We start from the raw sequence: 55,432 nt of genomic DNA, 5'->3' as shown, positions 1-55,432 counted from the left end.
TCAAATCTTGGTGATATGATATTAATATTGCTGTCATTCATGAGTCTCAGAAAGTTACAGAGGCTGCTAAGCAGTTATTACTTGAAATAAAAAATGCGGGACACACAGCAATCTATCTAAGAATATCGAGGCTAAATACCATAATAACTAAAGACGGAGTAGAATATGGTTATGCTGGTAATACATTAGAAATTGATGGTGGTTTAATAAGAAACCTGGGGTTTATTTCATCAACTGAACAATTGATAAGAAGATATGATACACTAAGAAGTATGGAAAAAAGTGGGATAACACTGATCAATAGACCTGATGCTATGTTCGTAGCTAGAGATAAATTTTACAGTCTCGTTAAGCTGAAAAATGCAGGAATTCCTGTTCCTGAGACAGCTGTAGTTGAAGATCCATTTGAGGCTATGAGACTTGTCATGAAATGGAAGGATGTAGTAATAAAGCCCGTTGTGGGTAGTTTGGGTTTGGGCTCAATAAGAGCTGAAGATCCTGATATAGTTTTTAGGGTGTCAAAATCTCTACTATCAATAAATCAGCCCATTTACATTCAGAAATATATTAACAAACCGCAGAGAGATATTAGAATATTTGCAGTTGGGGACAGAATATTAGGAGGAATTTACAGGATAAATAAATCTTCGTGGAAAACTAATGTAGCTCAAGGGTCTCTCACCCAGGTAATTACTGTAAATCAGGATCTTGAAGAGATCACACTTAAATCAATGAAAGTTTTAGGGTTAGACTACGCTGGTATCGACATTGTTGAAGATGAAAGTGGGGATTACAAGATCCTTGAAGTGAATGGTTCTCCCCTGTGGGGAGGATTTTATGAGGCTACAAAGATAAATCCAGCAAAGTATATTGTCGAGCATCTTATTAAAAAGATGAAGAAATGAAGACTAAAAAACCGGCTGAGATAAGTGATGACGAGCTCTCGCACTGATCAGTCAAAATCTATAGTTTTAGCCTCTTTTATTGTCCTTAAAACAAACATGGTATAGGTGGAGGTCACTCCCTCCATATTCCCTATTTCATCAAGAATTTTAGCCAATTCTTCCCTACTTTTTACCCTAACTTTTAGTATTGAATAATATTCGCCTGTAATATCAAAAACCTCAAATATACTTTTGAAAGACGCTATCTTCTTCAGAATCTGTTCATATCGTTTAGGATCTGCCTTAATCATTATGAAGGCAACTACATTTAAGCCTATAGCTTCAGGGCTTATATCGACGTAAAAACCTTTAATAACGCCTTTCTCCTTCAATCTCCTAATTCTCATATGTATAGTTGATTCACTAAGATTCAGCATTTTGGCTATCTTAGAGAAAGGAGTCCTTGCGTCTTCCTGGAGAATAGATAGTATTTTTTTGTCTATATCATCTAGAATGTATGTCATGGTAAAAGTGACCTCCCAAATATTTTAATAAGGTCAAGTTTTCCAAAATCACCTATAGCTATCTTGAGAACTAGATCAGGATCAGTTTTAGTTAACATCTTGGATAAAACATCAGTTCCAATCACTTTCTTCTTTACTCCCTCAATTATCTTGGCTTGAGATTGAATAGTGAAGTAGAGTTTTGATGATTTAAACTCAGCCTTAAACTCTTTTCCCTTCAAGAGGGAATCTGCAAGTATCTTAGAACTGAGTATCGAAGGTCTTATGCCCTCACCTGTCAAAGGGTAAACTGCACCTATTGCCTCACCAACATATTTACCGTTAAGTCTGTCGTCAAGAATTCCTATATCCGCTACCCTAGCACCATGAAAGAATAATGTCTTACCCTTAATCACTGAGGAAAGTCTTTGTCTTAGAAAGTCTACACTAGCCCATCCGCCTATACCTATCTTACTTCCATATCTATCTGGGAACACCCAAGCATATCCTAAAAGGTCTGAGTAAAAATAGAATTCCACTATATCAGAGTCTATCTTATAATCCGTAATGTATTGAATGGCTGGAATGGTTTGATCAAAGGACAGTGAGTAATGCCCTGTGGAATTTATTACCATATCACTCTCTAATTTCTGGTTACCGTTTACGAGATACTCGCCTTTCCTTTCAATCACCTTTGAATTATACTGAACGTTTACCTTTTCTGCTATATCCCTGAGGAACAAGGGCTTATCGACTATGTATCCAAGTCTCCTCTTTGACTCTATATCGTGCACTATTTTTCCGTTTAGATATATTCTAAATCTCTTTATTTCTCCTATAATGGCTTCTTTTGATATCGGAACTAGCTCCTCAACACCAGTTATTAGTCCCCAAGCGCAGGGCTTATAACCCACATTGTCTAGACCCTCGTAGACTGTTGCATTATATTTTGTTCCCTTAAGAAACCAGGCCAAAGATAAACCCGCTGGACCTCCACCTATAATACTTACATCCATTAATCTTCACTTCCTAAAGTATAAGAAAACTAATAGTGCAACTACTATAGTCCCACTGTAAAGTATTATTAACGAGTAAAATGAAGTTAACATCCTTCCCACTAATGCACCTATTATAATCACTATAAGCATTGGTAAGTATCCATTGCTGAAGTAGATGAGATCCTTGTTAACCAGTTTAGGCAATATGTCCTTAGCCAGCAGGATAAACTGTACTATAAAGGGAAGTACAAATACCAACCCTGCTATGGCAAATTCTCTAGTTGCAGAATATAATTCCAGGAACTCGCCCAAAACTACACCTGTTGCAAATACTCCGCTAAAGTACGTACCTACTACCTTGTTTTTGGTATCTGTCCATGTTTTGTTAGAGATCATAATGTAAATTACTATTATAAAACCAATTGCAGATGAAATTACAAAGGCTAAGAAGTTTAGTAAGTAAGCGGGGATTAATGGTAGTAATATTAAAACTATTGAAAGTAACGCGACTGTTCTCGTATTCAATTTTACTCATTATTATTGCGTATAGTGAATTATAAAATTCTAACGCTAGCTTATTCAACGAAAGTATAAAAACTGCCTGATTGTTATAATACAAGATTGAGGAATATTGAAAATATTGGTGATGGGAAACATTAGATTTCCAGAGCCCCATATAGAGAGCGCTCTTTCAATGATAATAAAGAGGGAAGAGCCAGAGACTATCGTACTTAATGGGGATACTACACAGTGTTATTGGGACTATGAGTGTCCAAGAGTTATTGATGTATTATACGTTATAAGAAGCATAGCACCCTGGGCTCAAATAGTTTATATTCAGGGTGATATGGATCCCCATGCAATAAAGTGTATTATGGCAGAACCTAGATACAGAGAAGAGATATTGGCTACAACAATGTACATAGCTGAAGTTTCCTCTGTAAAATACTTCATAGTACATGGACATCAGAACGACATAGACCAATTAAGGAGAAGTATGGGGGCAGGTCCCTGGGATTGGATTGTGTTGGGGCAGTATAAAAGGTTAGAGGTAGATAAGCTAGCGAGAGTAATATACATAGGCGGAATCACTAGGGAGTTTCCATCAGATTCTAGAGGTTATTTAGTTATAACGGACTCTAATCACTACCTAAAGCAACTCAGGAACTGATACCAATATAACTTTCCCTAATTAACTCGTATATCTTAACATCATAAACGGCATCTCTTATATCTTCACTCTCATCATCTCTCCAGACAAGGTACGAATTTATAAATATAAGATTCCTCTCTCCTTTTACTAAAATTACTTCAATACCCATTCTTTTAAGAACCCTTATTTTACTTAGAATATTTTCATCAAATCTATTATAATAGACCTGGGCAATCACATATCAATTATTGGACGAAATACTATAAAGAGGATATATCGGGAAAATTAGTAATTTTAAATGCTAGCGAAAAACACTAATACCACATTTATGATGGCTAATTTAATGCCTTATTCATTAATAGCTTCCATTGTAAATGTCACATCTGAGAACCTAGATAATTTTTTCAGAAGAGTCCTCACTGATGTTAGGAAACTCGGAAGCAAAAAGGTTGTTGTAAACATTATTACAGACTTAAAGTTCCACGAGGTCGTAGGATACATTAGGGAAGCTATGCTAGACAATATAGACATAGGTTATGAACTTCACTTATGGAAAAGAGATGAAGTGAACAAGATGTTGGACAAATTACTTGAATATAACATAGATGGTATTCTCATTTATTGTGATGAAGAAACAAGACCTATCATGATAAAGATATATGATGCTTTTCCTAATAAAATAAAGGCGATGATAACAAAGAACTATTGTGTACAACCATAAGACTCTATATAAAGCTTTAAATAATGATTTTAAGATAAGTTATAGCGTGATAATGGTTGAAGGAACTTAAATATGACGTTCTGATAATCGGAGGAGGTTTTGCTGGTTCTTCAGCTGCTTACCAATTATCACGAAGAGGTCTTAAAATATTATTAGTAGATAGCAAACCGTGGAACAGGATAGGAGACAAACCTTGTGGAGATGCAGTAAGTAAGGCTCATTTTGATAAGTTAGGTATGCCTTATCCTAAAGGTGAAGAGTTAGAAAATAAAATAAATGGAATAAAGCTTTACAGCCCTGATATGCAGACAGTATGGACAGTAAATGGAGAGGGTTTTGAACTAAATGCCCCACTATATAATCAAAGAGTTCTTAAAGAGGCACAGGATAGAGGAGTCGAAATATGGGATTTGACAACAGCAATGAAACCCATATTTGAAGATGGTTATGTAAAAGGAGCAGTCCTCTTTAATAGAAGAACCAATGAGGAACTTACAGTATACTCTAAGGTAGTTGTTGAGGCTACAGGATATTCAAGAAGTTTCAGAAGTAAACTACCACCTGAATTACCCATAACCGAAGATCTAGATGATAAGGATGCAGACGTAGCGTACAGAGAGGTTCTACTAACTAAGGAAGATATAGAGGACCATGACTACTTGAGAATATTCATAGATCAAGAGACATCTCCAGGCGGTTATTGGTGGTACTTCCCTAAAGGGAAGAACAAAGTCAATGTCGGTCTTGGAATTCAGGGCGGTATGGGATACCCAAGCATTCATGAGTATTATAAAAAATATCTAGATAAGTATGCACCTGATGTGGATAAAAGTAAATTATTGGTTAAAGGAGGTGCATTGGTTCCCACCAGAAGACCGTTATATACAATGGCATGGAACGGTATAATAGTTATAGGAGATTCAGGGTTTACTGTAAATCCTGTTCATGGCGGAGGAAAAGGTTCAGCCATGATATCTGGATATTGTGCAGCGAAAGCTATACTTTCAGCTTTTGAGACAGGAGATTTCTCAGCTTCAGGATTATGGGACATGAACATTTGCTATGTAAATGAGTATGGAGCAAAACAAGCCAGCCTAGACATATTTAGGAGGTTCCTTCAGAAACTTAGTAATGACGACATAAACTATGGAATGAAGAAGAAGATTATAAAAGAAGAGGATCTGCTGGAAGCAAGTGAAAAAGGAGATCTTCACTTGTCTGTTGCTGATAAGGCAATGAGAGTAATCTCTGGTTTAGGCAGACCCTCTTTATTATTCAAGCTAAAGGCGGTTGCAGAGTCTATGAAGAAAATAAAGGAATTATATCTGAATTATCCAAGATCCCCCTCATCTTTAGGTAGTTGGAGAAGAGAAGTTGACAATGTTCTAACAGAGTTTAACAAAAGTTTAAGTTAGTACTATAAAAATAATTGCAAGAAATAGTGGTAAGACTAAAGGTATCCAGAATGTTTTCATAACATAACCTCCTATTTCCTCCAGTGCGACTACAAAAGACGAAATTATTTTACCTATTACTTTTACCCCTTTTAAGTCAAGCCTATTGAAGCCAACCTCACAATCCTGGAGTTTATTTAAAGCGTCATTCAAAGTTTTCTCGGCTAACGATGGTAACTCAGGAGAGAATTGGGCTGGAGTATAAAGATTTCCCAGCTCAGAGCCTGTGCATGAATGATCATCTGGAGTTATAAGTAGGGGAATATTTACGTATTTTCCTAAACTCTCTCTTAAAGATTTTGTAAGCGAGGGGTCAGCATTGTTAGCATATAAGTAAACAATACCCACAGTTGTATTTCCATCAGATAGAGCAGCAACTTTAATTTTATTGCTACAGAGACCTTCAGGATTACTTATGGTTCTCTCTTCAATTGCAATTTTTAATGCTCTCTCTACTCTTCTCTCCCTTAGAACATTTTTAGCGTAATTAATCCCTTGCATTATACATTCCCTTGAATTTAACGGCAGTTCCTCCTGAAGATATTCATTATGACAATCTATTATGTAGTCATTATACTTTACTGAGTTCTCCCATAACTTCACAGGGAGGTCATCAATTCCCAGACCTGGTCTCTCCAGGAAAGTCAATGTGGAATCTGAGAACACTAAAGTGACTCCCCTGAAACCACAATTATACCATACATGAATCCCATAAAACTTCTGAGATAACCACTTGCCATCCTTAATTTCATTTCCAATAAAATCTGCTACTCTTCTTGACTCAGAGGAGGTAACTAGATCTAGTTCGTGGTCACCAGGTCCATGGAAAACAATAACATTTGGAATTATAGATTCAAGTTGATAGATAAATTTGGAACTTCCTATCTCACCATTTAGACCGTAGTGGATTTTGGGTATTATAAAATGATGATTACCTATTTTGAACATACCTACATTGGTTACGATCTTAGTACCTACACCATCAAGGAATTTTTCCACCAGTTTATTATCATTCCTCATTACTGACATTAGAAAAGGGCGTAATAGGGTTAGAGATTTGAACCCTGTAATCCTCTCTCCTTTCACATTAACTATGTGAATATAAAAATGAAAAACAACTGCGATTATAAGTGAGTATAATAACACGTAGTAATTTAGCCCACTAATAAGGGATGGAAGAAAGGAGGTCACAAAGACTGAGAGAGTAGATTTCAATTCAGATAATTTTCCCAGCATGAGATATCCGAAGAAAGGAGCGAGAATACCGAATGCAAATACTGTCTGGGAAGTAAATAATGAAAATATGAGATAAACAAACTCAGTTAATAGCCCAAGAAATATTGAAAGTTTTATCTCTCTAACAATCAAAAGTACGCAAAGTAGGTAAATTAAAAACGGTATTATATACAGTATTCCAAACTCTAAACTTCTAACCAAAAGTAAGGCAAACTCTATTGCAAATATACTGAAAACTATCCTAAAGCTAGGTAGCCTTTTTAACTTAGAGTAGTACTTTCTAGCAGTAGTTTCAGAATTCACACTCTCTTACGCCAGCGGGTGAAATTTAAATGTTGCTATCAAAAGATGATATAGGTGTCGATAGGCTCGTTAGACATAAAATTAATGATTGTGAAGTCTACATAGCTGAGAAGAAAGGTAAAGTGATTATAATAGCTTTGTATAGAGGAATACATTCACTTTATTTCAAGGTTGCACCATCTTATGCCGGTTCGTGGGACTGTGAGGAACTGGAATATTATCCATTTGGATACTATGGATTTATAAGAGATGAGAAAGAGCTAGTACCAAAACTCATAGAAAAAATTAGTGAGCTAGAGAAAAATGAGCTTATATAACTATGATCTAATTATAAGCGACATAGATGGCGTCATACTGAGAGAAGGAGAACCAATATGGCCAAACTTTTTAGCAATCAAGAAACTATCCGAAGCCGGTAAGAAGGTACTTTTATTAACTAATAATTCAGGCTTCAGTAGAGTCTTACTATCACGGCAATTAAGCTATTTAGGCTTGAAGATAAGTCCAGAATATATTGTTACTAGTGGTACAGCAACTGCAATATACATGAAGGAGCAATCAAACATTAAGACAGTTTTCGTGGTTGGCGAAGAAGGATTAATTGAGGAATTGAAAAACTTTGGATTTGAAGTACTGGGTATAAGAGAAGCTAATGAGGAGACACCTGATGCAGTAGTTATTGGTCTTGATAGGTTAAGCACTTATGAAAAATTGTCTACAGCAATGAGATCAGTATATAAAGGGTCTAAGTTTATAGTCACTAACATGGATAGATTATGGCCGTCTAAGGATGGGCTTAAATTAGGAGCAGGCGCAATAGCCTCAACAATAATTTATGCGTTAAAGAGAAATCCTGACTTTATAGCAGGAAAACCCAACATCTGGATGATAAAAGTAGCATTCAAGATTGCTGGATTGAAGGATTTTTCTAGAGCAATAATGATTGGAGATCAGTTAGAAACTGATATAAAAATGGGATTAAATGCTAATATAGACACTGTGTTAGTTTTAACTGGTATAAACACAAGGAAGGACTTGGAGGCATCGGATATAAAACCAAAATTTGTGGTTAATACATTAACAGAGTTACTATAACAAATACTTTTTATCTTTTAACTAGTTTAAATCAAATATGGAAAAGCTAAGTTATGACGCCGTGATTATAGGAGCTGGTCTAGCCGGTCTAATGGCTGCACATGAGATATCTAAGGCTGGCTATTCTGCTGCAGTAATATCTAAAGTATTTCCTACTAGATCTCATTCAGCTGCCGCAGAAGGAGGTATAGCAGCCTACGTAAATGGTAACTCAGATCCTAATGATAGCCCCGACTATATGGCATATGATACAATAAAGGGAGGCGATTATTTAGTAGATCAGGATGCTGCTGAACTGCTAGCTTATAAATCAGGTGAAATTGTAGAGTTGCTAGAAAAGTGGGGAGCATTATTTAACAGACAGCCAGATGGAAGGATAGCCTTAAGATACTTCGGTGGTCAGACCTACCCAAGAACTAGATTCGTTGGAGACAAAACAGGTATGGCATTACTTCATACTTTATACGAGAGAACCTCAGGATCTGGAAAAGTAGACTTCTATTTTGAATGGTTTGCTTGGGAGTTAATTAGAGATGAGAGTAGGGTAAGAGGAGTAGTAGCTTTTGACATGAGAAACATGGTACCATTCTTCTTTAAGGCTAAGGCAGTTGTCATAGCCGCTGGAGGTATGGGAATGCTGTATAGACACACCACAAATAGCTATATCGGAACAGGTGACGGTTATGCAATGGCTCTAAGAGCTAGAGTAGCACTGAAGGATCCTGAGTTTGTCCAATTCCATCCCACAGCGTTATATCCATCTGATATACTAATAAGTGAGGCAGCTAGAGGTGAAGGTGCGGTTTTAAAGAACGCTAAAGGAGAAAGATTTATGACTAGGTATGCTCCAAAGAAGTTAGACTTAGCACCAAGAGATATAGTTTCAAGAGCTATAATAACTGAGATTAAGGAAGGACGCGGTTTTCCAGGTGGATATGTAGGGTTAGATATATCGCATTTAGGTGAAGAGTACATTAAAGAAAGATTAGCCTTAGCTTATGAGGCAGCAAAGACATTCTCTGGAGTTGATGCAACTAAAGAGTTGATTCCCATAAGACCAGCTCATCATTACTATATGGGAGGAATAGATGTTGATATTACAGGTAAGAACCCAGATGTAATAGGGTTATTTGCAGCCGGAGAAGCAGCCTGTGTATCCGTACACGGAGCTAATAGACTGGGGTCTAATTCTCTTCTAGAAACATTAGTTTTTGGAAGAGAGACAGGAAATGAAGTAGTTAAATTCTTACAGTCCTTTACAGAGCCCTCATCAGATATAGACAAAGAGGCTGAAAAGGCTGAACAAAGTGCATATGATATTGTGAAGAAAGAATCTGGTGTTCATTTCGGTGATATATTAGAAAAATTGAGAGATTACATGTGGGAGTTCGTAGGAATATACAGGGACGAAAATGGGTTAAAGAACGCTGTCTCAGAAATCCTAAAGTTAAGGGAACAAATGAAGAATATGTACGTATTGGACAAAAGTAAAGTTTACAATACAGAGTTTTATAACGCCCTAGAACTTAAGAATATGATTGACCTAGGTTTGGTAATCGCAAGTACTGCCTTAAACAGGAAGGAATCAAGAGGAGCCCATTACAGAACAGACTATCCAAAGAGAGATGACCAAAACTGGCTCAAACACACTATAGCATATCTATCAGGAAACACTGTAGAAATAACTTATAAGCCAGTTAAAATGACCAAATGGAAGCCTGAAGAAAGGGTGTATTAAGATGTCCCTGAAGAATGAAGAAGCAGAGGTTATAATAAAAGTAAAGAGATACACACAGGAAAAGGGGTTCTATTGGCAAGAATATAAGCTAAAGGTCGATAGGTTTACTCAATTTACTGAAGCACTAAGGAGGATAAAAAGCGAGCAGGATCCCACTTTAGCATATAGAGCTTCATGTCACATGGCGGTTTGTGGAAGCTGTGGGATGAAAATAAATGGTGAACCTAAATTAGCATGTAAGACTCTAGTGCTTGATGTCATAAAGAAATATGGTAGTAACGTTATAACCATTGAGCCCATGGATTATTTCAAACCTGTTAAAGATTTAGTGGTAGATTTGGATGACTTTTATAATAGGATGCACAAGGTAAAGCCTAGATTATATCCAAGTAATGAAGTATTAGAAGGTAAGGCTGAACATAGACTAAAACCAGAAGATCAAAAAGTATTATGGAAATTTGCCCAGTGTATATGGTGTGGATTATGTGTATCAGCATGTCCAGCAGTTCAAGAGGACCCTGAGTTCTTAGGTCCAGCAGCTCATGCTAAAGGTTTCAGATTCCTAGCAGATCCCAGAGATACAATAACAGAGGAAAGATTGAAGATACTTATAGACAGTGCTTGGAGATGCACTTACTGTTATATGTGCTACAACGTATGTCCTAGAGATATAGAGCCTGTTACAGCAATAAAGAAGACTAGAGCATTTAGTAGGCTTGCAAAGGATAAGACTGAGGTTATAAAGACAGGTGAGAAACACACTGAGGCAGTCCATAGCTCAATATTTGACTCAGGCAAGATAATGGGTTCCAGAGTTTACCTATCCACGTATGGTCTATTAGGCTCTATGAAAGAAATGATATTCCTTATGCAATCAGGAAAACTTAAATATGCTCTAGTCAAAGAGAAGGCAGTGGAAAACATCCAAGAAGTAAGAAAATTATTAAGGGGATAAGTTATGGCGTACGCATATTATCCAGGTTGTACGGCACATGGTTTATCAAAAGATATAGATATAGCTACAAAAAAAGTATTCGAAACGTTAGGACTTAAATTAGATGAGGTAAAGGACTGGAACTGCTGTGGCGGAGGATTTTATGATGAATATGATGAAGTAGGACATGTAGCATTAAACCTGAGAAACCTCTCAATCGTCGAAAAGATGGGCTATCAAAAGATGGTTACTCCATGCAGTGTTTGTCTACAAAGTCATAGATTAGCCACACATAAGTATAAGGAAAACAAGGACTTGAAAAAGGAAGTAGATGACAGGATAAAAGGAACCAGTGTAAGTTATTCTGGTAGTGCTCAAGCAGAACACATAGTTTGGGTATTAGTAAGAGATGTAGGGTTACAAAAGATAAAGGAAAGGATAAAGAGACAACTCACAGGTCTTAAAGTAGGAGCTTACTACGGATGCCAAATGCTCAGACCAGAAGAAATAATGGGTTTCGAGCCTGCATTTAACCCCCATAGTATGGAAGACCTTATCAGAGTGACAGGAGCAACACCAGTGTCATTTAAAGCAGCAAAGTCATGCTGTGGTTTTCCACTAATGGGTAGCAATCCCAAAGTTGGTTTAAGGTTAGCCTATGGCGTACTTAAGAGTGCAAAGGAGGAGCAGGCAGATATAATAATTCATCCTTGTTCCCTATGTCATTTACAGCTGGACAACTTACAGCTGAGAATAAAAGCTGAATTCAATGTGAATTGGGTGGTTCCAGCAATATATGTAACCCAGTTATTAGGATTAGCATTTGGATTTAGCCCCGAAGAACTAGGAATATCTAAACTAGCCCAAGAGGTTCTTGCATCAAGGGGTATAGTATAATGAGTGTTGAAGAAAATATATCAAATGTAATCACAAAAATTGGCGGAGATGTGAAGAGGAACTGGTACCCAGTAAGTGAAAGACCTGGTAAAGAACCTTTTGCAAAAGAAATTGAATATACAGTTGGAGATCTATATTCAGGAAAGATACACCTCAGAAATGAGGGCGATATTTACGTCTTCGTCGTTTCTAAATATGTTTTTAATTGGAAAGAAAAAACTAAGGACTTAAAAATAAAGGGTGAACTTATAGACGCTGCAGGAGGATTAATGTGGATTAAAGAAGAAAATGAAAAAAGCTTAGAGGAAGATATGAAGTTTTTACGAGATTACGTTAATTCAGCAAAAAGTTCTTCATCACAACACTGACTCAGTGTTCGGATCGTTCAACATCAATAAATTTTTATCCTATCCCTTTATAAAAATATTATTAACGGCCATACTCAGTTGACACCGTATTAACGGAGAATGATACTGAGGCCTCCTCTAATTTTTTAAGTTTCAACAACTCTCAATAAATCATCATGATCAAGTTTGTAAACTACTAGATATTTATCTGCAATCCTACGTAAGTCAGCATTATCTCCCCTGATCATAACGCTTATTAAAACAGAGTTAGCCTCTCTTAATGACCTTCTAACTGTGGTCTCAGCTATCTTATCTTCACCGTCTGTTAGTAATATCACCTCGCTAACACCCTTAACATGACCTTCTTTTATGTCCTCACATGCTGAAATTATGGATCTACTTATATCAGTACCTCCCCCACCTCTTATTTTGCCTATATATTCAATCATTTTTATTACATCCTTGCTCTTAGCGTTCTTCATAACTTTTATCAATGGATATGGTATATTATCAAAAAACCTGATGTAAAAATCTCTATTCTCCCTCCTTGCCCTATTATATAAGGATAGGGCAACGGCTTTTGCCCAAATGATCTTCTCACCATCCATACTTCCAGATTTATCCAGAAGTAAATATATAGGACCTAACGCTTCCTTAATCTTCTTCTGATATAATAGTAAGTCCGAGTCAGCGAATTTCACATAAAATAACTCGTCAGGTAACGCTAACTCTGAATAAACGATCCTTTCTAAATCGGAACCCTTCTCATAACCGTGCAATTCTCCTCTAGCATATCTTACAGTCCTCTTCTTAGTGTAGCTACCTAACCTTGGCATTCCATTCAGGAACTCCAATATCTTCTTAATCTCGGTGTTTCTGGCTAGTCTTAAGACCTCGTGAATCTCTCCTTCAAAGTTAAGTATAGAACCAGTACCTGCACCATTTCCTCCTACTATTCTTTGCATGTTCTTTACTGCCTCAGCATCTTCTACCGCTTTGCTCAATGCTTTTTCATGTACTTGTTTCATTAGTCTCTCCATCTTTTGATTCTCTTCATTATTTTTGGTATTGCTCTCTTTTCCGCCACTCCCCTTCATTAGACCGTTTAATATTTGTTCTGCCATTTCCCTCTCTTCTTGTGATTGGGATGTTCTTTTGATTCTCTCTAGCTCCTCAATCAAATTTTGAATGTAACTTACAGATAGAGCCATACTAACTGCTGAGTTAGCAATGGAGTAGTTTCTATTCTTTATAACCAACTCAGAATCCAACATCATGTTAATGAAGTTATACATTACCTCTTTTCCTTTGTTTACTTCCTCTTTCGTAACTGGAATTGGCATAGGTAAATAGTGAATGTAATAAGTATCTACTAAAAATCCGTCTTCTAGTTGAAGATCTTTACCGGTGAGTTTCTTAAGAGTGTAACCTAACCTTTCTCCTCTATATTTAACTAAGGGATCTAAATAATCGACTCCTCTTAAAAAACCATCCTCGCTCAAGGATATATCCCCAGCTTTCTTGCAACTTTTTCTAATAACTTATCTATTTCATTTATTACGTCTTTCGAGAATTCCTCCACTTTCTCATCTCCGCTTTCCTTACCTAAAGCGATTACTCTATCCCTCGTAGCTCTTAAGCTTCTTATTAACTCCACTAACCTGGGATCAGACTCATTAGCAGCATCCACATATTTTGTTGCCTCTTTTATGTTAGAGTAGATTTCATTAAGTTCTTTCATGTACTTAATTGGTGTTTTTAATTCCTCTGATAATAGGGCGGACACCTTTTCAAAATCATCAATCTCTTTGGGTGCAATATACTTCAGAACAATCAAGTCCTCTTCTATAGCCTTCAACCTACCATTCAGTAAAGCGTGAGATGCAGCTATCTTCAAAACTTTCCCCTTCCTTCTATCCGTTAAATGTATACCTTTTTCCTCTAACATTGCGTAAAGCTTTAGTAGTTTCGATTTTACAGCGGACAGATCTACTTGAGGTATTAGAGAGTATAACTCGTCTAATTGAGATACGGTCATGATTGTTTGACTTATATGCCATTTGTCTGAAAACTCATAGTCCCATGCTGAATTTATAAGGTCCTTCCACTGGTCTTCACTTACTGGTCTTGCGTAGTGCCTTAACAACAATCTATCATACAATGCGTCTAATTCTGGCTCATCTGGAACCCTGTTACTTGCGCTTATTAGTGTTCGTAGAGGAACTTTTATAACGTTATAACCGTCATATATAACTCTCTCATTTAATAAGGATAACAGCGCGTTTAATATAGCAGAATTTGCATTAAAAATCTCATCGAGGAAGGCAATTTCTGATTCTGGTAATCTGTCCTTGGTAATCCTTTTGTATATGCCTTGCTTCAGTGCATTTACATCTAATGCTCCGAATAATTCTGCAGGCTCGGTATACTTGGTTAACAAATACATGAAGAATTTTGCACTCATTAGATCTGCAGCTCTTCTAGCTAAAGCTGATTTGGCAGTTCCTGGCTCACCAATTAGTATTACGTGCTCTTTGGAGAGTAATGCTAACGTTAATACTCTTGCTTCCTCTTCTCTGCCTACAAATGGGGCAGATAACATTTCTAAAAATTTCTTTGGATAATCTAATAGATGATTGGCATTAACATTATTACTCACAGACTATCCCAATTTAATCTTATAATCTACTAGCTTAAAAACAAATGTTAGTAACTCTCAATAGGATTATAACACAGATTTTTATACCTGAATAGAGAGATATTATTTACAAAATTCGTGAGTCGAGAATAAATGGTAGACAAGGTAAATAGTTTAAAACCTGGAATGGAAAACGTAAATATAACTGTTAGAGTAATAGAAGCAAGCGAGCCAAGAGTTATACAAACAAAGAATGGGACAAGAACCATAAGCGAAGCAGTTGTTGGAGATGAAACAGGTAGAATAAAACTAACTTTATGGGGAAATCTTGCTGGAACTATTAAATCTGGTTCTGTGATAAAAATTGCAAATGCATGGACTACGGCTTATAAGGGTAAAGTACAGTTAAATGCGGGAAGCAAATCTAATGTTTCTGAGGCTGAGGATAACAATATACCCGAAGCTGAATCCATACCTGAAACAACACCTTCTGCAGGAGAATACAGAGGAGGAGGAAGAGGAGGCAGAAGATTCGGAGGAAGAAGAGGTGGATTTAGGCCGAGGAGAGAGAGCGAAGGAGAGGAAGATGAATGAATTTTGATGAAGTAAAAGATCTTAAGCCGCAAAAGGTAGGAGAACTGATTGATGTAACTAAAAGTGGAGAAGAAGAAGGTTACGTGATAAAGTTATCCGAAGAAAAGGTTTATGAGCTTGCACCTATAGCTTATTATGTTTGGGAATTATGTGATGGTAATCGAACTGTGACCGAGATTGTTGACAGAGCGAGTAATGATACAAATCTTCCGTCTGATCAAGTTCGAGAGCCAATTTTAACTGTATTGGACGAGTTGAAAAAAGCCGCATTAATCGTTATGTAAGTAAAGATATTATGTAGTTTTTTGAATATATTTTTATGAGAGCGATTCTTAAGGATTCAGAACTACTCTATCCTCAGGATGCTCTAGCTAAATTCCTAAACGAATTTGGAGTAAAGCAATTAGAAGTGGAAAGGATAAATCTTGAAGACTCGTTAAACAGGATTGTAGCTGAGGACATAATATCTGACATACCTTTACCCCCTTTCTCTCGATCCACAGTTGATGGCTTTGCGATAAAGCATGACCTTTGTCCTGGAGAATTTACAGTAATAGATAAGATTAGAATTGGCGAATTTAAGGAGATTAGGATAGGCAATGGAGAAGCAGTTGAAGTGGACACTGGTTCACCGATTCCTGAAGGGGCAACAGCAGTCGTTAAGGTTGAAAATACAGTAATTGAGGGGAATAAGGTAAAGGTAAGTAAGAAATTAAGTTTTGGTGAAAACATAGGTTGGATCGGCACAGACATACCTAAAGGAACATTGGTGGTAAGAAGAGGTGAGAGATTAAACCCTTATAAGATAGCCCTTTTGGCATCAATCGGAATAAGGCAAGTTTTAGTTTACAAAAGACCAAGGATATACATTATTATTACTGGAGATGAATTAGTAGAACCAGGTAAAGACCTTGATCCAGGAAAGATTTATGAGAGTAACTCGTACTACTTGCAAGCTTATTATTTATCTAAAGGCTACGATGTTATAAAAAGGACTCATGTAAACGATGATAAGGAATTAATTAGAAGAGAGATACTGGAAGGCATAGAAAAAGCAGACATCGTGATAGTAACAGGGGGGTCAAGTGCAGGAGAAAAAGATTATGTACATCAAGTGATCAAAGAGGAAGGTAAAATTATAGTTCATGGCTTAAAAATAAAACCGGGAAAGCCTGCAATACTGGCAGAAATTAAGGGTAAACCGGTTTTCGGATTACCAGGAAACATAACATCTACAATGGTGATAAATGAAGAAGTAGTTGATAAATACATAGATATAATGTATAACATTTCTTCTTATAGATATACCATAAAGGCAACTATAACAAATGAAGTAAAAGCAGATTATAATAGGACCACATATATTCCAGTCTATTTAATTAAAAAGGATGGAAAATATTACGCTATAGGGATGCCTTTTGACAGCTACATGATAGGAGTCTTTTCAACTGCAGACGGTTACATTATTATAAACCCAGGAGAAAATATAGAAGAGGGAAGTGAGGTAAGTGTTTACCTTAGATCACTAGATGAGAGACCCGTTTACATAGGTGAAGAAGAGCCTACGCTATATCCAAGAGGATTTAGAGTGCTACCCTTTGGATCTTATATAGGACTTAAGGCAATCAAATACGGTATAGGGGATGTTATCGTAATAAGTAATTTATATGATTCTAACTTTAAGGGAGATTTAAGTAAGGAGAGAAACGTTATAGAGACAGGTGAAGGTAGTGAGTATGTGGGGTACCTGGAGTGGGTAGGATTAAGTAAATTAGTAAAAGACCCTGTAGTCAAATTAAGATACCCCTCAGTTGCCCTGCAATTAATGGATAAGGCGAAAATTATTATCCCAGATACGTTCCATAAGGACGGTAAAGTAATAGGTAAGGAAAAATTAGAAATTATTGTAAGGAATCCAGATATTAAGAAATATTTTAGGGGTTAAACATTTTTAATCTGAAAAGACAGAATCATCAACATGTTAATTAAAGCATACTCCTCTTCAGCTAATCTTGGAGCAGGATTCGACATATTGGCATTAGCACATAACGCCTTTGAAGACAGTGTTGAAATGGAAGCGATTCCAAACTCAACTTTGCAGGTTCTCGTCACTGGTGATGGTGTTCCCAATGAGGTAGATAAGAACTCAGCTTCTTATGCAGTATACAGGTTATTGAGCGAACTTGATGTAAAAGTCAAAGTTAAAATGAAAGTTATTAAAGGAATACCTGCAGGCTTAGGGTTAGGAAGCAGTGGAGCTTCTGCTGTCGCAGCTGTAGTTGGTGTAAATAATTTGCTTAAATTAGGTTTAGATAAGCAAGAGTTGGTTAGAGCCTCAATGATCGGAGAAATAGCATCCTCAGGCTCTGCTCACCCTGATAATGTGGCAGCAAGTGTCTATGGAGGGGTAGTAGCTGTATTAAACACTGAACCAGTTACAGTTTCTCCCATTCCGGTTAACTTAAATTTCTCCTTATTACTATTCATTCCAGTTTTACAGCTTAAGGATAAAACTAAGAAGGCACGTGAAATGCTTCCCCGTAATGTGGAATTAGGTAAGATGGTTAGAAATTCAAGATATCTTTCCTCTACAATTTTAGGACTTGTTAAAGGTGATAGGGAATTATTGAGATTGGGTTTGAATGACGAGATAGTAGAAGTAGCGAGGAGTCCACTTTTCCCACATTATGAAAAACTTAAGAAAATTTCCATAGAAAATAACGCAATTGGTGCGTGTGTAAGTGGGGCTGGTCCTACAATTGCAGTGTTCGTTGATGAATATAGTGATAAAAACAAAATTAAAAAGGAGGGACTTGAAATCTGTGAAACATACTCACAGAAGTGTTTAGTCAAGGAAGCTAAGATAGCAGGGGGTGCATGGGTTGAGAGATGGAACTAAAGCTACATTTGAAGGAACAGACGAGAAAACTGGCGCTATTACTACACCAATATATCAGACTACATCCTTTGAATTTCCTATCGGGGAGAAATTCAGGTATACAAGAGAGGCAAACCCGACTGTACTAAAGTTGGCAGAGATGATTGCTAGTTTAGAAGAAGCAGAAATGGGTGTGGTATTTTCCTCAGGTATGGGAGCGATATCTACTGTAGCTTTTACCCTTTTAAAGCCAAATTCATCAGTCCTCATCCATAGGGACATGTTTGGTAGATCATACAAATTCTTCACTGAATTTATGAAAAATTGGGGTGTAAGAGCTGAAGTTGCTGAACCTGGAGAGGTCATAGAGAAGGCTAAGGAGAAAAAATACGACATGGTATTTGTGGAGAGTATTTCAAACCCCACATTAAGAGTTGTAGATTTACCTGAGTTGGCTAAAATATGTAAAGAAAATAATGTGCTATTGGTTGTAGACGGAACATTCGCTACGCCAATTAACCAGAAACCTATTGTCCAAGGAGCAAATATTGTAGTACATAGTGGATCAAAGTTCATTGCAGGACATAATGATGTAATAATTGGAGTGGCTTGTGGTAACAACGAATTAATGAATAAAATTGATCTTACTAGAAGGAGTTTAGGTACATCTGCAGATCCACACGCGTCATATCTTACTATACGAGGAATGAAGACACTGAAGGTAAGAATGGATGTTATAAATTCTAATGCACAAAAGATAGCGGAGTTTCTCCAAGAGCATCCAAAAATATCCAGAGTATATTATCCCGGAATAAAGGTGCATCCTGATTATAATACAGCCAGGAGAGTTTTGAAGGCAAACGGGGGAGTTGTAAGCTTCGAGATCAAAGGTTCTCAAGAAGACTCCATAAAATTAATGAATAGACTTAATGTAATACTTTCTGCCCAAACATTAGGGGGTGTGAACTCCACTATATCCCATCCTGCAACAATGAGCCATAGGAGTTTAACACCAGAAGAAAGGAAATTGGCTGGGATTACACCTAATATGTTGAGACTTTCTGTAGGTATAGAGGAAATAGAAGATTTAATCGAAGACCTAGATAGAGCACTATCAAACCTATAAGATAGCCTTTATCTCATGTTTTAATTCATCTTCTATCAAGGCTTTAATCTCATCTTTATGAAGACGAAGTAAGTGTAAATAGAGACCCTTCTTGGTAAATGGACCCTTGTTACACAATTTACAGTAAAGTAAATTACCCCTTTCTTCCACTAGCCAAAAAGACACCCTTTGTACTGAGGTTTTTGCAATATTCCTCATTGAAATTCCTACAAGTCTCTCTATCTCCTCGTCCTTAACAGAGATCTTACTAGCATACTTTGTGGTTACCTCAACTAACTTTTCCGCTGTTATTGATATTCCGCTATCCATTTCTGATCCCAAATACTTGCTATCCCTATAGCTAACACAAATATTGAGATAAGCCTCAATAATCGTTTATTGAGATCTCCAGTTATAAATTTTTGAATGTAAGATAAATCTACACCAAGAGCACGTAGGACTTTTTCGGTCCTTACTTCCACCTCCTGATAATTGAAAGGTACTTCACCCTCTTCCAGTTTCCTTTTAGCCTCTATAACAATTTCAAATGTTTCTCCCAGCTCGTCTTCAGATATGTCTGGAAATATCTTAGTCAGTTTCTTATTAATCTTACTCCCTACGACCTCAGCCATGCCGGGGACATAATCTAATGGTGCTACTGCCACTATCCACGCATCAGTATATTTTCTCACTGTCTCTTTTACTTCCTCACTCTCTCCCTCAAGCTCTTCAACTATTGAGGCCGCTGCTACGATATGTGCCAACGCTTCTCCTATTTTTAGGTCAGGTTCATAGGTATAGTAACTTGATACTTCATTTGAATTTAAATCAATTACATCGCTCATTGTATATACGCTATGTACTACATAAAGATTAAAAGTAAGCATCAGATAATACACGAAAAGTAAATCTATTACTATGCTAACTTCTCATTAGCTATACCAAAGTATAAAATGGGATAAGAGTTAAAAATCATGTGAAAGCCTTTATCTTCGGTCTGGGAGGAGGGGGAGATGTAGTATCAGCGTATATCGCTTATGAGTATTACAAACGCCTGGGTTACGATACTATACTCGGGGCAGTTACGTGGGAAAGGTATGTTGAGGATCCCTTACCTGGACCTATATGCGAGTTCATGAACGCAGATAACTTAAATGATGTAATTACTAAATTGAACAAGGAATCTTATTCTATAAGAAATGGTAGAGTAGTTATCCCTCAGATCGTGAAAGTACTCAAAGTCCTAAATATAAGTGAGGGGTACTCAATTTGTATTCGTGAAGGTATTAGAAAGATAGCTCGAATGATTGATGAATTCGCGTTGAAGGAAGGAATTGATGTAATAGTAGGAGTAGATGCGGGAGGAGATGTACTTGCAAAAGGATGTGAGGAAACGTTAGGAAGTCCATTGATTGATTTCATCATGCTTAATGTTTTGACAGAAACTAAAACCAAATCTGTTTTAGCCACAATTGGTGCTGGTAGTGATGGTGAACTACAACAAGATTATATCCTAAGGCGGATAGCAGAGATAGCAACTAAGGGTGGTTTAAAGGATATAAAGGGAATAGACGAGGCAATATCACGAAAGCTAGACGAGATATTAAGCGTTGTTACAACTGAAGCTTCTAAGATACCCTTGGAAGCTTTTAGAGGACTATACGGGGAAGTTAGCATAAGAAACAATACTAGACGAGTCTTTGTTACACCCATCTCCGCAGTGATGTTTTTCATGGAACCCAAAATAGTTTATGAGACTTCTCCTATAGCTAAAGTCATCAAAGATTCTGAATCACTGGAGGATGCTAATGAAAAACTAAATAAAATGGGAGTTTACACTGAATATAATTTTGAACTTGATTTGTTCTCGAGGTTCGGAAATGATGCGACAAATGTTAAAGGCGATGAAATATCTAAAATTAGATCTGAAGGAAAAAGAAAACTAGGAGAGACTAAAATAAAATGCTAATACTAAAACTTTTAAATGATTATTAAAAATGTATCATGTGAGAATATTAGAAGAGCTAAGACAAGAATATGATTTGACTGATGATGAAATTGAGTACGCGATTGATAAGGCGAGGGGAATAATTCTCGGGTTCGCTATGGAAATGAAAGCGATGAAAGTTTTACAGGATATGAATTTTATGAATGTCAAGTATGTTGATCTACCAACACATGACATTGAAGCAGAAAAAGATGGAAGCAAATATTATGTGGAAGTAAAGGCGACAAAAAAATCACCCACTAGAGAATATAGCGCACATAAGATAGCGATGATAGCTAGATTGGACGGAACCCACTTGACATTGGTCATGACTCCGAGCCCCCATTTGTTTAATACGGAAGAGGTCTTGAGCGAACCTAAAAGATTACTGTTTAATGTTTTTAGGTATATTTACAGTAACAATGTAGAAAAACTAAAGGAAATAACTTCTGATGACAAATACAAGACAATTCTTAGCAGTTATGAAAAAGTGATAAAAATCTACACTACAAGATATAACAAGGATGCACTAAGCCTTTTAGAGACCTTCCTTTAAATTTCTATTAACGTTAGATAACATAGCGTATCTTTCTGCCTTATCCAGGTACTTGTATACAGTGTTGTGCTCTTTACCCTCAATAAGTAATTCGATAGCCCTTTTAGCGATACTTAATTGCTCTATGTTTCCCAAAAGTCCGATCTCATGATCCTTTACTAGGACTATAACACCTGTGTATTCTTCTATTGTCCTCTTAGTTTTACCTTTTTCACCTATCACCCTACCTTTTATCCTCCTCAAAGAATTTACCGAATTAGTGAATTCCTTTAAGTTTATGATTTCAAGTCCATAATCATCACTCATAAGTCTCATGGCATCATTTGGTTCAAAACCAAAACCTAAGGCGTTTATTACCGATATGACTTTCATGGCATTATATGAATTATTATCCTTTGGAATAACTCTGATCTGTTTAGTCACCTCGTCAAAATTAATGGTAGTATTACTTATTTCCTCAATACGTTTTGATAAAGTTTTAATTAAATCAAGCCTCTCATCTGGTACAGTCACATACATCATAGTTACTCATATTAAATTTTAATAAAACGAGTTAATATTTCCGTCTCGCTCATCACATTTATACCATTATTCATAAAGAAAGAATTAATATTTCGAATATCTCTGACTAAAAATTCCCTCGCGTTCGGATGAGTCAGATCTATGGCTTGGCTAACATCTATTATATACGGTTTACCATCAAAAACCATAATGTTATATTCACTTAAATCCCCGTGAACTAATTCTGCTTTATTCGCCATTATGACAACTTGATCTATTATAGTTTTATACAAGTCCTCATTGACGTCTTCAGAACGTAATTCCTTTAGTAGTGGTGCTCTAATACCGTTATCACCTATGAATTCCATAATTAATATGTTCTTGTGAACGTATATCGGCTTAGGTACTGAGACACCTGAATCATACATTTTAGAGAGATTTTTGAACTCTTTTTTAGCCCACACTTCTATAAGTTTTAGTGTGTTTGAAGCCCTTACACCCTCAAACCTTGGATCGCCAAAGGTATACCTCTCTATCGCTCTTTTGCTTGACGCAGTAGAAACGTAATAAATTTTTACTGCATACCACTCCTCACTCTCAGTTAGGGCTGGATATATCTTTGCCTCTTTACCAGCTGAAACTGCCCCATAAATAGTTTTTATATTTAATTTTCTTGAAATATAATATAAATCGGAATAAGTTCTTGTATCTAGAGTGGAGTCAACCACTTTAAATAAATCAGCATCTTTGATTCTTTTTTCCTCTTTTCTCCTTTTGTTTCGTGACAAAGAATTATCCTCTGAGCTGTTCTATCACATCCTGGCTGATGACCTTGTCTTCCACTAGTCTTCTTACTTCACTTTCCGTATACCTATACACTATGTCGCACTTATTAGGCTGAAAGTCCCAAGGGGCAGCCAAAACCACATCTCCTTCTCTTATCCAGACTTTCTTCTTGAGTTTGCCTGGAATTCTGCCTAGTCTCTCTTTTCCATCAGTACATATGACCTGTACATGTTCTCCTCCAAAAAGCTTCTTTACAACACATATTACCTCGCCTTCTATAGGCTTGACAACCTCTCTTGTAGGTTGCTCTGTATTCGACTTTTTCTTTGCCAAACTAGTCTACCACCAATCATAATTAAAACACAAAACCTAAAAAGCTATAGTAGTTCTACTGCTATTGCTGTGGAACCACCTATTCCGTGACATATACTCGCAATACCGTATTTTCCATTCATTTTCCTCAGAACGTTCAGTAATGTCACAAGTATTCTTGACCCGCTGGCACCTATAGGGTGACCCAATGCTATTGCTCCCCCATAAACGTTTAACCTATCATAAGATACACCTAGATATCTATTAAACAACACATTATTCACTGCAAAGGCTTCATTGTTTTCAAAATAATCAAATTTTGATAATGGAATGTTGATTTTATCCAGGAGCTTCTTAACTGAATATATAGGTGCCTCAGGGAATTTCCAGCTCTCAATACCTATCCAACTATATCCCAATACTCTGGCTATCGGCTCTAACTTGAATTTCCTGACCGCACTTTCACTCACGAAAACCAGAGCAGCAGCACCATCACTTATTTGTGACGAGTTACCGGCTGTATGAAGTCCGTCAGAACCAAAAGCAGGCTTAAGTTGAAGAAGCTTTTCTAGTGTAGTGTCTGCCCTAATCCCTTCATCCTTATCTACAACACGACCATCCACATTAAGGGGCACTATTTCGTCTTTAAAGTATCCCTTTTCTGTAGCTATAGTTGCCCTCCTGTGACTCTCATAAGCGACCTCATCGAGTTCTCTTCTGGTTATTTCATGTTCCCTTGCCACCATATCAGCCTCTTGTCCCATAACCTTGAAATTAAAAGGGTCAGTAAGACCGTCTATTATCATTGTATCGATAATGTCTAATGACTTGTTCATGAGCATTTTCGTTCCCCATCTTATTTCACTACCTATTGCGAATGAAGCTCTACTCATACTTTCCATTCCGCCCGCAACAACGATGTCCGCATCCTCACTTTTTATCATTTGCACCGCATTTATGGTACTTATCATACCTGATGAACAAACCATATCTACACAATAAGCGTCTGTTTTTGCAGGTATACCGGCTTTTATAGATGCTTGCCTGGCTAAATCTTGACCGTGACCAGCTCTAAGAACATTCCCCATTATAACTATATCAATTAGTTTAGGATCGACTTTAGCCCTATTAACAGCCTCTCGAATTACAACAGACCCTAATTCTGATGGAGAAATATCCTTAAGTGATCCTCCAAATTTTCCCAAAGGAGTTCTAACTGCAGATACTATATATACATTGTCCATGTGATGTAGTTTATTTCAATAGTTTAAAATCTTTTAAGAAATAGGTTCGCCTCTTAAATCGTAGAAGGAAGCTTCATTTATTCTCACATTAATTCTTTTTCCTAATTCAACATTTTGCCTTATGACTACAGGGATGTAATTCAGTGTTCTACCAATCACAGAACCCTTTCTTCCATACTCTGTTGTAATAACTGAGGCTATGGAATTTAAGTAGTCTGAGTGTATTTCATACGCCAATTCCTCATAAAGCTTATTTGCAATTTGGATTCTCTCTTTTTTCACTGGATCAGGAACTTGTTTCATGGAAGCACTTCTAGTATTAGGGCGTATAGAATACATTGCTAAATGAATACGTTCAAATTTAATATCTCTCATTAGCTCTAAAGTGTTTCTAAAAGCGTTCTCGTCTTCACCAGGATGTCCAATGATAATATCTGTGGTTATGTTTACAATGGGTACTTTTTTACGTATTTCCTTAACTAAGTCCTTGTACTCATCTACTGTGTACTTTCTATTCATAAGTTTTAAGACATTGTCGTCTCCACTCTGAACAGGCAAATGAATGAACTTGTACACCTTAGTTTCTCTCAACACCTCTATAATTCCATCTATATCTCTCATAGCCTGTTCAGGTGTCATCATACCAATCCTAATCATGAAGTCTCCTTCTACCTCAGTTACTTTCCTCACTAAATCTGAAAGTTTAATCTGACCCAGATCTAGCCCGTAAGCTGCGGTGTCTTGACCAGATAGTTCTATCTCAACTGCTCCTTTCCTAACTGCATCTCTCACACTTTCAACTATCAAATGTGGTGGATAACTCCTTAACTTTCTCCTTGCCAACTTTGTTATGCAGAAGTTACAATCCCCTGCGCAACCATCAGCTATAGGTAATATAGCAATCTTACCGTCAAATACCTTGGGTGTAATAAGTGGCTTATCCTCGTTCAAATAGACTTGACGTTGTTTACTGTTTTCCACTACATCTACTATCTTTTGCACGCTTTGTGGTCCTATAACAGATGCCTCAGGAGCTAAGCTCACTACGACAGCAGGTTCAGCACTTGCTAAACAGCCTGCCACAACTAGTCTTTTGTCATTATATTTTTTCAACTCTTTGATTCGTTGTTTCATTCTCTCCTCAGTCTCTAACCTCACAGCACAAGTGTTTATTACCAAAATTTCAGCATCTTGTATATTGTCAACTATCTCGTGCCCCTTGTCCCTAAGCAAAGTCATCATGATGTAGCTGTCTCCTTTGTTTAGAGCACACCCATAAGTTTCAATGTACACTCGCATAGATTAAGTATTTTAAACTTCAAACTCTTAAGATTAGTTGTGACAGTCAAAGTCGATAAGAATTACGAGCAGTTGTTAGATAGATTGTATGATAGGCTACCAGACAAGGCACAAAAATCAGGACAGCAAAACCTACCTAACCTAATCGTACTACAAGTGGGAAATACAACGATAATCAGAAACTTCAGCGAATATTGTGACAGAATAAGGAGAGAGGATAAATTATGTATGAGATATTTACTTAAGGAATTAGCTGCACCAGGGAGCTTAGGGGAAAATGGTCAACTTGTAATTCAAGGAAAATTCTCATCCCAGGTAGTGACTATGCTTATGGAGAGGTTTTTGAAAATGTATGTGCAGTGTAGTACATGCAGAAGTTTTGATACTATATTAAAGAGAGATAAGAAGGTTTGGATTATATCTTGCTTAGCCTGTGGAGCTCAAACACCGGTGAAACAGTTTTGAACGATAGAGTAATACTGAACGTCATAAAGAGAGACAACTATACTCTTGTTAACATCTGTGAAAGAGAGACCTTAGGTAAGACATTTGAGGAGAACAATCTTAGACTAGTGGTTAATGAGGAGTTCTTTGGTGGTCAAGAAGTAGGGTTAGAGTATGCTTTTTCCCTGATAAATAGCGCTACAGCTGTAAGTATAGTGGGTAATAAAGTTGTGGAGGAAGCTATAAAAAGGGGATTTGTGGCAAAGGAAGGAGTTATTGAAGTGAAAGGAATTAAATTTGCGCAAATATATAACTTAGAATCGTGAGTAGACACTTTTGTGTGTCATGCGGAAAAGAAAACGTGGAATTAATTGACAGATTATGCATAGACTGTTACATGAAAATCAAGGAATTAATAACAGTACCAACTGAAATTCAAGGAAAATACTGTAAGGTATGTGGATCTGAATGGGTCTCAGGGAAGTGGATAAAAAGTGCAGATCAAGACCCTTTAACTTCCATAGTTTATCGTGAAATCGATAGGAATATCAAAACAGATCCCAATGTAACTGATGTGGAATATACAATAGTGAAACAATGGTTAGATTATAATGACCATCCATTCATAGATGTAGACATACGAGGAAAAATAGGTAATAGAGATTTTAGACTTACAAGAACCATAAGTTTAAAGGTTGAGAGAGTTTTATGCCCTTCATGCCTCAGAAGGAAGTCACGATATTATGAGGCTATAATACAACTGAGAACTAAAACTGGGGAATTCACACAAAGTAAGAGGACTGTGTTTGAATCCTTTTTCAATGAGGAAGTCATTAATAATCTGTCAGATGTGATTGAAGGTAGAGAGGGAATAGATTACTATTTCATAAATAAAGGAGTTGCAAAACGACTAGTGTCATCTTTAATGTCTACAATAAAGGACATTAAGATTACAGAGAGTTTTCAAGATGAAAGGATGAAAAATGGAAAAAAGAGTGCTAAATTAGTAATATCAGTAAGAATATGATTTTAGTCGGAATCGATGAGGCGGGAAGAGGATCCCTTATAGGACCTATGGTTGTAGCTGGTGTCGCAATAGATAGTAATTTTCTAAAATTTCTGAGTGAAATAGGTGTAAAAGATAGTAAAAAATTAACCAGGAAGAAAAGGGAATATCTTTTCGGTGTAATTTTAGAGTACAGTTATGCTATTTCCCTGGTGAAAGCATATCCAGAAGAGATAGATTCCGAAAATCTCAATGAAATTACATATAGGGCTATGATACAGATAATACACTCCATGTCTGTTTACAATCCTTCCATAGTGACTGTCGATAAAGTTGGTAATGCTAGTGCTGTGGAAAGAGAGATCATTAATATCAATTCTTCCCCTAGAGTGGAAAATAACGCTGATGTAAAATATGTAGAGGTAAGTGCAGCGAGTATAATAGCAAAAGTAGTAAGAGACAATATAATAAATGAGCTAAAGAAGACGTATGGTGACTTCGGAAGCGGATATCCTGGGGACAAAAAAACAGTAGAATGGATTAAAGACCTATATTCGAGACAACCCACATATGCTTTACCCATAATAAGGAGGAGTTGGAAAATTTTACAAGACATTGCACCTAATTATTATATTAGAAAAAGAGATGGTAACTAACTTACCAGCTGAGGCTAAGGCTAAATGGATAAAATATATGGACGCTAAAACCCCAGAGGAGAAAATCAGGGCTCTTCAAGAGTTCCTTAGTGCAATACCTAAACATAAAGGGACAGAAAACCTAGTTTACTGGGCGAAAAGAAGACTAGCAGAGCTCAAGGATGAGGCTGAATTAGAGAGGAGGAAGAGTTCCTCGGTAAAAAGGGGTCTCCAATTCTTCATTGAAAAAGAGGGAGCAGGACAAGTTGTGTTATTGGGAGATCACGAGCTTAAAAATAGGTTAATGAGAGAACTCACAAATGTAAAAATAGATCCTCGGGATTTACCCGTACCTGGTATGATGAAGTACCTTGATGTGCAAATTCAATTGGTAAATACCCCTCCACTAATATTTGAGGCAAAAAGTCTAATAGGAAGAGTTCTAGGACTGACAAAAAATAGCGATGGAATACTAATAGTTGTTAAGGACAAGGAAGAATACAAATCAATAAGAGACAACCTAGAAAACAACGGTATTTTTCTTAGAAAACCAAAGGGGAAGGTAATCATAGATAGAACTAGGTATGGGAGATTAGGGATAAGAATAGTTAATATGGGTAAATTAGTTAACACTAACGAGGACGACGTAAGAAGGTATTTAGAGGGCTTTGGTATTAGAAATGCGTTAGTGAAAATAATAGGCGAGGTAACTCTTGATGATATTGAAAGAGAAGTTTTCGGCACCAGCCTATATAAACCCGCAATAATCGTATCTAACGAAGAATTTACCACTGAAGAGGGGATACTCGTAATAAGAATAAACGATACAGATAGATTAAGAGAGGCAATATTCAAAATACTTGATGTAATAAGGGTTTACACTAAAGAACCGAAGGATAAACCCTCCATGGAACCCTTAATAGTAAAGAGGGGAACCACAGTTGTTGAGGTTGCCAGAAAACTTCACAATGAATTAGCTGAAGGATTTGGGTATGCAAGAGTTTGGGGAAAATCGGTGAAATTCCCTGGTCAGAAAGTAGGTGCAGATCACGTTTTGGAAGACGGAGATATAGTTGAAATTCATTCAGCATGACTAGAAAGATTCAATTAGTGCAACTAGTAGAATTACTATACTTGAAAGTACAAAACCCATAGATGCATCGAAAAAGGATATTAAATAAAACGGTATACTTATCAACGGAATATTGTTATCTTCGATTAATCTACCCCCTTTATCTAATATTTTTGGAGTTACTCTCCACTTATACTTTAAACCGAACAGTCCTTTAAGATATCCAGTTATGGAAGCGTCTAGTATAGTCTTCAGTATTTTAATATCGACCCTTTTCTGGTTTAGTACCTGAGAGTAAAAAACAACAGAGATACCATATATAAGGATGAGGAGCAGGAGGTATGTCTGAGTTATATTAAACACAGGTGTGAGTATTCCGTAAACACCAAGAACTGTGAAAAACAGAGGATAAATTACCCACTGTTGGGAATATAGTAAGCCTTCAAATCCTTTGATACCTTTTTTCAGAAGTTTCAATGATGATTTGAGAAGTTGTGAGGAACCATATGACCATCTTTGTATTTGATTATAAAGATCCATTAGTGTATAGGGCGACTTCAAGAATACGACAACATCGTCATAAAATAGGTTCTTAAGGTCATTCAGATACATTCTTATTCCAAGTTCAAGATCTTCAGCTATCGCGTTTTCCTTCCATCCTCCTATACTTAATAGAGTGTCCCTCCTGATAGAGAAGGCTGAGCCATTTGGAAATATGGGTAGACCTAATTTACTACGCCCTTTAAACATCATATCCATAACCTTCTCCGTAAATTCCGCATAATATGACTGAATACTGGTGGATGTATCATAAATTATTATTTTTAAAGAACATGCAACGTAGTCTTTATTATTCAAACGCTGAAGAAAATCTTCATTAACTCTTGCATCTGCGTCCATAAACACTAGGTAATCTCCTTTAGATATTCTTGAGGCAAAATTAAGTGCACCAGCTTTACCTCCGCTATTACTCTCTCTCCTTATTAATCTAAAGTTTTCTGGAAATTTAATCTCCAGATACTCCCTGAATTTTGACTCATCGTCATCAGAAACTATTATAACCTCATATCTTTCATAGTTAATTCTCTTTAAATTTTCCACTAAAGACTCTATAACTTGTTTACTTTCATCCTTTATAGCGACTATGATACTAAACGTTTTTTTATGTTTATTAAAGGTTGTTTTATGATCATCCTTCTGTGATTTGCCCAACAAATAGTATATACCTTGCAAAAAATTCCATAAGGATAATATCCCTACGATTACTAACCCAGGGATAAGTAAAAAAAATGTATTCATTGTCCTCCTGAAACTCTCTTTATTGCTAATTGTATACGATTCTTAGCCTCGGTAGCTGATCCCCATCCAGATATCTTAACGTACTTTCCAGGTTCAAGTTCTTTATAATGCTCGAAGAAGTGGACAATCTTATTCTTAGTAGCCTGTGGTAGGTCATTAATATCCTTAATGTTTGAAAAGCTTGGGTCTGTCTTATCTTTAGGCACTGCAACAATCTTAGCGTCCTCTCCCTCTTCATCTTTCATATATAAAATACCTATGGGTCTTACCTCAATTACGCTTCCTGGATATAACTGATAGTTTGTTATCACTAATACGTCTAGTGGATCGCCGTCTTCCTCTAGCGTACCTGGGATAAATCCGTAATTGAAAGGATAATTCATGGAAGTGTACAGTACTCGATCGACCTTTATAACTCCTTCCTCATCGTCGTATTCGTACTTTATATTAGAACCCTGAGGAATTTCAACTAGAACGTTGACCACATCTGGAGCATTTTTACCTGGTGAAAGCTTCATAATTATCGCATTTAATATGACTAACGCTAAATTAAATTATTTACTATAGCGTAAATATGATCTTTAACAATTTTGAATGGTTCCTCATTAACTATTCTCTCTAGCTCAGTCTTGTAATTTTCTACGATTTCTTTGACATTATATCCCTGCTTAGAGTATCTCAGTGCTTGGAGATAAGTTGAAAGCTTATCACACAATTTAGCTAATCTGCCTTCTATCGTAGTAGAATTATATTCATTAAAGAGTTCCTCACCTATTCCAAGGATTCTGATAGCTTCACTCTCTAACTCTTTCTTATTTCCTATTTTTTCAGTAGCCCATTTTGGCAGATCTCCAAGCAAGGTTTCACCAATATCATGAAATACAGCTATAGTTACTGCTTTTTCGGCATTCACATACACTCCATTTTCCTTAAGTTTGGTGGCAATGTAGTATGCTAGTACACCTGCCTCCCAACTGTGTTGGGAGATAGTTTCACCAACTCCTCCAGGAACTCCCCTTTGCATCCAACCAGTTCTCACTAGATTCTTTCCTCCTGAAAGAACTCTCTCTAAATCCATATCTCATAAATTTTTGGCGAGATATTTTAATGTATCAATCATCTCATCAATCGATGATGTCCAAAATCTGATCATTGCCTCCTTACCCTTAACACCTCTATCGAAAATTACGTTTGGTATTCTCCCATAATTTTCGTGGATATAAGATGCTATCCACTGCATGCTTTTTCCCTCTACATTACTCATTGGCTCCAATTCTCTGTTTATCTCCAACGTATTATACCCTACCTCTTTGAGAAGGTTTACTATCTTATCTTCAAATCTTATGTTCATTAAAACTGATGCCTTGGTCTCATAAGGTAAAATTGATAACAATAACCTAGCAGTATGCGTAGGTTTTCCAAAAACTGCAGGCAAGCCAACTTTAACTCGGTTATCCCAATTCTTAACAATTCTATCCCTAAATGTTGCAATATCCTCTAATCCACGTACATATTGTGAAGGTATGGAGTGAGCCAAATTAGACTGGACTTCAGGAATTAATTTGTAAAACCCGTCAACTGACTCTACCTCCTGTGAAAACCTAGTCATCTCTTGAATAACATCAAACTTCATACTTTTCTTCATGAAAGGAACTACGGGATCTATCGGACCTATACCATGACCGATTTCAAGACCGTAATATATTGAGTCTTGTAATAATGATCTAGCATGCCTCAATGCGGTAAGAATATCGTTACCCTTTGATAATTCTGCTGAGACTGCAGTAGCAAATACGCTTCCTGTACCATGCGTATGCCTCTGGTTTAATCTCATATATCCTATACCGTAATATAAATCCCTGTTAGAATCATATAATACATCAATACTGTAATCGTCCTCAGCATGACCGCCCTTTACTACAACATATGGTATATTAAAGTCCTTAGATATTGTCTTACATGCCAATTTCACTTCTTCTATGGATGATATTTTCAGACCGGAGAGATATGAAGCCTCTGGAATGTTAGGTGTCAGTACAGTCGTATTACGGAGAATATTTCTTTTGTACTCTTCTAAATCCTTTATAAGCTGAGTTCCATCTTTAGCAAAAAGTACAGGATCAGTAACTACTCTTTTATCCCTTAAATAGTCTTTAACTACAGCAAATTGGTCGTTATTATAGATCATACCTATCTTTACATCCTTTATTTCAAAATCATCAAATAGAGTATCTAGTTGTGTTTTCAGGAATTCAGGTGGAGTGGGTAAAACAGCTCTTATTCCTGTAGTCGATTGGGCAGTTAACGCTGTAACTGCAATAACTCCGTGAACCCCTAAAATTTCATATACTTTTAGATCACTTTCAGCACCAGCTCCATTACCAGTATCAATCCCTGCAATACTAAGAGCTACCGGCTTTCTCATCCCTTTTCACCCTAGTGTTTCCTGCAACTACCCAATATTCTCCATCGTCTCTGATCTCTAGCTTCCAGATACCTGTTGTATGTTTAACTAACTCCACAGCCTCTTCAACTGCCTTAAGCGTGTCTCCCCTCCCACGTCCTAAAGCCATAACCAAGAAAACATCATCGCCAGGTTTAAGATCATCTACAACATGTAGAATTTTCATCTTGACTAAATCCTTATATTTGGTCCGCAAATTCTCTATTATCTCCTTTAACCTCTTCTCTGTATACTCTTTATATGCCTCGTATCTTAGCTCATAGACTTTATGCTCCTCAATTGCTCCTTTAACTATTCCTAGGTATATAACCATAGATCCCACTTCTTCTGTTGCCTCTGCCCTAAATTTTCTAATCTCCTCTAATAGATTAAAGCGGGAATTCATGAATAATTCCCCACCTGCTGGAGGTGGCAAAAGGGCAACTTCATCACCCTCTCTTATTTCGTTGTCGACCTTACCATTAACTAATATTACAATCCTAACTGGACCAAAACCCTCTCTAACCACCCTGCCAAACTCTTTTCCATATACTTTTTCGAGCTGGCTTACAAGGCATGCGACATCTTTACACTCAGTTTCAATAATTTCCTCATTCTTTTTAGTGTAGTCTCTCAGGAGAGCAAAGTATCTCACTTTAATTTTCATTTACCTCTTCCTCCGTTATAACTCAATAAGAGTAATATGGATGATGACTTTTTAAGTTATTTACTAGCAGGTGAAAATAAGGTAGCAAGAAGATACGCTACGAACGATGATTTAATCCTGAAACGATTAGACGAAATTGAAAGACTAATCAGAGGCTTAAATACGTCAAAAACACCTCAAAAACAGAGTCTTTGCGAACAAATTCTTGAGAAGGGTTATATAGTGACAGACCAGCATATTAGATCAAATACCCATCCTCAACTATTCGTCCTTCCAGTAGGTGACAATAGTTCCCTTATTACGTTTAGGGATACTATGGATTTACTCTTGGTGCACTTTAGATTGTACAAGAACGAGGTGGACAATAAACTTTCTAAAAGGTTACTGAACATTTATTCCTTTCTCAAGAAAAATGGTTTAATATACCTCGACCACGAGGACATGATGTATAAATTAATATAATATTCCAATCCTTTTTATAGCGTGGATGTAGAGGTATTAGTCCCGCTAAACATCTCTGGTGTCTGGTATCCAGTGTACACTAATAATCCTTTAACTACAGGTTCTATCGGCATAGGTTTAGTGGTTGAACCTAGGATAATGGTTAGAGGAAAGAGATCAAACAAAGCTGAGGTGGAGTTTAACGGAAAAATAATTGAATTCCCAAATCTAGCAATTCTCAAGAGACTTGGTGAACTAAAAATTTCGGTTCAGAGTCAAGTTCCATTGGGCTTTGGATATGGTCTAAGTGGTTCAATCAGTTTAGCCTATTCTTACCTGGCGTATGAACTAGGACTAACAAGTTTGAAGGAAGCACTTTATACCGCTCATGAAAGTGAGGTTGTCAACAAGAATGGTCTAGGAGATGTAATTGCCGAATACATTGGAGGAGGGATAGTATATAGGAAAGTTCCAGGAGCACCAGGGATAGGTAAAGCGGAAAAAATCAATGTATCGTGGAGTGAACAAGTGTGTAGTAAACCAGAGATGGCATTACCCACTACAGTTTTATTGAAGAAAAATGAGAACGCATTAACATACATTGAGGAATTTCTTAAGAATCCTGATCTAACTAAGTTTTTCGAAGTCTCTAGGAAGTTTACAGAAGAATTAGGTTTTGTTTCAAACATACCGAACTCATTTAGGAAGAAAGGCTTAATAATCAAGCATGGTGATTGTAACAAGGAATGGATACAACACACTCCAGCGACAAATGGAGTGTTAATTCATTGATACCAGAGAATCATCCCAGAAGAGAGTCACTTATTATCAGAGAGAAAGTTGTAAAGGCGTTGGAAGATGGTTACCTAGCACCACAGGGTCTAATAGCACACGGACGAGGAGAGTGTTTCGACTATTTGATTGGAGAGAAAACCCAAGAATTTGCTATGAAGGCTATGAAAGCTGCAATAGCCATGCTCTTACTTGCTAAGAATCCAGTTATATCCGTGAACGGAAATATGGCAGCATTGGTACCAGATGATATAGTGAGATTAGCAGAAGAGATAAACGCCAAAATTGAGGTAAATCTATTCTATAGAACACTAGATAGGGAGAAGAAAATCGAGGAAGTTTTAAAGAGAGCAGGGGCTAAAGAGGTGTTGGGAGTAGGAGATGATGCTTCTGCAGTTATTCCTGAACTATTCAGTGAACGGAGAAGGGTAAGCAAAAAGGGAATTTACATAGCAGACGTTGTTCTAGTTGGGCTAGAGGATGGAGATAGAACTGAAGCGTTAGTTAAGATGGGAAAGAAAGTTATAGCTATAGATATTAATCCGCTCTCAAGAACCTCACAAATGGCGTCATTGACAATAGTAGACAATATAATCAGAGTCTTTCCTAAAATGATTAGTTTAGCTAAAGAGATGAAAAAGAGCGATAAAGATGAACTTCAAAAGATAATAAATCAATATAATAATAAGGAAATTTTAAAAGAATCCCTAAGATTCATATCGGAAAGAATGAATCAACTTTCCCTCTCCTTATAATTTTCTCCCTGCGGAAACTTACTCTCCCTTACTTCTTCAACATATTTATTAACAGCCTTTTGGATTTCCTCTTTCAAATTAACATATGCTTTAGCAAAATATGGTGTAAACTCGCTCAGTCCCAGAACGTCATGAATAACTAATATCTGACCATCACAATAGGGACCTGCTCCAATGCAAATAGTTGGTACTTTAAGCTTTTCAGTAATCTTCTTTGCTACGTCTGCATAAGTGTTTTCTATAACCAAAGAAAAGATACCTGCCTCCTCTAGTACCTCAGCATCCCTCAAGAGTTGCTCTTCCTCATGTTTACTTTTTCCTAAAACCCTAAATCCGCCGATCCTCAAAAACCTTTGAGGAGTAAGCCCTATATGTCCCATGACTGGAATCCCCGCCCTCACAATCTTTCTCACTACATCTGCCATCTCTTCTCCCCCCTCAAGTTTTACAGAATCCGCCCCATGCCTTACAAACAATCCCGCATTCTTAACTGCTGTATTAGCCGAAACCTCATAGGATAGAAATGGCATATCAGCGACTACTAACTGTCTAGGTTTCGCCCTGACCACAGAATCCAAGTGAACTAGCATTTCTTTCATAGAAACCTTTAGAGTATTTTCATACCCTAAAACGACCATCGATAAGGAATCGCCAACCAGGATTCCATCAAGATTCGTCATTGACATTATTTTTGCCGTTGGGTAATCGTAGGCTGTAAGCATAGTTATTTTCTCTTTCCCCTTCTTTTTCAGAAAGTCCCTTATTGATACCTTCCCTGCTGACATATATTTTTCTACCGATAGTATATGCCAAAGTTAATATTTTTTGAATTCGTTTAGCTACCTCTTGAGTCTCTTCATACTGTAGAGCGTCTTCGTATAACTCGGTTAGTTGTGAAATTTGGTCAAATATTAATGTCCTAAACATTTTCTTATCTACATCACTGAGTTTAACTTTCCTGTTAATGAACTCTAGTTTCTTTTCTATTTCTTTTGGATCCAAGGAATAAAATTTAAGAAATATAAGTCTAATTTTTGGATCCTCTACCTCCTCTTGATCCTTCACTACTTCTAAAACCTGATCTTTATCAATAAACCTCCACCAATGCTGATTGGTACTTTTGTAACTGGTCTCAATAATTCCGTACTCCTTTTCTAAGCTTCTTAGAATCATCTTTGGATCAAAGTAAAACCCCTTAGATTGTAGCCTCTCTACTAGAGCTTTATAGCTGAAATCGCCAAGCTCTAAATTCTCGTTCTCTTCCGTTATCTCTATCGCATTTGAGATTACCAATCTGCCCTTGTCAGCAAACTTCAGTAGGAACTCGATAGTTCTATCTCTAACACTCCCTGTTACCACAACTGTATATCTGAAAACTATTTAATATAACATCCCAAAAAGAATCATGGTATAATGACTGACGAAATAGCTGTCAGTGTTACTAACCTTGTTAAGAAGTATAAAAACGTAGAAGTTCTAAATGGGATCTCTCTGCAGGTGTATAAAGGAGAAGTATTTGGGTTAATTGGACCCAACGGGGCAGGAAAGACAACTACCTTAAGAGCTATTTCAGGAATTCTGAAAAAATACGAAGGTGACATAAGTATATTCGGATACACCCCTGAAGAAGCTAAAAAACTAGGATATATTTCTTATATGCCAGAGGATGCATTTCCATATGAGAAATTATCGGGAATAGAAAATTTAGAGGTGTTTGCACAGATATATGCGAGAGGAGATAAGGAACTGGAGAAAGAATTCTTAGAGTTAGGAGTGAAAATAGCTGATTTAGGAAATAAGATATATGAACAGACCTCAATTTACAGTAGAGGAATGAAAAGGAGGCTCATGATAGCAAGAGCTCTCATGGTGAAACCAAGGTTAGCCATTCTCGATGAGCCAACAACTGGGCTCGATGTCGAGTCCACAGTCAGAGTAAGGAGAATTATAAGAGAACTCCCCCGCTCAATCAATACCACAATACTCTTCTCCTCACATAATATGTTGGAGGTAGACTTTATGTGTGATAGAATAGCCTTAATAAACAAAGGAAAGATTGTGGAGATTGGAATGCCCAAACAAATAGCAGAGAAGTATAACTCAAAAAACTTAGAGGAGGCTTTTCTGAAGGCGATAGGGAATGATAAGAGTATTTCTTAGAAAGGAACTAATGGAAATCAGAAGGGATAAGAGGTTACTGGTTTCAATCATAATATTACCGTTTATCCTCTTGCCAATAATTGGATTGATTTTATTTGCCACACTAGGTGCTCAACAACCTGTTATCGAAATAATAAATCAAAATCCAAAAAATATTCCTTACGTAAATTTCGTGGAGAAGAATATTGAATCTAGTGGTGCAACTGTTGTAATGAATTCGAGTTCCGGGACTACTCCTAACGCAATAATAGTTTTCCCTAAGGACTTCTACGATAATGTGACCAACATAAGTAGACAGGCATATGTGGTACTGTACGTTGTAATATCCTCGAATCAGCAAGCAGTAAACATTGTGAATAATGCTCTATATAATCTTCTGGTCAATATTTCGAGTCAAAGGATAGCTCAACTTGAGAAACTTGCCAACACGTCAGTTTCAGTGGATGATATAAGGAATCCAATATACTTAGTTTTAGGTTATAAGACGTCATCTGGTTCAACCACAACATCGTCAGCAAATCAACTAGCCCAATTAAGTAGACTGGTAGCTTTAATACTATTCCCCAGCGTGACACCAGTAGTTTTCTACTTGCTAGAGGGAATAACAGGAGAAAGAGAGAGAAGAACCTTAGAGGCTTTACTATCTACCCCTCTGACTGTACGTTCTTTCATAGTATCCAAACTTCTGACTGCCTCATTACTGGGCTTTTTGTCTTCCATTGGTGATGTTTTAGGAACGATTATCTTCGTTTCGGTAAGTGGTATTGGTTTGGCTATAAATCTTACAGAGATGATCCAACTACTAGCCCTTATAGTCATAACTTATTTAATTTCCATACTTCTAACAGGCTCATTAAGCTTAGCTCTTCTATATATATTTGGTGGATCCATACGAAATATCCAGATAATTAACTTCTTAATATTGTCTTTTGGAATGGCTTCCTCCTTCATATCATTATTTATAAACACTGCACAACTGTCCTTTCCTCTGTCTCTAATATACATCATACCTTATGTTCAATTGAGTCTTGGGTTTCTCTCATATGTATTCGGATCAATACAAGAATCCATATTCTCTTTATTAGTAACAACAATTATATCTGTAGTTCTAATAATACTTGTTATTAGATCTTTCGATTCAGAGAGACTTCTCTTGAAATAAAAAAGATTTTATATTCTTATGATATAAAATTATACTATGCCAGTAAAGGCGTATGTTCTTCTCGTAACCGCTGTTGGAAAAGAAGTGGATGTCTCTAATGAACTAAGAAAAATAAACGGAGTAAAAGAAGCGAACCCGGTATATGGAGAGTATGATGTAGTTGCTGAAATCGTAGCAGATAATCTAGATGAATTAAATAAAGTAATATTTCAGGTAAGAAGGAATACCTCTATTTTGAGAACCGTAACTTTAATCGTTATGTAATTCAGTACGAGGAATCAAGTCATCATAATATAGTTTTTCAGTTCGTCCCTGTAACATCATTATTATAATAATCAAATTTTTCCTAAAATTAGGACCCTCCTGCGCTCATAAGCCCTCGGAACACGAGGACATTTCACGCAGGCCCAATATAATTATTTCTTAATATCCCTATTTATAATTTCCACTTCCTCTTCTTCATCCTCTTCTTCAAATTTTTTGATCAGCTCGCCCACTAAAGTTTCCAGCTGTGCCATTCTCGCTTCTAAATAAATGATATTTTCCTCTAGTTTAGCATACTTATCATCTTTCTTCTCTTCTTCTTCACCCTGTTTACCCTCAAAAGATCCCTCTATACCCATCTTTATAAAGAATTTTACAAGGTCAGTAATCTGCACACCCATATCATCAGCTTTCCTCTTAAGCTCCTCATATATCCATTCCGGTAGTGATAAGTGTATAGTGGGCAATATGTATTCTCCTCATGATAAAAATATATGAAAGGGAATATATTAATCTTCATCATAATAGATTCCTCTTTAAAATAAGAGACTGAAATACCACTCCAGAAAATACTTAAACCATACAAATGAGAAGTATAATATCGGGATAACAAAGATGAGAGTAGTTACATTTAAGGTGGAAGAAGATTTGTTAGAATTGTTGGACAGATATGCAATAAAAACAGGTTTAAACAGATCAGAAGCAATAAGGAAAGCAATTGAAAAACTAGTTAGGGATGAGATAAGCAAGGAGACAGTGCCGGTTGCCAGGGTAGAAAAAGTCAAACTTTAAAGATAATTACAGTGTTTTCTTGTAAGGTATTTTCGTCAAATTCTTTTTCGTCTAGTTCCACTATTTTTCTGCTATCCTTAATGATCCCAAGAAATTCCTCTAGAGGATTAAGAGGCATGTAATGACCCTTAACCCAATAGTGCATAGGGATAACAATTCTAGGACGTAAAATGTTGACTATGTCGGTAGCCTCCTTAGCATTTACAGTTATGACGCCTCCTACTGGTAATAATAAAACATCTGAATTCTTTATTTCCTCAATATTCTCTGGTACATGACCAATATCTCCCAAATGAACTATGGAGTTACCGTTTGGAGTTATAATTTTATATATCGCAGTTTCTCCTCTTCTCCTGCCTTTTTCTTTATCGTGATAAGCTCTGAACCCTTTTATAGTATAGTTTCTGAACGTAAATTCTCCATACTCCTTTAGCTTAACTGTCTCGTGAGGTATTATCTCATATGCATTGTGATCATAATGATCATGAGTAATAAGTACTAAAGGGGCTTTAGTCTCAGGTTTAGGTAGACCAATACTTGCACCATCGTGTGGATCTATTAGAATTAACTTATCTATAAGAAAACATGAGTGTAAGAAAAATCTAATCATGCGGTTATCTTTTTATTAATTACTTTAATAGCTATCGCTTTGGCATCAGCTGATGTTACTTTGTTACCAGCTTCTGCTAAACTTTTTATCTCTTTTAGAACCTCTCTCAATTGAGTATCGTCTAGAAATATCCCTTGTTCCTCCAGTAATCTCTTCAATCCATGTATCCCACTATGCTTCCCTAATGCGATCCTTCTGAAGTTCCCTACCTCTTCTGGGGAGATTGGCTCATATGTCATAGGATTTTCAATAACTCCATGAACATGTATTCCTGCCTCATGTCCAAATGCGTTCTCACCTACTATAGCCTTAAAGTAAGGCACTGGAACACCTGTAAGCTCTGCAACATATCTGCTCACTTCGTATAGCAAGTAAGTTCTTACGCCCACATCATAACCTAAGAGTTTCTTCAGTGACATTACGACTTCTTCCAACGAGGCATTTCCCGCTCTTTCACCAATTCCGTTTACTGTAACATGGACTTGCCGAGCTCCAGCCATAACACCTGCTATAGAATTCGCAGTAGCCAAACCGAAATCGTTATGGCAATGAACACTGACTATCTTATCTCCAGTTACCTTAACTATCTTACTTATCAGATCATAAAACTTGAAGGGGTGCATTACACCTACTGTATCTGGAATGTTAATCCTATCCGCTCCAGCATCTATTGCCGTTTTAACTGCCTTCAATAAGAACTCTTCATCACTTCTAGTCGCGTCTTCAGGTGAATATTCAACTATTAATCCGTGATCCTTAGCATATCTCACTGACTCATAAATTCTATTTAAGACCTCTTCTCTTGTCATTTTTAATTTATATTTCAGATGGATATCTGATGTAGCTATGAAGATATGAATACTTGATAACCCTGTATCAATCGTTCTATCTATATCCTGTTTTACAGACCTTGATAACCCAGTTACTTCTACTTGATCTCCTATCTCAGATAAGATTTTTTTAGTTGCTTCAAATTCTCCGTCAGAAGATGCTGGAAAACCAGCCTCTATGACATCAACTCCTAGCTCAGCTAATCTCTTTGCGACCCTTATTTTTTGATCAACTGTCAAGTCTATTCCTGGAGCTTGCTCTCCATCTCTTAGAGTTGTATCAAATATCCTGACTTTTTTCGAATTAACCGAGAATAGACATCCCACAATAAAGTTAACTGAGAACTTAAAAATCTTTACTTAAAAATTTTTCGATTATCCACTTAGCTATTTTTAATTTTTTTTGTTTAACCCAACTAGAATATATATTGTTTTTATAGTAGGGTTTAGAATACTTTCCTACAATACCTGAATCGAAGTCCATACCGTATAGAGTAACAGATTTTGCGTTGAAAAGCTTGGCTAAGACTACTGCTCTATCACCATCAGTAAATCCCCCGAATAACCTTAGTCTTCCAAAGGGCATAACTTGACAGGTGCCAATTAGTCTTTTCATCCTTTTGGCTTTATATAACAGTTTTATGTTGTCACCGTGAGCTAAAACCACATATAGAGAATCAGGGAACACTGTAATGCCGTCTAAGTCTGTGACTACTATATCAGGAGTTATGCCTTTACTCACTAGATAGTTTGTGGCACCATCAGCACTAATAATAACATCTTCCTCAATCTCTGTGACTTCTTCTAAGTTTGGTCCTGCTCCGACCACAGCAACTTTTCTACCTCTTATTAAGCTATTTAGTTCCTCGATATAGTCATCACTGTTAATCATGATATTTAGTATACTTGCTGAGACATAATCATCTCTTTCGCTAAAACCGAAGATCCTTCTCAACATAGAGTAAAAGTTTAACCAATAGAACGTATTCTGAAGTATATTTTATTCCCCTCTTCTCTTATTATCTCGATCTTATACTTTTCCATAACCGATTTGAAATACGGGTTTTTTCTGCTTATTCTGTAGATTATATCCATTGAGTAATATCCTAGTGCCTCTATTATATCACTACTACATGTTGCGTTGTCAAGATCAACTATGGAACTCATCAAAAACTGTATTAGCTAGCTCAAATAAATCTTCAACTTTTTTAATGAGCGCCTTTACATCTATGTTTCTTGCTAATATGGAGTACATTTTCAGTGAGGACTCTTCTACCAAGAGGAGGGCATAAAGTCTTTGCTCCAACAATTCTAACTCATCAATTAGTTTATTCTCCTTTTCACTGGCTTTACCTCTTAAGAGCTCAAGAAATTGAGCCTTATGAGATCCTTTGTAGTAAAAGCCATATAATACTAACATGCTAAAGCTAATATTTTCTACTAATTCGTACATTCGTCTCAGAGAACCTAGTAAATCTCCTTCTTCAAAAGCCTTCTTACAATCTGATAGATCCCTAAATGACCTGGTAAGAAATTCCGATGCTAACGAACTGTTGTTCATAGATCAACCACCTTACCCTTATCTATGTCTTCAACTTTCATTACACTCTTTCCAATTATACTAATTTTTTCAGGAAGTAAATTCTTTATCTTATTATCTGTATCTAATAATATCTTACCTCTTGTCATAGCATACAATACTATCGGCATATTATAGTCTAGCTCATCAGGATCAACCAGTATTGAGTAGATCAATGGTCTATGACCATAAGATAGTATATACTCTTTATATAGTGGATTATTTTTCAACTTGTTTATAAAATACTCTATTATCTCTTGCCTAGCCAAAAACGACACTCTTCTCAATTTACTTATCACCACTATAATGTAAATCTCTAAATCCTCATCCATCTTTTCTAATGCGTCTCCCGCAATAAGTATGCCTTTGACATCCTTTCCATAATGGTCAATTATACTTGAACAAAAATCTCTAACCAGACTTAAGAGTGAGTTCATACTTATTACTTGCATGACTTATTATTACATATGAATAATATAATTAGCGACTATCTTAATGCTCAACCAAAAGAGAAGTTAAAAATAGTAGAAATAGATATACCTTGCGGGACTGAGTGCATTAAAAACTCCAAATACAGTAATCTTCTGAACATAGAATCTTTTAAAGAACAGATTGAAATATTGGATTCCCTCAAGTCCTTAATTGAAGAGAAGATTGACACATTGGAAAGGGAGATACATGATAAGGTAAATAGCTTTAATGTTAACATAGAAGAACTAACTTATTCAATATATAATTCTATAGAAAATGGTAAAGATTATATTATTGGTCATGATTCACTAAAATTTGAAGATAAAGTTTTAGCAACAGGAAAGTTTCAAGAAATTATTTCACTATCTCAGGTCATAGATAGTATAAAGAAAGATAAGAACATAATATCTTTATGCGACGAGATCAGATATTTAAGTGAATCTTTATGGGAACATTTTAATAAAAACATTAGGAGGGTCTTAAATGAAAGTAGTAATAGGAGTTGAAGGCTTTTCATTCGACTCTGCGCATTACACACTTTCATCGAAAGGTAATGATCAAATTCATGGGCATACATATAAACTATCAGTAGAGATTGAAGGACAGGATGTAGATAAAAATTCAGGATTTGTAATAGACTTTATGATTCTGACCAAAATAATTCATGAAGTAATTAGGGAATGGGATCATAAACTCATTATCCCCTCTAGAGATGCTAGGAAGATAGAGTTAAAGGGACCTTTTAAAGTGGAATACAAGATCATAGAGGAAGATTTCCCCACAGTGGAATACATTGGCTCAGAAATTGCTAAAGATATTTATGAAAAATTAGAGAAAAAATTCAAGGTAAGAGTAAAGATTTACGAGGGAGAAAATAGCTACGCACTAATAGAATACCCCTAATCAATAATATATCTTAAACCAATATTATCTATAAACCTAGAGGAACCAAATGGTTTAGATAACGAGAAACATAATACATCCTCGTTAAAGGCGTAGCATGAGTATGGATTCTGCAAAAACTTATTCAAAGTAAATACATCCCCATTACTACCATTGCTAACAAAACCCTCAACTGTAATGTGAGTAAATTCCCCGTTCTCGAACTCAACAACAATACCACCATATACCATACAATAACACATTGCTTTAGAATAACCCCTACATGCATCCTGAATATCCATTGAACTACTTAGTTTTTGAATAATCTCCCCATGAGTAATTAAAGGGGGAATGACCGCAATATATACAACATAATTGTCAGTGTTTCTTTTTATTACTGTAGGCATTGATATAAGCATGTTTAAATAAGGGTTTATCCTGAATATAATTTTTACCTAAGTTCAAGGCTATCTCCGCTTTAGCTAGCTCATAGCCTATGTATAAGGCGTGCTCAGTGTTGACATTAGCTTTTTCAATAAATTTTCTTCCTATACTTAAGCCACTAGTTCCGACTACGCTGAATTTTTCTTTGCCGTAATAGGTTAGTACTATCTCTTCATCATTCTTATCTATCTTTACATATCCTTTATCCATATTCTTTGGTTCTAAATATTCATAAACCCTAATGATTTCCCCAGAATTCTCATTCAAACTTGTAGATATTTTTTTCTTGTCCTTTAAAATTAGTAAATCTAACCCCAAGTCTTTAGGATTTTTACGTTTGTTAAGTGCTATAGATATCATCTTAGTAGCAGTGTTAATTTCATACGAAGACCCTCTAGTTTTTCCTCTCTCCATCGTTAGAAGATTAGCGACACCTAACTCTCCTGCAATTGATGTTAAAATCCCATTTATTCCAACACTATCAGCATCTATAAGTTCTGTAACATTAAGTAAGCCCATGAGCATAGGCTCATTGGAGTTTTCTCTTACCGTTTTATATTCGCATAGACTTTCCACTAATCCAGTTATGGGAGGTGAAAGGATAGGATCAAGGATTAACTTATCAAATCCTAGTTGCTTTGCCTTATCTCTAATTTTCAATGTTGTAGTAGCTTTATTTTCCACGCTAAAGGGAGCTACAATAAATACCGCATCCCTCTTGATGTCTAAGAGATCAGATATATTTTCTTCATTTAGATTGAATACAAAACTTGCTCCAGCCTTTACTCCCTCTATTAACTCTTTAGGGGAGCCAGAATCAATCGCAGTAAGCTTCATAGACGAAAGCTTACTTACCTTATTTTTTACTTCACTTATATCCTCATGACCAGACGGGAACCCGATAACTATGACATCCACTAGTTTATCCACCCTCTCTATCTCGTTTTCCAACAACTCCAGGGATTTCGTCCCATCGATCTCAAGAAATATCCTAAATGGTGGCGGTCTTCTGGGAATCTTTAGTCCATTTACCTCAAATGCGTAATCACCGTTCTCTTCTAATCTCCTTAATTCCAAAGACACCTCTTTTTCTCTCTCTATGCTGATTAATTTGTCCGCTGGGATAGTTGTGGAAAAGCTAAGACCATTTTTTAAAGCTTGAATCATAAGTGGTAAATCGTTTATGTCCTCAGTTCCCTTATAGGTCTTTATACCTGTAACTTCCTCTATTTTTTTAGCATCTCCATTTACCAGCCCAGGAATTATTATGTAGTCGTATTTGCCCAGCTTAAGACTCTTTAAATTTTCTACTATATAATCAACTGTCATTAGTGAAGCTATTGGATAATTGAGCATTAGTATATCCGTGTCTACACCTAATGAGGAGGATACTGCTTTTACATTGTTATAGGCTAATTTAGCGGTTATCAATAATACTCGCATTGATTCTTAATCTTGCCAGGTAGAATAAAAATCAAATCTAGGAAAACTTAAAATTCATTAGAAGTAGATTATACATATGAGTCTATTACCAAAGGTATTTAACGTTAAAGAAGGCGAAAAGTACGATACCATAATTATAGGTTTAGGACCTGCTGCTTATAGCGCTGCATTATATGCTGCTAGATTTATGTTAAAAACACTTGTTATAGGAGAAACTCCAGGTGGACAATTGACAGAAGCTGGTGAGGTAGACGATTATCTAGGCTTGATAGGAATAAACGCGCAAGATATGATAAAAGTATTCAACAAACATATTGAGAAATACGAGGTACCAGTACTTTTAGATATCGTGGAGGGTTTTAAGAGAGAAGGAGACGAATTCGTGGTTAAGACAAAGAGAAAAGGAGAATATAAAGCAGATACTTTAATTTTAGCAATAGGAGTCAAAAGAAGAAAATTAAATGTACCTGGAGAAAATGAATTTGCAGGCAGAGGAGTGTCTTATTGCTCAATATGTGACGCACCGTTGTTTAAAAACAGGACTACGGTAATCGTGGGTGGAGGAGATTCTGCGCTTGAGGGCGCTGAAATACTTTCAAGATACTCCAATAAGGTTTATCTAGTCCATAGGAGAGATCAATTTAAAGCACAACCTATTTATGTTGAATTGGTTAAGAAAAAACCGAACGTCGAAATAATTCTAAACTCCGTAGTAAAGGAAATTAAGGGAGAGAAATTAGTAAAATCAGTTGTAATACAGAATATAAACACTGGAGAGACTAGAGAGATACAAACTAATGGTATATTCGTGGAAATAGGTTTTGAACCACCTACCGATTTCGCCAGAGCACATGGAATAGAAGTAGATAACAACGGATATATTAAAGTCGACGAGTGGATGAGAACTAACGTAGAGGGAGTATTTGCAGCAGGAGATTGTACGGGAATGTGGCTTGGCTTTAGACAAATTATTACCGCGACAGCTCAGGGTGCAGTTGCTGCTCATGCAGCATTTAATTATCTAAACCAGAGGAAGAAGAAAAAATGAAAAGAGAAGATGTAGAGAAGGTAGCTAGCGAAGCTTCTAAATATATATATGAAGAGAGAGAAAACAAGGACGTCGACAGAGTAATTAATGTACATGGTAATGACGTGACTAGAATTATAGATAAGAGATCTGAAGACTTTATTGTGGACAGGTTAAAAAGTCTAGGATATAATATACTCATAGTTACAGAAGAATCAGGTGTAATTGACAGTTATGGGAAAAATTACGATTACATTGCAATTGTAGATCCACTGGATGGAAGTACAAATTTTGTATCAGGAATACCATGGTCTTCAGTATCTATTGCTATATACAATAGGGACGAAGAAGATATACTCAGTTCAAATGTAGGTGCTGTAAGCAGTATTTTCACTCCTTACACATTTTCCTACGATGAAGGAAGCGCTTACGTAAATGGCGTAAAGATAGCAGAGATAAAAAAGCCTGAAAAAATACTATTATTAGCCTATTTCTCCAGGTCAAAGCTACCTAATCTGAAATTATTTTTTGAGAAGATTGGTCAGGGTTATAAAATAAGAAGTTTAGGAAGTGCATCCTTAGATATGATATTAGTGTGTACAGGCAGGGCAACAATGTTTTTTGATATAAGGGGAAAACTGAGAAATGTGGATATTGCAGCCTCATCTAACTTCTGTTCCAGATTAGGGGTAATTCCATACGACATAGGTTTAAGAAAAATTAAAAGTAGTTTGACGGAAGTAAGTGTTGTAAAAGATTTAGTTATAAGTCTTGACGAAAGTCTTCTAAGATCTTTCTCTCTTGCTTTACAGACGGTTTAATTTTACTAGCTGCCTCAATTAAATCCTCATAACTCAACTTTCTATCCACATTTCCTCTTATTATCTCCCTTAGAACCTTTAACTTAGCCTCTCTAGCTATAGCTGCAAGATCAGCACCGCTATAGCCTTCAGTGACTTTTGCAATTTGATCACATTTAACCATTTTACACTCCTCAAGTCCAATATACTTTTGGAGAATATCTTCCCTCTCCTCAGAATTAGGCAGAGGCATGTACACTATTCTATCAAATCTACCCGGTCTTTTTAGTGCAGGATCTACATCCTCCATTCTGTTTGTCGTTGCAATAACCACTACCTCCTTTAAGCTCCTTATACCATCCATTTCTGTTAGCAACTGATTTACCACCTTAGAGGAGTCGGTTTTCTGATTTTCTCTTCTAGGTGCTATTGCATCTATCTCATCCAGTAAAACAATAGCAGGCTTATTCTCCCTTGCCCTATTGAAGACTTCTTTGATTGTACTAACTGCACCTTCATATCCCTTGTATAGGATCTCTGCCCCACTAATCATTATAAACTTAACACCTAGTGTCTTAGACAATGCTTTTGCCATCATAGTCTTCCCTACACCTGGTGGACCATGTAATAGAATTCCCCTTATTGGGGGTATCTTCATTTGCTCCATCAGTTTGGAATAACGAAGTTGTATTTCTAATAGCTCATATAACTCCTTCTTTATTGAATTATACCCACCTATGTCATCTAAGGTTATTTTTTCATTATCAGAACTTGTGATTTCTGGACCCCTGAACTTCCTCTCATAATCTAACCTAAACTTTTCATATTCTTCCAACATTTGAAGTGTTACGCTGGGCTTATATCTCTTTATAACATCGTTAAAATCTTGCATACTTATTTTTCTCTCTACATTTCTTTCTAAGGCTTCTATTGCTGCCCTTCTTGCTACTTCCTGGCATAAGTTAGCCAAATCTGCACCAGTAAACCTCTCAGTCATTTCAGCGAGTTTATCAAAATCTACATCGCTCTCTAATGGTTTAGCTTTACAATGTATTTCCAGTATTTCTCTTCTTGATCTCTTGTCAGGTAACCCTATGTAAATCAATTTATCGAATCTTCCTGCTCTCAATAGGGCTTTATCTAATAAATGGGGTATGTTTGTGGAACCTACTAAAATTATACCATCATTCCCTTGCAAACCGTCTATTTCAGATAACATGAGGGATAGTAGTCTAGGAGTAACAGAATCTCCCGTATGACTTTCTCTTCTAACCCCTATTGTATCAATTTCATCAAAGAAAAGTATACATGGGGAATTCTTTCTTGCATTTGCGAAAAGTTCTCTAAGTCTAGCCTCGCTTTCACCATACCATTTACTCATAATATCGCTGACGTTCACATAAATGAAGTTAATTTTAGCTTCATTTGCTAATGCTCTCATCATTAGTGTTTTTCCACACCCTGGTGGTCCAAATAATAGAATACCTTTTGGAGGTTTAATACCATATTTCCTTGATAACTCCTTATACTTTAATGGGAATTCTATGTACTCCTTAATTTCCTTCTTAACATCCTCATATCCACCTATCATTTCCCAATTAATCCTATCAAGGATATCATTTTTACGTTGATTTTTTTGTTGAATTTGTGTCGCTTTATCTGAAACAATGAATTTTTGTGTCTGTTTTTTAAACAACAGGGATAAGATAACTACTATAAATATGATTACCCCCAAGAGTGATATGATTATCGGTACTTCATCAATGGTCATAACTAATCTGAATATCTATTTCCCGATATTTAAGTCATTGTAATACACCAGTGTCCTTGAGAATCTGAACCGCAGAATTATAGCCAGGAGCTCCAGTTACACCGCCACCTGGATGAGTACCAGAGCCACAAAGGTATAGGTTCTTTATTGGCGTCTTATATCTGGAGTAACCTATAGCAGGTCTAAAAACATATAATTGGTCAGGTGTCATGTCCAAATGAAATATATTCCCACCCATCATACCGAATCTGGCTTCTATGTCCTTAGGTGTTAAAAACTCCAGTTGTATAGGCTTAAAGTTAGGTGCAAATTCTCTCAGAGAATCTAAGACATTCTGCAATAGTTCCTGTTTTTTAGCTTCATCGTCGTAACCATAAACAATGTATTGCCCAAATATGTTAAAGACATATTTTCCAGATGGAGCTAATGTTGGGTCTAAGGTTGAAGGAATGTTAAGGGATAGCCATGGTCTTTTGGAATAGCCTATAGATCTTGCATCAGTATATGCTTTTTCGATATAGTCAATGGACGGCATAATCAATTGAGACGCAACATGTATAGGTTTAAAGTCCTTTCCAGATCCATAATCTGGAAGCTCTTCTGTGTACCCGTTTATCTTGAACGAGACTCCCGTTGATTTTAGCGCCTTTATCTTACGCAGAAAATCTTCGTCCAATTCAGCATCCCTTAGTAGTTTAAGAAAAGTGGTTTTAGGATCGGCATTAGAGACCACAATCTTAGAATTAATAATTTTACCATCTTTCAGCTCAATGCCAGTTGCAACACCATCCTTAACAAGTATTTTATCGACCTGAGAGTTCATGTAAATTTCGACTCCATGATCTATTGCGTATTTTGCTATGGCTTTACTTATAGCTCCCATTCCTCCTTCAACATATCCCCATGCCCCCTTTATACCATTAACTTCCCCTATATTATGATGCAGAAGGACATATGCTGTTCCTGGGGTTGAAGGAGATGCAAAAGTACCTACAACAGCATCTTCGATAAGAGCAGCTTTCAACTCCTCACTTTCGAAAAACTCATCCAAGAAAGACTTTCCATCTTGGAAAAACATTCTGGCTAGGGTTAAGGCATCATTTTCGTTGATGTTAAATGACTTCACAAGCTTGAGCAGCTCTTCTATTTCTGTTATTTCAGGAGGTGGACTGAGCATTACAAGATCTATAATTTCACTCATATTATCTAAGAGTTTAACAAACTTCTCATAATTTATAGAATCTTTCTTAGAAAATTTTTCTATTTCTTTCATTGTTCTCTTTAAGCTTAGCCATATTGTTATACTCTTTCCGTTTTCAAATGGTACAAATAAACCAGGATCTTTCAGATAGACTTTCAGTCCATATCGTTCTAACTCTAGATCTTTAATGATTTTCTTCCTTAATAGACTCAAAACATAAGAACCAGTCGAGACCCTTATACCTGGCCATAGTTCTTCAGTAGCTGCAGCACCACCTATAATATTCCTTCTCTCAAATACTGCTACCTTAAGACCATATTTAGCTAAATAGGAGGCGGTAACTAAACCATTATGTCCTCCGCCTATGATTACAACGTCATACATTACTAAGTTTTTCTTAACCTAAATATTAAAGCTAAGACAGCTCCTATTGCAGACAGACCGATACCGACATAAACTAGCATTGAAACTAAACTACTATAAGATTCAGGATTTCCGTTAGCACTAGCCGTTGCTGCATACACAATAAGATCTAAAATCATACCATCTCTTCTTATTAACTTAAATAAAACTTTATTGGTATGGAATTTGTATATCCTGATTACTACTCAAATAGCGTTTATAATTTAGCCTGTGCGATTGCTGATTTTTTAGGAGTAAATAGGGAATGCAAAGGCAAGAAACTAGAGATAAGCGGTAGGAGGATTGCTTTAACACTCCTGGATGGTCTTGGTTACACAATGCTAAGTGATGCAGGCTTTACTGTAGACAGAACTATAACAACAGTTTTTCCTTCAACTACTGCTACAACTTTAACCACCTTATTTACTGCTCAATTACCAGCTGAGCATGGTATATTAGGTTATACCACTTACTCAAAAAGACTTGGAGGAATAATCAACACTCTCAAGTACACTTACCCTTTAGTGGATACTAGGGACATTATTTCAGAGGAAGGTATCGAATATGAGAAAGCGTTCCCGGATGTAAAAAATTATCTAAAAGAAGTTAGAGACAAAAAGACAGCAGAAGTGACTCCTAAGGGATTAGAAAATACACAGTTTACTAAGTTAACACACGGTAGGACGAACATCACGAAGACTTATATAAATTATTGGGACGCTTTCACAGAAGCTTCAAATATCCTTCAGATGAAAGAGTATGATTTCGTATATATCTACATTCCTGATGTTGATAGTTTGGCACATAAACATGGTCCAAACCACCCAGTAGTAAAAGAATGTATACGAGATCTTTATAACGGTCTAATGAAACTGGCTGAGAGATTCAAGGATTACACTTTTGTGATTACAGCAGATCACGGACATGTTCAGGTTAATGAACATATTGCCCTTAACCACGATTCAGAGTTATTAAAACTTCTAGATGTTGTTCCTTATGGAGACTCTAGGGCTGTGTTCTTACACAGTAGATATGATCTAAAGACGTATCTAAAAACAAAATATCCCAACCTTGAAGTTTTTGGTAGAAATGAGTTTGAAAAATTAATAGGTGGTAATACCTCTTATGCGGACTATATAGCTGTTCCTACCGACTCCAATGCGTATGTATACCTATTTAAGGAAGAGGGAAACGAATACAATAAACTTAAAGGTCATCACGGAGGCTTATCACTTAATGAGATGAAAGTACCCTTGGTGATCTGGAATGGTTGAATACTATGTGCCGAGTTGGAATGAGATAGAAGAAGGCGTGCTAACGATAGCTGAAAAAATGTTAGACGATAATTTTGTTCCTGATATGATAGTGAGTATTTTAACCGGAGGCGTGATACCAGCAAAACTCATATCAGATGCTCTGGGGATAAAGAATCTGAAGTACGTAGATATTAGGTTTTATAAGGGAGTAAAGGATAGAGAGAATAAACCTATAGTAAGAGCTATTTATGTGAACGACGTAGAGGCTAAGAAGGTATTAGTAATAGACGACGTATCAGATACCGGAGAAACATTAGATTTTGCAGGTAACATTATTGCAATGTTTAATCCATTAGTTGTAAGAACAGCCACATTGTTTGTTAAACCTTGGTCAAGAAAATATCCAGATTATTACTATAAGATAATTGATAAATGGATCATATTTCCATGGGATAAGTGGGAGATAGTTAGAGAAAATAATGAAGTTGAAGTTGAGAAAAAAGAGAGATTTTTGGAAATATTGAAGAAATTAAAGGTACAAAAACAAGATTAAAATAAAGAAGGTTCTTTATATTCACCCCATAATTCTCTCAAAACTGAGCTCACTTCTCCCACAGTAGCTCCTGATTTTATTGCATCGAGAATATAAGGAAATATATTTACGTTCTCCTTGTCTGCAGCATTTCTTAATCTTGAAAGGGAACCCTCGACCTTAGAGTTATCTCTCTCCTTTTTGTATTTTGCAAGCCTTTGCAATATCCTATCCCTAACCAACGGATTAACCTTAAAAACCTCTGTTGTGCCTATCCAGTCAGGCTCATAATACATGTTTACGCCCACCCTCACCAAATCATTTTGCTCTAATCTCTTTTGAATCCTGTACGAACTCTCTGCAATCTGTGCCTGTGGATATCCTACCTCTATTGCTTTCATCATTCCGCCCATTCTTTCAATGTCATAAAGAATTTTCCAAGCATGTTCCTCAATCTCGTCAGTTAACCACTCAACATAGTACGAACCTGCAATTGGGTCTATTGTATCAGTAGCTCCACTTTCATGGGCAATAACCTGTTGAACCCTGATGGCTATTTTAGCTGCTTTCTCAGTAGGTAAACCTAATGCTTCATCATAAGAATTTACATGAAGACTTTGAGTACCACCTAATATTGCAGCTAAAGCTTGTAACGTAGTTCTTATGATATTTATTTCAGGTTGTTGAGCAGTAAGTTCAGCCCCACCAGTTTGGGTATGAAACCTAAGCATCATCGACTCAGGCTTTTTAGCATTGAACATTTCTTTCATAATCTTTGCCCACATTCTTCTCGCCGCCCTAAATTTTGCTATTTCCTCAAATATGTTGGTGTAAGCTGCAAAGAAGAAGGATAATTTAGGTGCAAAATCGTCAACTGATATACCTCTCTCAATGGTTTTCCTGACATACTCAATACCGTCAGCTAGGGTAAAAGCCACCTCTAGGATCGCATCAGCTCCAGCCTCTCGTATGTGATAACCACTGATGCTAATTGGATGCCAATTTGGGATGTTTTTAGATGAATACTCAATTAGATCAACTGCATATCTTATTCCAAATTCTGGTGGATAAATGTAATTTTTTCTAGCTATGTATTCTTTTAATATATCATTTTGCACAGTACCATCTAACTCTGAGGTAGATATACCACGTGACTCAGCAGTGGCTATATACATGGAAAGTAATTCAATTGCCGTAGCGTTTATAGTCATCGATGTGGTCACTTTCTGAATAGGTATATCCGACATTACCAAATCCATTTCCTTCCAATGAAAAAGAGATACACCAACAACTCCTACTTCGGTAAAAGCTAACTTGTGATCGGGGTCAAGACCTAACTGAGTTGGCAAGTCAAAAGCCATGCTTAATCCTGTTTGACCAGCTTCCAGAAGCTTTCTAAACCTATAATTTGTATCTTCAGCAGAACCGTATCCAGCATATTGCCTTATAGTCCACAGTCTTCCTCTATACATGTTAGGATATATACCGCGGGTATATGGATACTCTCCTGGAAAGCCTAGTTTACTTAGATAGTCCCCCTTCTGATCTAAAGGAGTGTAGAGTCTTTTAACTAATATACCAGATGGCGTGAGAAAATTGTTCTTCCTTTCTGGTCTCTTACTAATCCATGGCTTAAGGACTTTCTCTTCCCATTCCTTTGATTTCTCCAAAATCTTATCGTCAGTGTCCATTGTCATCTGATATATATTTGCTTAAACAGTTTAAAATCCTTTCTTTTTAATCAAACTTATAAACTAAATAGAAAAAATATACTTAATGATAACAGATGCAATAGACCATATCGGTATAGCAGTAGAAAATCTAGATAATTCAATAGACCTCTACACAAATAAGCTTGGATTTAGAGTTGTGCATAGAGAAACACTACCAGACAGGGGTATAAAAGTAGTTTTTCTAGCTGGAAGTAGCGGAGAGACTACCATAGAGTTAATGGAACCAATAAATCATGATGATGAAACTAACACAGTTGTTAAATTTTTAAAAAACAGAGGTCCAGGACTTCATCATTTAGCCATAAAAGTAAGTGACATAAAACAGTCTCTCAGCGAATTAAATATCCTAGGTATTC

Annotated in this window: 70 protein-coding genes (1 of these 70 only partly in view); 36 read left to right on the top strand and 34 right to left on the bottom strand. The window is 36.5% G+C overall.

All coding sequences use genetic code 11. The features are described 5' to 3' along the window. Window positions 1-20 precede the first annotated feature (20 nt). On the top strand, window positions 21-905 hold the full coding sequence (locus SACI_RS04745) for a RimK family alpha-L-glutamate ligase (protein ID WP_306308643.1): 885 nt from the start codon (window positions 21-23) through the stop codon (window positions 903-905). Window positions 906-952: 47 nt separating this feature from the next. Here SACI_RS04745 and SACI_RS04740 read toward each other — a convergent pair whose 3' ends face one another. Genes SACI_RS04740 through SACI_RS04730 form a run of 3 tightly spaced genes read right to left on the bottom strand, consistent with a single transcriptional unit; the run spans window position 953 to window position 2,910 of the window. Next, complete coding sequence (locus SACI_RS04740) at window positions 953-1,408, bottom strand: Lrp/AsnC family transcriptional regulator (RefSeq protein ID WP_015385528.1); 456 nt, start codon at window positions 1,406-1,408, stop codon at window positions 953-955. Beyond that, the gene (locus SACI_RS04735; RefSeq protein ID WP_011277854.1) at window positions 1,405-2,403 is read right to left on the bottom strand and encodes an NAD(P)/FAD-dependent oxidoreductase; all 999 of its coding nucleotides are present in this window, start codon (window positions 2,401-2,403) and stop codon (window positions 1,405-1,407) included. Before SACI_RS04735 ends, SACI_RS04740 begins: the two co-directional genes overlap by 4 nt. Before the next feature lie 6 nt (window positions 2,404-2,409). Then, on the bottom strand, window positions 2,410-2,910 hold the full coding sequence (locus SACI_RS04730) for a hypothetical protein (RefSeq protein WP_011277853.1): 501 nt from the start codon (window positions 2,908-2,910) through the stop codon (window positions 2,410-2,412). A 106-nt stretch (window positions 2,911-3,016) separates the two neighbouring features. Here SACI_RS04730 and SACI_RS04725 point away from each other — a divergent pair, with 106 nt between their 5' ends. Then, window positions 3,017-3,556 (top strand): phosphoesterase, encoded by a 540-nt coding sequence (locus SACI_RS04725; RefSeq protein WP_011277852.1) that lies wholly within the window; start codon window positions 3,017-3,019, stop codon window positions 3,554-3,556. On the opposite strand, the gene SACI_RS04720 is transcribed toward SACI_RS04725, so the two are convergent. Next, window positions 3,546-3,776, bottom strand: coding sequence for a hypothetical protein (locus SACI_RS04720; protein ID WP_011277851.1), 231 nt, complete (start codon window positions 3,774-3,776; stop codon window positions 3,546-3,548). The genes SACI_RS04725 and SACI_RS04720 overlap by 11 nt on opposite strands. 60 nt (window positions 3,777-3,836) lie before the next feature. On the opposite strand from SACI_RS04720, the gene SACI_RS04715 reads away from it, so the two are divergent. Both SACI_RS04715 and SACI_RS04710 read left to right on the top strand, forming a co-directional pair. Next, window positions 3,837-4,259: a DUF5751 family protein gene (locus tag SACI_RS04715; protein WP_011277850.1), complete on the top strand. Its 423-nt coding sequence runs from the start codon at window positions 3,837-3,839 to the stop codon at window positions 4,257-4,259. Window positions 4,260-4,315: 56 nt separating this feature from the next. Next, a complete protein-coding gene (locus tag SACI_RS04710; RefSeq protein ID WP_011277849.1) occupies window positions 4,316-5,674 on the top strand; it encodes a digeranylgeranylglycerophospholipid reductase in 1,359 nt (452 codons plus the stop codon). Here the strand turns inward: SACI_RS04710 and SACI_RS04705 are convergent. After that, window positions 5,666-7,252: a DUF2070 family protein gene (locus SACI_RS04705; protein ID WP_011277848.1), complete on the bottom strand. Its 1,587-nt coding sequence runs from the start codon at window positions 7,250-7,252 to the stop codon at window positions 5,666-5,668. The genes SACI_RS04710 and SACI_RS04705 overlap by 9 nt on opposite strands. 29 nt (window positions 7,253-7,281) lie before the next feature. Here SACI_RS04705 and SACI_RS04700 point away from each other — a divergent pair, with 29 nt between their 5' ends. From SACI_RS04700 to SACI_RS04675, 6 genes are read left to right on the top strand one after another with little or no spacing between them, the layout of a single operon-like run. After that, window positions 7,282-7,569: a hypothetical protein gene (locus SACI_RS04700; RefSeq protein ID WP_011277847.1), complete on the top strand. Its 288-nt coding sequence runs from the start codon at window positions 7,282-7,284 to the stop codon at window positions 7,567-7,569. After that, complete coding sequence (locus SACI_RS04695) at window positions 7,556-8,347, top strand: HAD-IIA family hydrolase (protein WP_011277846.1); 792 nt, start codon at window positions 7,556-7,558, stop codon at window positions 8,345-8,347. The genes SACI_RS04700 and SACI_RS04695 overlap by 14 nt, the downstream gene beginning before the upstream one ends. Before the next feature lie 37 nt (window positions 8,348-8,384). After that, window positions 8,385-10,085 (top strand): succinate dehydrogenase flavoprotein subunit, encoded by a 1,701-nt coding sequence (locus SACI_RS04690; RefSeq protein WP_011277845.1) that lies wholly within the window; start codon window positions 8,385-8,387, stop codon window positions 10,083-10,085. Window position 10,086: 1 nt separating this feature from the next. After that, window positions 10,087-11,040 carry a succinate dehydrogenase/fumarate reductase iron-sulfur subunit gene (locus SACI_RS11830; RefSeq protein WP_011277844.1) on the top strand — a complete coding sequence of 318 codons (954 nt, stop codon included), beginning with the start codon at window positions 10,087-10,089 and terminating at the stop codon, window positions 11,038-11,040. A gap of 3 nt (window positions 11,041-11,043) precedes the next feature. After that, window positions 11,044-11,916 (top strand): CoB--CoM heterodisulfide reductase iron-sulfur subunit B family protein, encoded by an 873-nt coding sequence (locus tag SACI_RS11825; RefSeq protein ID WP_011277843.1) that lies wholly within the window; start codon window positions 11,044-11,046, stop codon window positions 11,914-11,916. After that, window positions 11,916-12,284 (top strand): hypothetical protein, encoded by a 369-nt coding sequence (locus tag SACI_RS04675; RefSeq protein ID WP_011277842.1) that lies wholly within the window; start codon window positions 11,916-11,918, stop codon window positions 12,282-12,284. The genes SACI_RS11825 and SACI_RS04675 overlap by 1 nt, the downstream gene beginning before the upstream one ends. Window positions 12,285-12,409: 125 nt before the next feature. Here SACI_RS04675 and SACI_RS04670 read toward each other — a convergent pair whose 3' ends face one another. Together SACI_RS04670 and SACI_RS04665 are read right to left on the bottom strand one after the other, a co-directional pair. Continuing rightward, on the bottom strand, window positions 12,410-13,765 hold the full coding sequence (locus tag SACI_RS04670; RefSeq protein ID WP_011277841.1) for a vWA domain-containing protein: 1,356 nt from the start codon (window positions 13,763-13,765) through the stop codon (window positions 12,410-12,412). Next, entirely contained in the window at window positions 13,762-14,865 is a 1,104-nt protein-coding gene (locus tag SACI_RS04665; protein ID WP_048054428.1) for an AAA family ATPase, read from the bottom strand. Before SACI_RS04665 ends, SACI_RS04670 begins: the two co-directional genes overlap by 4 nt. Window positions 14,866-15,054: 189 nt before the next feature. Here SACI_RS04665 and SACI_RS04660 point away from each other — a divergent pair, with 189 nt between their 5' ends. From SACI_RS04660 to SACI_RS04640, 5 genes are read left to right on the top strand one after another with little or no spacing between them, the layout of a single operon-like run. Further along, complete coding sequence (locus SACI_RS04660) at window positions 15,055-15,495, top strand: OB-fold nucleic acid binding domain-containing protein (RefSeq protein WP_011277839.1); 441 nt, start codon at window positions 15,055-15,057, stop codon at window positions 15,493-15,495. After that, the gene (locus SACI_RS04655; protein ID WP_011277838.1) at window positions 15,492-15,779 is read left to right on the top strand and encodes a PqqD family protein; all 288 of its coding nucleotides are present in this window, start codon (window positions 15,492-15,494) and stop codon (window positions 15,777-15,779) included. Before SACI_RS04660 ends, SACI_RS04655 begins: the two co-directional genes overlap by 4 nt. A gap of 35 nt (window positions 15,780-15,814) precedes the next feature. After that, window positions 15,815-17,440, top strand: coding sequence for a molybdopterin molybdotransferase MoeA (locus SACI_RS04650; RefSeq protein WP_011277837.1), 1,626 nt, complete (start codon window positions 15,815-15,817; stop codon window positions 17,438-17,440). 33 nt (window positions 17,441-17,473) lie between these two features. Then, the gene (locus tag SACI_RS04645) at window positions 17,474-18,394 is read left to right on the top strand and encodes a homoserine kinase (RefSeq protein ID WP_011277836.1); all 921 of its coding nucleotides are present in this window, start codon (window positions 17,474-17,476) and stop codon (window positions 18,392-18,394) included. Then, window positions 18,378-19,499 (top strand): aminotransferase class I/II-fold pyridoxal phosphate-dependent enzyme, encoded by a 1,122-nt coding sequence (locus tag SACI_RS04640; protein ID WP_011277835.1) that lies wholly within the window; start codon window positions 18,378-18,380, stop codon window positions 19,497-19,499. Before SACI_RS04645 ends, SACI_RS04640 begins: the two co-directional genes overlap by 17 nt. Here SACI_RS04640 and SACI_RS04635 read toward each other — a convergent pair. Both SACI_RS04635 and SACI_RS04630 read right to left on the bottom strand, forming a co-directional pair. Continuing rightward, window positions 19,494-19,808 (bottom strand): hypothetical protein, encoded by a 315-nt coding sequence (locus SACI_RS04635; protein ID WP_011277834.1) that lies wholly within the window; start codon window positions 19,806-19,808, stop codon window positions 19,494-19,496. The two genes, SACI_RS04640 and SACI_RS04635, sit on opposite strands and share 6 nt — an antisense overlap. Then, the gene (locus SACI_RS04630) at window positions 19,787-20,323 is read right to left on the bottom strand and encodes a hypothetical protein (protein ID WP_011277833.1); all 537 of its coding nucleotides are present in this window, start codon (window positions 20,321-20,323) and stop codon (window positions 19,787-19,789) included. The genes SACI_RS04635 and SACI_RS04630 overlap by 22 nt, the downstream gene beginning before the upstream one ends. Before the next feature lie 131 nt (window positions 20,324-20,454). Here SACI_RS04630 and SACI_RS04625 point away from each other — a divergent pair, with 131 nt between their 5' ends. Both SACI_RS04625 and SACI_RS04620 read left to right on the top strand, forming a co-directional pair. Further along, entirely contained in the window at window positions 20,455-21,447 is a 993-nt protein-coding gene (locus tag SACI_RS04625) for a DUF1152 domain-containing protein (RefSeq protein WP_011277832.1), read from the top strand. 28 nt (window positions 21,448-21,475) lie between these two features. Further along, complete coding sequence (locus tag SACI_RS04620; protein WP_011277831.1) at window positions 21,476-22,021, top strand: hypothetical protein; 546 nt, start codon at window positions 21,476-21,478, stop codon at window positions 22,019-22,021. Here SACI_RS04620 and SACI_RS04615 read toward each other — a convergent pair. Genes SACI_RS04615 through SACI_RS04595 form a run of 5 tightly spaced genes read right to left on the bottom strand, consistent with a single transcriptional unit; the run spans window position 22,004 to window position 26,163 of the window. Then, window positions 22,004-22,540, bottom strand: a complete 537-nt coding sequence (locus tag SACI_RS04615) for an RNA-processing protein (protein WP_011277830.1) — start codon at window positions 22,538-22,540, stop codon at window positions 22,004-22,006. The genes SACI_RS04620 and SACI_RS04615 overlap by 18 nt on opposite strands. Window positions 22,541-22,554: 14 nt before the next feature. Further along, the gene (locus SACI_RS04610) at window positions 22,555-23,310 is read right to left on the bottom strand and encodes a serine protein kinase RIO (protein ID WP_011277829.1); all 756 of its coding nucleotides are present in this window, start codon (window positions 23,308-23,310) and stop codon (window positions 22,555-22,557) included. Between the two features lie 4 nt (window positions 23,311-23,314). Further along, entirely contained in the window at window positions 23,315-23,641 is a 327-nt protein-coding gene (locus SACI_RS04605; protein ID WP_011277828.1) for a translation initiation factor aIF-1A, read from the bottom strand. A 44-nt stretch (window positions 23,642-23,685) separates the two neighbouring features. Beyond that, complete coding sequence (locus tag SACI_RS04600) at window positions 23,686-24,864, bottom strand: thiolase family protein (RefSeq protein ID WP_011277827.1); 1,179 nt, start codon at window positions 24,862-24,864, stop codon at window positions 23,686-23,688. A 33-nt stretch (window positions 24,865-24,897) separates the two neighbouring features. Continuing rightward, the gene (locus SACI_RS04595; protein WP_011277826.1) at window positions 24,898-26,163 is read right to left on the bottom strand and encodes a tRNA (N(6)-L-threonylcarbamoyladenosine(37)-C(2))-methylthiotransferase; all 1,266 of its coding nucleotides are present in this window, start codon (window positions 26,161-26,163) and stop codon (window positions 24,898-24,900) included. Window positions 26,164-26,202: 39 nt separating this feature from the next. On the opposite strand from SACI_RS04595, the gene SACI_RS04590 reads away from it, so the two are divergent. From SACI_RS04590 to SACI_RS04570, 5 genes are read left to right on the top strand one after another with little or no spacing between them, the layout of a single operon-like run. After that, the gene (locus SACI_RS04590) at window positions 26,203-26,628 is read left to right on the top strand and encodes a translation initiation factor IF-2 subunit beta (RefSeq protein ID WP_011277825.1); all 426 of its coding nucleotides are present in this window, start codon (window positions 26,203-26,205) and stop codon (window positions 26,626-26,628) included. After that, entirely contained in the window at window positions 26,625-26,933 is a 309-nt protein-coding gene (locus SACI_RS04585) for a DUF424 domain-containing protein (RefSeq protein WP_011277824.1), read from the top strand. The genes SACI_RS04590 and SACI_RS04585 overlap by 4 nt, the downstream gene beginning before the upstream one ends. A 14-nt stretch (window positions 26,934-26,947) precedes the next feature. Next, window positions 26,948-27,634 (top strand): 60S ribosomal export protein NMD3, encoded by a 687-nt coding sequence (locus tag SACI_RS04580; RefSeq protein ID WP_011277823.1) that lies wholly within the window; start codon window positions 26,948-26,950, stop codon window positions 27,632-27,634. Next, entirely contained in the window at window positions 27,631-28,269 is a 639-nt protein-coding gene (rnhB, locus tag SACI_RS04575) for a ribonuclease HII (RefSeq protein ID WP_011277822.1), read from the top strand. Before SACI_RS04580 ends, rnhB begins: the two co-directional genes overlap by 4 nt. Beyond that, complete coding sequence (locus SACI_RS04570; protein WP_011277821.1) at window positions 28,259-29,341, top strand: TGS domain-containing protein; 1,083 nt, start codon at window positions 28,259-28,261, stop codon at window positions 29,339-29,341. Before rnhB ends, SACI_RS04570 begins: the two co-directional genes overlap by 11 nt. On the opposite strand, the gene SACI_RS04565 is transcribed toward SACI_RS04570, so the two are convergent. Genes SACI_RS04565 through SACI_RS04545 form a run of 5 tightly spaced genes read right to left on the bottom strand, consistent with a single transcriptional unit; the run spans window position 29,342 to window position 33,729 of the window. After that, window positions 29,342-30,619: a glycosyltransferase family 2 protein gene (locus SACI_RS04565; RefSeq protein ID WP_015385526.1), complete on the bottom strand. Its 1,278-nt coding sequence runs from the start codon at window positions 30,617-30,619 to the stop codon at window positions 29,342-29,344. Continuing rightward, window positions 30,616-31,137 (bottom strand): inorganic diphosphatase, encoded by a 522-nt coding sequence (gene ppa / locus SACI_RS04560; RefSeq protein ID WP_011277819.1) that lies wholly within the window; start codon window positions 31,135-31,137, stop codon window positions 30,616-30,618. The genes SACI_RS04565 and ppa overlap by 4 nt, the downstream gene beginning before the upstream one ends. Before the next feature lie 26 nt (window positions 31,138-31,163). Continuing rightward, window positions 31,164-31,697: an HD domain-containing protein gene (locus SACI_RS04555; protein WP_011277818.1), complete on the bottom strand. Its 534-nt coding sequence runs from the start codon at window positions 31,695-31,697 to the stop codon at window positions 31,164-31,166. A 3-nt stretch (window positions 31,698-31,700) separates the two neighbouring features. Continuing rightward, window positions 31,701-33,044, bottom strand: a complete 1,344-nt coding sequence (gene thiD / locus SACI_RS04550; RefSeq protein WP_011277817.1) for a bifunctional hydroxymethylpyrimidine kinase/phosphomethylpyrimidine kinase — start codon at window positions 33,042-33,044, stop codon at window positions 31,701-31,703. Further along, the gene (locus tag SACI_RS04545) at window positions 33,022-33,729 is read right to left on the bottom strand and encodes a MoaD family protein (RefSeq protein ID WP_011277816.1); all 708 of its coding nucleotides are present in this window, start codon (window positions 33,727-33,729) and stop codon (window positions 33,022-33,024) included. Before SACI_RS04545 ends, thiD begins: the two co-directional genes overlap by 23 nt. A gap of 36 nt (window positions 33,730-33,765) precedes the next feature. Here SACI_RS04545 and SACI_RS04540 point away from each other — a divergent pair, with 36 nt between their 5' ends. From SACI_RS04540 to SACI_RS04530, 3 genes are read left to right on the top strand one after another with little or no spacing between them, the layout of a single operon-like run. Then, window positions 33,766-34,191, top strand: a complete 426-nt coding sequence (locus SACI_RS04540; protein WP_011277815.1) for a hypothetical protein — start codon at window positions 33,766-33,768, stop codon at window positions 34,189-34,191. A 21-nt stretch (window positions 34,192-34,212) separates the two neighbouring features. After that, complete coding sequence (locus SACI_RS04535; protein ID WP_011277814.1) at window positions 34,213-34,962, top strand: GHMP kinase; 750 nt, start codon at window positions 34,213-34,215, stop codon at window positions 34,960-34,962. Continuing rightward, window positions 34,917-35,717, top strand: a complete 801-nt coding sequence (locus SACI_RS04530; RefSeq protein ID WP_015385525.1) for a 4-phosphopantoate--beta-alanine ligase — start codon at window positions 34,917-34,919, stop codon at window positions 35,715-35,717. Before SACI_RS04535 ends, SACI_RS04530 begins: the two co-directional genes overlap by 46 nt. On the opposite strand, the gene panB is transcribed toward SACI_RS04530, so the two are convergent. Together panB and SACI_RS11620 are read right to left on the bottom strand one after the other, a co-directional pair. Then, complete coding sequence (panB, locus tag SACI_RS04525; protein ID WP_011277812.1) at window positions 35,696-36,502, bottom strand: 3-methyl-2-oxobutanoate hydroxymethyltransferase; 807 nt, start codon at window positions 36,500-36,502, stop codon at window positions 35,696-35,698. The two genes, SACI_RS04530 and panB, sit on opposite strands and share 22 nt — an antisense overlap. Continuing rightward, entirely contained in the window at window positions 36,384-37,076 is a 693-nt protein-coding gene (locus SACI_RS11620) for a hypothetical protein (protein WP_011277811.1), read from the bottom strand. Before SACI_RS11620 ends, panB begins: the two co-directional genes overlap by 119 nt. A gap of 54 nt (window positions 37,077-37,130) precedes the next feature. On the opposite strand from SACI_RS11620, the gene SACI_RS04520 reads away from it, so the two are divergent. Genes SACI_RS04520 through SACI_RS04510 form a run of 3 tightly spaced genes read left to right on the top strand, consistent with a single transcriptional unit; the run spans window position 37,131 to window position 39,303 of the window. Next, complete coding sequence (locus SACI_RS04520) at window positions 37,131-37,877, top strand: ABC transporter ATP-binding protein (protein ID WP_011277810.1); 747 nt, start codon at window positions 37,131-37,133, stop codon at window positions 37,875-37,877. Then, complete coding sequence (locus tag SACI_RS04515; RefSeq protein ID WP_011277809.1) at window positions 37,858-39,039, top strand: ABC transporter permease; 1,182 nt, start codon at window positions 37,858-37,860, stop codon at window positions 39,037-39,039. Before SACI_RS04520 ends, SACI_RS04515 begins: the two co-directional genes overlap by 20 nt. A gap of 36 nt (window positions 39,040-39,075) precedes the next feature. Next, a complete protein-coding gene (locus SACI_RS04510) occupies window positions 39,076-39,303 on the top strand; it encodes an Lrp/AsnC ligand binding domain-containing protein (protein WP_011277808.1) in 228 nt (75 codons plus the stop codon). 152 nt (window positions 39,304-39,455) lie between these two features. Here the strand turns inward: SACI_RS04510 and SACI_RS04505 are convergent, their stop codons facing one another. Next, window positions 39,456-39,770, bottom strand: coding sequence for a hypothetical protein (locus tag SACI_RS04505; protein ID WP_011277807.1), 315 nt, complete (start codon window positions 39,768-39,770; stop codon window positions 39,456-39,458). Window positions 39,771-39,918: 148 nt separating this feature from the next. Between SACI_RS04505 and SACI_RS04500 the strand changes: the two genes are divergently transcribed. After that, entirely contained in the window at window positions 39,919-40,095 is a 177-nt protein-coding gene (locus SACI_RS04500; protein WP_011277806.1) for a ribbon-helix-helix protein, CopG family, read from the top strand. Here SACI_RS04500 and SACI_RS04495 read toward each other — a convergent pair. The 6 genes from SACI_RS04495 to SACI_RS04470 are packed head-to-tail and all read right to left on the bottom strand — an operon-like array spanning window position 40,085 to window position 43,566. Continuing rightward, window positions 40,085-40,705, bottom strand: coding sequence for an MBL fold metallo-hydrolase (locus SACI_RS04495; protein ID WP_011277805.1), 621 nt, complete (start codon window positions 40,703-40,705; stop codon window positions 40,085-40,087). The two genes, SACI_RS04500 and SACI_RS04495, sit on opposite strands and share 11 nt — an antisense overlap. Then, a complete protein-coding gene (locus SACI_RS04490) occupies window positions 40,702-41,862 on the bottom strand; it encodes an isopropylmalate synthase (protein ID WP_011277804.1) in 1,161 nt (386 codons plus the stop codon). Before SACI_RS04490 ends, SACI_RS04495 begins: the two co-directional genes overlap by 4 nt. 19 nt (window positions 41,863-41,881) lie before the next feature. Beyond that, complete coding sequence (locus SACI_RS04485; protein ID WP_011277803.1) at window positions 41,882-42,493, bottom strand: 6-hydroxymethylpterin diphosphokinase MptE-like protein; 612 nt, start codon at window positions 42,491-42,493, stop codon at window positions 41,882-41,884. Between the two features lie 11 nt (window positions 42,494-42,504). Continuing rightward, window positions 42,505-42,702 carry a hypothetical protein gene (locus SACI_RS04480; RefSeq protein ID WP_011277802.1) on the bottom strand — a complete coding sequence of 66 codons (198 nt, stop codon included), beginning with the start codon at window positions 42,700-42,702 and terminating at the stop codon, window positions 42,505-42,507. Then, the gene (locus tag SACI_RS04475) at window positions 42,686-43,096 is read right to left on the bottom strand and encodes a hypothetical protein (RefSeq protein WP_011277801.1); all 411 of its coding nucleotides are present in this window, start codon (window positions 43,094-43,096) and stop codon (window positions 42,686-42,688) included. The genes SACI_RS04480 and SACI_RS04475 overlap by 17 nt, the downstream gene beginning before the upstream one ends. Then, a complete protein-coding gene (locus SACI_RS04470) occupies window positions 43,093-43,566 on the bottom strand; it encodes a hypothetical protein (RefSeq protein WP_011277800.1) in 474 nt (157 codons plus the stop codon). The genes SACI_RS04475 and SACI_RS04470 overlap by 4 nt, the downstream gene beginning before the upstream one ends. A 15-nt stretch (window positions 43,567-43,581) precedes the next feature. Here SACI_RS04470 and SACI_RS04465 point away from each other — a divergent pair, with 15 nt between their 5' ends. Then, window positions 43,582-44,091 carry a hypothetical protein gene (locus SACI_RS04465; protein WP_011277799.1) on the top strand — a complete coding sequence of 170 codons (510 nt, stop codon included), beginning with the start codon at window positions 43,582-43,584 and terminating at the stop codon, window positions 44,089-44,091. Beyond that, window positions 44,069-44,488, top strand: a complete 420-nt coding sequence (locus tag SACI_RS04460) for a 6-pyruvoyl trahydropterin synthase family protein (protein WP_011277798.1) — start codon at window positions 44,069-44,071, stop codon at window positions 44,486-44,488. The genes SACI_RS04465 and SACI_RS04460 overlap by 23 nt, the downstream gene beginning before the upstream one ends. Here SACI_RS04460 and SACI_RS04455 read toward each other — a convergent pair. Then, window positions 44,485-44,874 carry a hypothetical protein gene (locus tag SACI_RS04455; protein ID WP_011277797.1) on the bottom strand — a complete coding sequence of 130 codons (390 nt, stop codon included), beginning with the start codon at window positions 44,872-44,874 and terminating at the stop codon, window positions 44,485-44,487. The genes SACI_RS04460 and SACI_RS04455 overlap by 4 nt on opposite strands. Further along, window positions 44,846-46,354: a dihydropteroate synthase-like protein gene (locus SACI_RS04450; RefSeq protein WP_011277796.1), complete on the bottom strand. Its 1,509-nt coding sequence runs from the start codon at window positions 46,352-46,354 to the stop codon at window positions 44,846-44,848. The genes SACI_RS04455 and SACI_RS04450 overlap by 29 nt, the downstream gene beginning before the upstream one ends. Before the next feature lie 76 nt (window positions 46,355-46,430). Between SACI_RS04450 and trxB the strand changes: the two genes are divergently transcribed. Beyond that, a complete protein-coding gene (trxB, locus tag SACI_RS04445) occupies window positions 46,431-47,402 on the top strand; it encodes a thioredoxin-disulfide reductase (protein ID WP_011277795.1) in 972 nt (323 codons plus the stop codon). After that, on the top strand, window positions 47,399-48,202 hold the full coding sequence (locus SACI_RS04440; protein WP_011277794.1) for an inositol monophosphatase family protein: 804 nt from the start codon (window positions 47,399-47,401) through the stop codon (window positions 48,200-48,202). Before trxB ends, SACI_RS04440 begins: the two co-directional genes overlap by 4 nt. Here the strand turns inward: SACI_RS04440 and SACI_RS04435 are convergent. From SACI_RS04435 to SACI_RS12040, 3 genes are read right to left on the bottom strand one after another with little or no spacing between them, the layout of a single operon-like run. After that, entirely contained in the window at window positions 48,144-49,952 is a 1,809-nt protein-coding gene (locus tag SACI_RS04435; RefSeq protein ID WP_011277793.1) for an AAA family ATPase, read from the bottom strand. The genes SACI_RS04440 and SACI_RS04435 overlap by 59 nt on opposite strands. Before the next feature lie 34 nt (window positions 49,953-49,986). After that, window positions 49,987-51,537 (bottom strand): phytoene desaturase family protein, encoded by a 1,551-nt coding sequence (locus SACI_RS04430; RefSeq protein ID WP_015385521.1) that lies wholly within the window; start codon window positions 51,535-51,537, stop codon window positions 49,987-49,989. Between the two features lie 2 nt (window positions 51,538-51,539). Next, window positions 51,540-51,695, bottom strand: coding sequence for a hypothetical protein (locus tag SACI_RS12040; RefSeq protein WP_011277792.1), 156 nt, complete (start codon window positions 51,693-51,695; stop codon window positions 51,540-51,542). 39 nt (window positions 51,696-51,734) lie between these two features. On the opposite strand from SACI_RS12040, the gene SACI_RS04425 reads away from it, so the two are divergent. Both SACI_RS04425 and SACI_RS04420 read left to right on the top strand, forming a co-directional pair. After that, window positions 51,735-52,829, top strand: a complete 1,095-nt coding sequence (locus tag SACI_RS04425; protein ID WP_011277791.1) for an alkaline phosphatase family protein — start codon at window positions 51,735-51,737, stop codon at window positions 52,827-52,829. Beyond that, window positions 52,822-53,364, top strand: coding sequence for a phosphoribosyltransferase (locus SACI_RS04420; protein WP_015385520.1), 543 nt, complete (start codon window positions 52,822-52,824; stop codon window positions 53,362-53,364). The genes SACI_RS04425 and SACI_RS04420 overlap by 8 nt, the downstream gene beginning before the upstream one ends. On the opposite strand, the gene SACI_RS04415 is transcribed toward SACI_RS04420, so the two are convergent. Next, window positions 53,361-55,034: an acyl-CoA mutase large subunit family protein gene (locus tag SACI_RS04415; protein WP_015385519.1), complete on the bottom strand. Its 1,674-nt coding sequence runs from the start codon at window positions 55,032-55,034 to the stop codon at window positions 53,361-53,363. The two genes, SACI_RS04420 and SACI_RS04415, sit on opposite strands and share 4 nt — an antisense overlap. Window positions 55,035-55,119: 85 nt before the next feature. On the opposite strand from SACI_RS04415, the gene mce reads away from it, so the two are divergent. Next, window positions 55,120-55,432, top strand: partial view of a methylmalonyl-CoA epimerase gene (gene mce, locus SACI_RS04410; RefSeq protein ID WP_011277788.1) — the 5' portion only. Its footprint extends 113 nt past the window's final position; the window shows 313 of its 426 coding nt (coding positions 1-313); its start codon is at window positions 55,120-55,122; the stop codon falls past the right edge of the window.

It is taken from the genome of Sulfolobus acidocaldarius DSM 639 (assembly GCF_000012285.1).
Lineage (GTDB): Archaea > Thermoproteota > Thermoprotei_A > Sulfolobales > Sulfolobaceae > Sulfolobus > Sulfolobus acidocaldarius.
This window is presented reverse-complemented; position numbering and strand designations above follow the sequence as displayed.

What these genes read in the sequence shown, in the direction of transcription:
- SACI_RS04740 (WP_015385528.1), bottom strand. Translation starts at nt 1,408, where the DNA reads ATGACATACATTCTAGATGATATAGACAAAAAAATACTATCTATTCTC.
- SACI_RS04735 (WP_011277854.1), bottom strand. Translation starts at nt 2,403, where the DNA reads ATGGATGTAAGTATTATAGGTGGAGGTCCAGCGGGTTTATCTTTGGCC.
- SACI_RS04715 (WP_011277850.1), top strand. Translation starts at nt 3,837, where the DNA reads ATGCTAGCGAAAAACACTAATACCACATTTATGATGGCTAATTTAATG.
- SACI_RS04700 (WP_011277847.1), top strand. Translation starts at nt 7,282, where the DNA reads ATGTTGCTATCAAAAGATGATATAGGTGTCGATAGGCTCGTTAGACAT.
- SACI_RS04695 (WP_011277846.1), top strand. Translation starts at nt 7,556, where the DNA reads ATGAGCTTATATAACTATGATCTAATTATAAGCGACATAGATGGCGTC.
- SACI_RS04690 (WP_011277845.1), top strand. Translation starts at nt 8,385, where the DNA reads ATGGAAAAGCTAAGTTATGACGCCGTGATTATAGGAGCTGGTCTAGCC.
- SACI_RS11830 (WP_011277844.1), top strand. Translation starts at nt 10,087, where the DNA reads ATGTCCCTGAAGAATGAAGAAGCAGAGGTTATAATAAAAGTAAAGAGA.
- SACI_RS11825 (WP_011277843.1), top strand. Translation starts at nt 11,044, where the DNA reads ATGGCGTACGCATATTATCCAGGTTGTACGGCACATGGTTTATCAAAA.
- SACI_RS04675 (WP_011277842.1), top strand. Translation starts at nt 11,916, where the DNA reads ATGAGTGTTGAAGAAAATATATCAAATGTAATCACAAAAATTGGCGGA.
- SACI_RS04665 (WP_048054428.1), bottom strand. Translation starts at nt 14,865, where the DNA reads ATGTTATCTGCCCCATTTGTAGGCAGAGAAGAGGAAGCAAGAGTATTA.
- SACI_RS04660 (WP_011277839.1), top strand. Translation starts at nt 15,055, where the DNA reads ATGGTAGACAAGGTAAATAGTTTAAAACCTGGAATGGAAAACGTAAAT.
- SACI_RS04655 (WP_011277838.1), top strand. Translation starts at nt 15,492, where the DNA reads ATGAATTTTGATGAAGTAAAAGATCTTAAGCCGCAAAAGGTAGGAGAA.
- SACI_RS04650 (WP_011277837.1), top strand. Translation starts at nt 15,815, where the DNA reads ATGAGAGCGATTCTTAAGGATTCAGAACTACTCTATCCTCAGGATGCT.
- SACI_RS04645 (WP_011277836.1), top strand. Translation starts at nt 17,474, where the DNA reads ATGTTAATTAAAGCATACTCCTCTTCAGCTAATCTTGGAGCAGGATTC.
- SACI_RS04635 (WP_011277834.1), bottom strand. Translation starts at nt 19,808, where the DNA reads ATGGATAGCGGAATATCAATAACAGCGGAAAAGTTAGTTGAGGTAACC.
- SACI_RS04630 (WP_011277833.1), bottom strand. Translation starts at nt 20,323, where the DNA reads ATGAGCGATGTAATTGATTTAAATTCAAATGAAGTATCAAGTTACTAT.
- SACI_RS04620 (WP_011277831.1), top strand. Translation starts at nt 21,476, where the DNA reads ATGTATCATGTGAGAATATTAGAAGAGCTAAGACAAGAATATGATTTG.
- SACI_RS04615 (WP_011277830.1), bottom strand. Translation starts at nt 22,540, where the DNA reads ATGTATGTGACTGTACCAGATGAGAGGCTTGATTTAATTAAAACTTTA.
- SACI_RS04600 (WP_011277827.1), bottom strand. Translation starts at nt 24,864, where the DNA reads ATGGACAATGTATATATAGTATCTGCAGTTAGAACTCCTTTGGGAAAA.
- SACI_RS04595 (WP_011277826.1), bottom strand. Translation starts at nt 26,163, where the DNA reads ATGCGAGTGTACATTGAAACTTATGGGTGTGCTCTAAACAAAGGAGAC.
- rnhB (WP_011277822.1), top strand. Translation starts at nt 27,631, where the DNA reads ATGATTTTAGTCGGAATCGATGAGGCGGGAAGAGGATCCCTTATAGGA.
- SACI_RS04570 (WP_011277821.1), top strand. Translation starts at nt 28,259, where the DNA reads ATGGTAACTAACTTACCAGCTGAGGCTAAGGCTAAATGGATAAAATAT.
- SACI_RS04565 (WP_015385526.1), bottom strand. Translation starts at nt 30,619, where the DNA reads ATGAATACATTTTTTTTACTTATCCCTGGGTTAGTAATCGTAGGGATA.
- ppa (WP_011277819.1), bottom strand. Translation starts at nt 31,137, where the DNA reads ATGAAGCTTTCACCAGGTAAAAATGCTCCAGATGTGGTCAACGTTCTA.
- SACI_RS04555 (WP_011277818.1), bottom strand. Translation starts at nt 31,697, where the DNA reads ATGGATTTAGAGAGAGTTCTTTCAGGAGGAAAGAATCTAGTGAGAACT.
- thiD (WP_011277817.1), bottom strand. Translation starts at nt 33,044, where the DNA reads ATGAGAAAGCCGGTAGCTCTTAGTATTGCAGGGATTGATACTGGTAAT.
- SACI_RS04545 (WP_011277816.1), bottom strand. Translation starts at nt 33,729, where the DNA reads ATGAAAATTAAAGTGAGATACTTTGCTCTCCTGAGAGACTACACTAAA.
- SACI_RS04540 (WP_011277815.1), top strand. Translation starts at nt 33,766, where the DNA reads ATGGATGATGACTTTTTAAGTTATTTACTAGCAGGTGAAAATAAGGTA.
- SACI_RS04530 (WP_015385525.1), top strand. Translation starts at nt 34,917, where the DNA reads ATGGATACAACACACTCCAGCGACAAATGGAGTGTTAATTCATTGATA.
- panB (WP_011277812.1), bottom strand. Translation starts at nt 36,502, where the DNA reads ATGTCAGCAGGGAAGGTATCAATAAGGGACTTTCTGAAAAAGAAGGGG.
- SACI_RS04520 (WP_011277810.1), top strand. Translation starts at nt 37,131, where the DNA reads ATGACTGACGAAATAGCTGTCAGTGTTACTAACCTTGTTAAGAAGTAT.
- SACI_RS04515 (WP_011277809.1), top strand. Translation starts at nt 37,858, where the DNA reads ATGATAAGAGTATTTCTTAGAAAGGAACTAATGGAAATCAGAAGGGAT.
- SACI_RS04510 (WP_011277808.1), top strand. Translation starts at nt 39,076, where the DNA reads ATGCCAGTAAAGGCGTATGTTCTTCTCGTAACCGCTGTTGGAAAAGAA.
- SACI_RS04500 (WP_011277806.1), top strand. Translation starts at nt 39,919, where the DNA reads ATGAGAGTAGTTACATTTAAGGTGGAAGAAGATTTGTTAGAATTGTTG.
- SACI_RS04495 (WP_011277805.1), bottom strand. Translation starts at nt 40,705, where the DNA reads ATGATTAGATTTTTCTTACACTCATGTTTTCTTATAGATAAGTTAATT.
- SACI_RS04485 (WP_011277803.1), bottom strand. Translation starts at nt 42,493, where the DNA reads ATGTTGAGAAGGATCTTCGGTTTTAGCGAAAGAGATGATTATGTCTCA.
- SACI_RS04480 (WP_011277802.1), bottom strand. Translation starts at nt 42,702, where the DNA reads ATGAGTTCCATAGTTGATCTTGACAACGCAACATGTAGTAGTGATATA.
- SACI_RS04475 (WP_011277801.1), bottom strand. Translation starts at nt 43,096, where the DNA reads ATGAACAACAGTTCGTTAGCATCGGAATTTCTTACCAGGTCATTTAGG.
- SACI_RS04470 (WP_011277800.1), bottom strand. Translation starts at nt 43,566, where the DNA reads ATGCAAGTAATAAGTATGAACTCACTCTTAAGTCTGGTTAGAGATTTT.
- SACI_RS04465 (WP_011277799.1), top strand. Translation starts at nt 43,582, where the DNA reads ATGAATAATATAATTAGCGACTATCTTAATGCTCAACCAAAAGAGAAG.
- SACI_RS04460 (WP_011277798.1), top strand. Translation starts at nt 44,069, where the DNA reads ATGAAAGTAGTAATAGGAGTTGAAGGCTTTTCATTCGACTCTGCGCAT.
- SACI_RS04455 (WP_011277797.1), bottom strand. Translation starts at nt 44,874, where the DNA reads ATGCCTACAGTAATAAAAAGAAACACTGACAATTATGTTGTATATATT.
- SACI_RS04450 (WP_011277796.1), bottom strand. Translation starts at nt 46,354, where the DNA reads ATGCGAGTATTATTGATAACCGCTAAATTAGCCTATAACAATGTAAAA.
- trxB (WP_011277795.1), top strand. Translation starts at nt 46,431, where the DNA reads ATGAGTCTATTACCAAAGGTATTTAACGTTAAAGAAGGCGAAAAGTAC.
- SACI_RS04440 (WP_011277794.1), top strand. Translation starts at nt 47,399, where the DNA reads ATGAAAAGAGAAGATGTAGAGAAGGTAGCTAGCGAAGCTTCTAAATAT.
- SACI_RS04435 (WP_011277793.1), bottom strand. Translation starts at nt 49,952, where the DNA reads ATGACCATTGATGAAGTACCGATAATCATATCACTCTTGGGGGTAATC.
- SACI_RS04430 (WP_015385521.1), bottom strand. Translation starts at nt 51,537, where the DNA reads ATGTATGACGTTGTAATCATAGGCGGAGGACATAATGGTTTAGTTACC.
- SACI_RS12040 (WP_011277792.1), bottom strand. Translation starts at nt 51,695, where the DNA reads ATGATTTTAGATCTTATTGTGTATGCAGCAACGGCTAGTGCTAACGGA.
- SACI_RS04425 (WP_011277791.1), top strand. Translation starts at nt 51,735, where the DNA reads ATGGAATTTGTATATCCTGATTACTACTCAAATAGCGTTTATAATTTA.
- SACI_RS04420 (WP_015385520.1), top strand. Translation starts at nt 52,822, where the DNA reads ATGGTTGAATACTATGTGCCGAGTTGGAATGAGATAGAAGAAGGCGTG.
- SACI_RS04415 (WP_015385519.1), bottom strand. Translation starts at nt 55,034, where the DNA reads ATGGACACTGACGATAAGATTTTGGAGAAATCAAAGGAATGGGAAGAG.